The sequence below is a fragment of the Psychrobacter halotolerans genome (assembly GCF_039680845.1).
GTDB lineage: Bacteria > Pseudomonadota > Gammaproteobacteria > Pseudomonadales > Moraxellaceae > Psychrobacter.
The window spans coordinates 1-57,671 of sequence record NZ_JBDKWD010000001.1 but is presented as its reverse complement, the minus strand read 5'-3'; the positions used below and the strand labels follow the sequence as shown (position 1 = coordinate 57,671).

General features: G+C 43.1%; 46 protein-coding genes, 1 tRNA gene and 1 pseudogene (1 of these 48 running past the window's edge). 37 read left to right on the top strand and 11 right to left on the bottom strand.

Annotation, left to right across the window (positions count from 1 at the left end; genetic code table 11):
• The 15 genes and pseudogenes from mdcC to AAJP47_RS00170 form a co-directional block, all read left to right on the top strand.
• Window positions 1-21, top strand: the 3' portion of a protein-coding gene (mdcC, locus tag AAJP47_RS00240) for a malonate decarboxylase acyl carrier protein (protein WP_346715906.1). Its footprint begins 297 nt before the window's first position; only the last 21 of its 318 coding nucleotides appear in the window; the start codon falls outside the window, past its left edge; the stop codon is at window positions 19-21.
• Window positions 14-931: a biotin-independent malonate decarboxylase subunit beta gene (locus tag AAJP47_RS00235; RefSeq protein WP_346715905.1), complete on the top strand. Its 918-nt coding sequence runs from the start codon at window positions 14-16 to the stop codon at window positions 929-931. The genes mdcC and AAJP47_RS00235 overlap by 8 nt, the downstream gene beginning before the upstream one ends.
• A 4-nt stretch (window positions 932-935) precedes the next feature.
• On the top strand, window positions 936-1,652 hold the full coding sequence (gene mdcE, locus AAJP47_RS00230) for a biotin-independent malonate decarboxylase subunit gamma (protein ID WP_346715904.1): 717 nt from the start codon (window positions 936-938) through the stop codon (window positions 1,650-1,652).
• A 225-nt stretch (window positions 1,653-1,877) separates the two neighbouring features.
• Window positions 1,878-2,582, top strand: coding sequence for a malonate decarboxylase holo-[acyl-carrier-protein] synthase (gene mdcG, locus AAJP47_RS00225; protein ID WP_346715903.1), 705 nt, complete (start codon window positions 1,878-1,880; stop codon window positions 2,580-2,582).
• On the top strand, window positions 2,533-3,420 hold the full coding sequence (gene mdcB, locus AAJP47_RS00220; protein WP_346715902.1) for a triphosphoribosyl-dephospho-CoA synthase MdcB: 888 nt from the start codon (window positions 2,533-2,535) through the stop codon (window positions 3,418-3,420). The genes mdcG and mdcB overlap by 50 nt, the downstream gene beginning before the upstream one ends.
• Window positions 3,398-4,318: a malonate decarboxylase subunit epsilon gene (mdcH, locus tag AAJP47_RS00215; RefSeq protein WP_346715901.1), complete on the top strand. Its 921-nt coding sequence runs from the start codon at window positions 3,398-3,400 to the stop codon at window positions 4,316-4,318. Before mdcB ends, mdcH begins: the two co-directional genes overlap by 23 nt.
• Before the next feature lie 44 nt (window positions 4,319-4,362).
• The gene (locus AAJP47_RS00210) at window positions 4,363-5,166 is read left to right on the top strand and encodes a sulfite exporter TauE/SafE family protein (protein ID WP_346716544.1); all 804 of its coding nucleotides are present in this window, start codon (window positions 4,363-4,365) and stop codon (window positions 5,164-5,166) included.
• A gap of 664 nt (window positions 5,167-5,830) precedes the next feature.
• Window positions 5,831-6,892: a histone deacetylase family protein gene (locus AAJP47_RS00205; protein WP_346715900.1), complete on the top strand. Its 1,062-nt coding sequence runs from the start codon at window positions 5,831-5,833 to the stop codon at window positions 6,890-6,892.
• A 64-nt stretch (window positions 6,893-6,956) separates the two neighbouring features.
• On the top strand, window positions 6,957-8,204 hold the full coding sequence (locus AAJP47_RS00200) for a Zn-dependent hydrolase (RefSeq protein ID WP_346715899.1): 1,248 nt from the start codon (window positions 6,957-6,959) through the stop codon (window positions 8,202-8,204).
• A gap of 43 nt (window positions 8,205-8,247) precedes the next feature.
• Window positions 8,248-8,400, top strand: a pseudogene (locus AAJP47_RS00195) (histone deacetylase family protein); the annotation flags it as partial.
• A gap of 196 nt (window positions 8,401-8,596) precedes the next feature.
• Window positions 8,597-10,024 (top strand): sodium:solute symporter family protein, encoded by a 1,428-nt coding sequence (locus AAJP47_RS00190; protein ID WP_346715898.1) that lies wholly within the window; start codon window positions 8,597-8,599, stop codon window positions 10,022-10,024.
• A 258-nt stretch (window positions 10,025-10,282) separates the two neighbouring features.
• Complete coding sequence (locus AAJP47_RS00185) at window positions 10,283-11,950, top strand: thiamine pyrophosphate-binding protein (protein ID WP_346715897.1); 1,668 nt, start codon at window positions 10,283-10,285, stop codon at window positions 11,948-11,950.
• 412 nt (window positions 11,951-12,362) lie between these two features.
• A complete protein-coding gene (locus AAJP47_RS00180; protein ID WP_346715896.1) occupies window positions 12,363-13,286 on the top strand; it encodes a LysR family transcriptional regulator in 924 nt (307 codons plus the stop codon).
• Window positions 13,287-13,442: 156 nt separating this feature from the next.
• Window positions 13,443-14,111 (top strand): glutathione S-transferase, encoded by a 669-nt coding sequence (locus AAJP47_RS00175; protein WP_346715895.1) that lies wholly within the window; start codon window positions 13,443-13,445, stop codon window positions 14,109-14,111.
• 93 nt (window positions 14,112-14,204) lie between these two features.
• Window positions 14,205-14,936 carry a DarT1-associated NADAR antitoxin family protein gene (locus tag AAJP47_RS00170; protein ID WP_346715894.1) on the top strand — a complete coding sequence of 244 codons (732 nt, stop codon included), beginning with the start codon at window positions 14,205-14,207 and terminating at the stop codon, window positions 14,934-14,936.
• A gap of 15 nt (window positions 14,937-14,951) precedes the next feature.
• Here the strand turns inward: AAJP47_RS00170 and AAJP47_RS00165 are convergent, their stop codons facing one another.
• The 7 genes from AAJP47_RS00165 to otsB all read right to left on the bottom strand — a co-directional run bounded on the left by AAJP47_RS00165 (window position 14,952) and on the right by otsB (window position 22,437).
• A complete protein-coding gene (locus AAJP47_RS00165; protein ID WP_346715893.1) occupies window positions 14,952-15,491 on the bottom strand; it encodes a cysteine hydrolase family protein in 540 nt (179 codons plus the stop codon).
• Between the two features lie 728 nt (window positions 15,492-16,219).
• The gene (locus AAJP47_RS00160; protein WP_346715892.1) at window positions 16,220-16,891 is read right to left on the bottom strand and encodes a glycosyltransferase family 2 protein; all 672 of its coding nucleotides are present in this window, start codon (window positions 16,889-16,891) and stop codon (window positions 16,220-16,222) included.
• Window positions 16,892-16,924: 33 nt separating this feature from the next.
• On the bottom strand, window positions 16,925-17,755 hold the full coding sequence (locus AAJP47_RS00155) for a class I SAM-dependent DNA methyltransferase (RefSeq protein WP_346715891.1): 831 nt from the start codon (window positions 17,753-17,755) through the stop codon (window positions 16,925-16,927).
• Window positions 17,739-18,638 (bottom strand): PIG-L deacetylase family protein, encoded by a 900-nt coding sequence (locus AAJP47_RS00150; protein ID WP_346715890.1) that lies wholly within the window; start codon window positions 18,636-18,638, stop codon window positions 17,739-17,741. Before AAJP47_RS00150 ends, AAJP47_RS00155 begins: the two co-directional genes overlap by 17 nt.
• A complete protein-coding gene (locus AAJP47_RS00145) occupies window positions 18,626-19,735 on the bottom strand; it encodes an acyl-CoA dehydrogenase family protein (RefSeq protein WP_346715889.1) in 1,110 nt (369 codons plus the stop codon). The genes AAJP47_RS00150 and AAJP47_RS00145 overlap by 13 nt, the downstream gene beginning before the upstream one ends.
• 33 nt (window positions 19,736-19,768) lie before the next feature.
• A complete protein-coding gene (locus AAJP47_RS00140; protein ID WP_346715888.1) occupies window positions 19,769-21,514 on the bottom strand; it encodes an alpha,alpha-trehalose-phosphate synthase (UDP-forming) in 1,746 nt (581 codons plus the stop codon).
• On the bottom strand, window positions 21,511-22,437 hold the full coding sequence (otsB, locus tag AAJP47_RS00135; RefSeq protein ID WP_346715887.1) for a trehalose-phosphatase: 927 nt from the start codon (window positions 22,435-22,437) through the stop codon (window positions 21,511-21,513). The genes AAJP47_RS00140 and otsB overlap by 4 nt, the downstream gene beginning before the upstream one ends.
• 423 nt (window positions 22,438-22,860) lie before the next feature.
• Between otsB and AAJP47_RS00130 the strand changes: the two genes are divergently transcribed.
• Complete coding sequence (locus AAJP47_RS00130; protein WP_346715886.1) at window positions 22,861-23,601, top strand: hypothetical protein; 741 nt, start codon at window positions 22,861-22,863, stop codon at window positions 23,599-23,601.
• 203 nt (window positions 23,602-23,804) lie between these two features.
• On the opposite strand, the gene AAJP47_RS00125 is transcribed toward AAJP47_RS00130, so the two are convergent.
• Window positions 23,805-24,833 (bottom strand): alpha/beta hydrolase, encoded by a 1,029-nt coding sequence (locus AAJP47_RS00125; RefSeq protein WP_346715885.1) that lies wholly within the window; start codon window positions 24,831-24,833, stop codon window positions 23,805-23,807.
• 261 nt (window positions 24,834-25,094) lie between these two features.
• On the opposite strand from AAJP47_RS00125, the gene AAJP47_RS00120 reads away from it, so the two are divergent.
• The 11 genes from AAJP47_RS00120 (at window position 25,095) to AAJP47_RS00070 (ending at window position 40,483) form a co-directional block, all read left to right on the top strand.
• Entirely contained in the window at window positions 25,095-25,847 is a 753-nt protein-coding gene (locus AAJP47_RS00120) for a nucleoside/nucleotide kinase family protein (RefSeq protein ID WP_346715884.1), read from the top strand.
• Between the two features lie 172 nt (window positions 25,848-26,019).
• On the top strand, window positions 26,020-28,263 hold the full coding sequence (locus AAJP47_RS00115; protein ID WP_346715883.1) for a TonB-dependent siderophore receptor: 2,244 nt from the start codon (window positions 26,020-26,022) through the stop codon (window positions 28,261-28,263).
• 110 nt (window positions 28,264-28,373) lie between these two features.
• Window positions 28,374-29,543: a siderophore-interacting protein gene (locus AAJP47_RS00110; RefSeq protein ID WP_346715882.1), complete on the top strand. Its 1,170-nt coding sequence runs from the start codon at window positions 28,374-28,376 to the stop codon at window positions 29,541-29,543.
• A 222-nt stretch (window positions 29,544-29,765) separates the two neighbouring features.
• Window positions 29,766-30,536, top strand: coding sequence for a GNAT family N-acetyltransferase (locus AAJP47_RS00105; protein ID WP_346715881.1), 771 nt, complete (start codon window positions 29,766-29,768; stop codon window positions 30,534-30,536).
• Between the two features lie 363 nt (window positions 30,537-30,899).
• Window positions 30,900-31,328, top strand: a complete 429-nt coding sequence (locus AAJP47_RS00100) for a DUF2231 domain-containing protein (protein WP_346715880.1) — start codon at window positions 30,900-30,902, stop codon at window positions 31,326-31,328.
• Window positions 31,325-32,620: a PQQ-dependent sugar dehydrogenase gene (locus AAJP47_RS00095; RefSeq protein ID WP_346715879.1), complete on the top strand. Its 1,296-nt coding sequence runs from the start codon at window positions 31,325-31,327 to the stop codon at window positions 32,618-32,620. Before AAJP47_RS00100 ends, AAJP47_RS00095 begins: the two co-directional genes overlap by 4 nt.
• A 348-nt stretch (window positions 32,621-32,968) precedes the next feature.
• Entirely contained in the window at window positions 32,969-33,838 is an 870-nt protein-coding gene (locus tag AAJP47_RS00090; RefSeq protein ID WP_346715878.1) for an exonuclease domain-containing protein, read from the top strand.
• Between the two features lie 52 nt (window positions 33,839-33,890).
• Window positions 33,891-36,395 carry a tellurite resistance TerB family protein gene (locus AAJP47_RS00085; RefSeq protein WP_346715877.1) on the top strand — a complete coding sequence of 835 codons (2,505 nt, stop codon included), beginning with the start codon at window positions 33,891-33,893 and terminating at the stop codon, window positions 36,393-36,395.
• A gap of 25 nt (window positions 36,396-36,420) precedes the next feature.
• Complete coding sequence (locus AAJP47_RS00080; RefSeq protein ID WP_346715876.1) at window positions 36,421-37,734, top strand: ATP-binding protein; 1,314 nt, start codon at window positions 36,421-36,423, stop codon at window positions 37,732-37,734.
• A gap of 39 nt (window positions 37,735-37,773) precedes the next feature.
• On the top strand, window positions 37,774-40,107 hold the full coding sequence (locus AAJP47_RS00075; protein ID WP_346715875.1) for a DEAD/DEAH box helicase: 2,334 nt from the start codon (window positions 37,774-37,776) through the stop codon (window positions 40,105-40,107).
• Between the two features lie 4 nt (window positions 40,108-40,111).
• The gene (locus AAJP47_RS00070; RefSeq protein ID WP_346715874.1) at window positions 40,112-40,483 is read left to right on the top strand and encodes an endonuclease V; all 372 of its coding nucleotides are present in this window, start codon (window positions 40,112-40,114) and stop codon (window positions 40,481-40,483) included.
• A 185-nt stretch (window positions 40,484-40,668) separates the two neighbouring features.
• Here AAJP47_RS00070 and AAJP47_RS00065 read toward each other — a convergent pair.
• Window positions 40,669-40,743: transfer RNA gene (locus tag AAJP47_RS00065), tRNA-Gly, on the bottom strand.
• A gap of 260 nt (window positions 40,744-41,003) precedes the next feature.
• Between AAJP47_RS00065 and AAJP47_RS00060 the strand changes: the two genes are divergently transcribed.
• From AAJP47_RS00060 to AAJP47_RS00050, 3 genes are all read left to right on the top strand, one after another.
• Window positions 41,004-42,674 carry an alpha-keto acid decarboxylase family protein gene (locus tag AAJP47_RS00060; protein WP_346715873.1) on the top strand — a complete coding sequence of 557 codons (1,671 nt, stop codon included), beginning with the start codon at window positions 41,004-41,006 and terminating at the stop codon, window positions 42,672-42,674.
• 194 nt (window positions 42,675-42,868) lie between these two features.
• Window positions 42,869-43,204 carry a GlpM family protein gene (locus AAJP47_RS00055; protein WP_346715872.1) on the top strand — a complete coding sequence of 112 codons (336 nt, stop codon included), beginning with the start codon at window positions 42,869-42,871 and terminating at the stop codon, window positions 43,202-43,204.
• 84 nt (window positions 43,205-43,288) lie between these two features.
• A complete protein-coding gene (locus AAJP47_RS00050) occupies window positions 43,289-45,112 on the top strand; it encodes a potassium/proton antiporter (protein WP_346715871.1) in 1,824 nt (607 codons plus the stop codon).
• A gap of 18 nt (window positions 45,113-45,130) precedes the next feature.
• On the opposite strand, the gene AAJP47_RS00045 is transcribed toward AAJP47_RS00050, so the two are convergent.
• The gene (locus tag AAJP47_RS00045) at window positions 45,131-46,033 is read right to left on the bottom strand and encodes a LysR family transcriptional regulator (RefSeq protein ID WP_346715870.1); all 903 of its coding nucleotides are present in this window, start codon (window positions 46,031-46,033) and stop codon (window positions 45,131-45,133) included.
• Between the two features lie 184 nt (window positions 46,034-46,217).
• Here AAJP47_RS00045 and speB point away from each other — a divergent pair, with 184 nt between their 5' ends.
• The 4 genes from speB (at window position 46,218) to AAJP47_RS00025 (ending at window position 52,627) form a co-directional block, all read left to right on the top strand.
• Entirely contained in the window at window positions 46,218-47,186 is a 969-nt protein-coding gene (gene speB, locus AAJP47_RS00040; protein ID WP_346716543.1) for an agmatinase, read from the top strand.
• Between the two features lie 264 nt (window positions 47,187-47,450).
• Window positions 47,451-49,169 (top strand): 5-guanidino-2-oxopentanoate decarboxylase, encoded by a 1,719-nt coding sequence (locus AAJP47_RS00035; RefSeq protein ID WP_346715869.1) that lies wholly within the window; start codon window positions 47,451-47,453, stop codon window positions 49,167-49,169.
• A 485-nt stretch (window positions 49,170-49,654) separates the two neighbouring features.
• Window positions 49,655-51,061 carry a YjiH family protein gene (locus tag AAJP47_RS00030; protein ID WP_346715868.1) on the top strand — a complete coding sequence of 469 codons (1,407 nt, stop codon included), beginning with the start codon at window positions 49,655-49,657 and terminating at the stop codon, window positions 51,059-51,061.
• A 60-nt stretch (window positions 51,062-51,121) separates the two neighbouring features.
• Window positions 51,122-52,627, top strand: a complete 1,506-nt coding sequence (locus AAJP47_RS00025) for an aldehyde dehydrogenase family protein (protein ID WP_346715867.1) — start codon at window positions 51,122-51,124, stop codon at window positions 52,625-52,627.
• Between the two features lie 102 nt (window positions 52,628-52,729).
• Here AAJP47_RS00025 and AAJP47_RS00020 read toward each other — a convergent pair whose 3' ends face one another.
• A complete protein-coding gene (locus AAJP47_RS00020; RefSeq protein ID WP_346715866.1) occupies window positions 52,730-53,263 on the bottom strand; it encodes a DUF2058 domain-containing protein in 534 nt (177 codons plus the stop codon).
• 436 nt (window positions 53,264-53,699) lie between these two features.
• On the opposite strand from AAJP47_RS00020, the gene AAJP47_RS00015 reads away from it, so the two are divergent.
• From AAJP47_RS00015 to AAJP47_RS00005, 3 genes are all read left to right on the top strand, one after another.
• The gene (locus tag AAJP47_RS00015; protein ID WP_346715865.1) at window positions 53,700-54,563 is read left to right on the top strand and encodes a universal stress protein; all 864 of its coding nucleotides are present in this window, start codon (window positions 53,700-53,702) and stop codon (window positions 54,561-54,563) included.
• A 1,119-nt stretch (window positions 54,564-55,682) separates the two neighbouring features.
• Window positions 55,683-56,294 (top strand): hypothetical protein, encoded by a 612-nt coding sequence (locus AAJP47_RS00010; protein WP_346715864.1) that lies wholly within the window; start codon window positions 55,683-55,685, stop codon window positions 56,292-56,294.
• Window positions 56,295-56,334: 40 nt separating this feature from the next.
• On the top strand, window positions 56,335-57,671 hold a 1,337-nt coding region (locus AAJP47_RS00005; RefSeq protein ID WP_346715863.1), incomplete at its 3' end, for a hypothetical protein.

Here is a 57,671-nt window from a genome sequence, read left to right as displayed (position 1 = left end):
GAAGGGGAAGCACATGACTAGTTCAAGTTCACAGCATTCAAACGAGACGCACTCGAATATTCAAAAGAGCTTTTATGAAAAGACGGCTCGCAACCGAATCAATAGTGTGGTGGATAAAAACAGCTTTGTCGAAATCCTCAAGCCCGGCAGCATGCCGACCAGTCCCAATCTGGCCTCATTAGACATTACCGGCAGCTTTGATGATGGTGTCATCATTGGTAAAGCCAAAATAAAAGACGATGCGGTTTATATCATCGCACAAGAAGGCCGCTTTATGGGCGGTGCAGTGGGCGAGATGCATGGCGCAAAAATCGTCGGTATGCTACTCAAAGCACTCGAAGAGAAGCCAAAAGCCGTGGTGTTCTTTGTGGATTCGGGTGGCGTGCGTTTGCACGAAGCCAATGCTGGTCTCATCACCATCTCCGAAATCATGCGCGCGATGCTCAAGGTGCGTAATGCAGGCATTCCTATTGTCACCGTCATTGGTGGTACCAATGGCGCATTTGGCGGTATGGGTATTTGCTCGTGCTTGAGCACCCACATTATTATGACCGAAGAAGGCCGATTGGCGCTGTCAGGGCCAGAAGTGATTGAGACACTCAAAGGCGTGGAAGAGTTTGACTCTAAAGACAGAGCGTTGGTATGGCGAGTGACGGGCGGTAAAACTCGTTATCTGCTGGGTCACGTACAAGTATTGGTAGAAGACGATATCGATGAGATCACGCAAGCCATCGTGGATGGTATTCAGTTGCCCGTTGCCAATTTTGATTTGGCCTATTTGCAGCAGCAGCAAGACGGTTTGCAGCAACAATACGATCAATGGTTTGGGGAAAAAGACAGCATCGCCATCTGGGAAGAAATGGGCATCAAAGATCCTGAATCTATTTCTATGCTGAGCGCCGAGCAAGTCAGAGCCATCAAACAAGGATAATATCATGCAAACTGAAACTATTTTAGCCGAATTATTTCCCAATCAACTTGACTATAATATCGATAATTGGGTCATACGCGGCAGCGCACAAACCAAAGCAGGCAAGGTCGAAATCATCGGTACGGTGGATTCAGCAGCCATCAATCAAGCCATCGCTATCACACTTGCCAATGCTGTGCTTGATGTCATCGCTCAAGGTAAAAAAACGCCCGTTGTCTTTATTGTCGATACGCAGGGACAGGATTCGTCACGAGCCGATGAGCTGCTGTGTTTAAACAGAACGTTTGCGCATCTGGCCGCTTGTGTCGATTTGCTCAGACGCAGCGAGCATCCCAATCTGGCAATTATCTTGGGTGAGGCGGTGAGTGGCGGCTTCTTGTCTTACGGTCTAATGGCAAACCAAATCTTTGCGCTACAGTCTAGCCAAGTCAAAGTCATGGATCTAAATGCCATGTCAAGAGTGACCAAGATACCGCTGGACAAGCTCCAGTCGTTATCACAGACGTCAGCAATCTTTGCGCCGGGTGTCGAAAACTTCTACAAAATGGGCGCGGTTGATGATATCTGGGTCGATCTGGATGAGCATTTGGTAGCAAACGTGATCGAGTCACAGCAGACTCACCTCGATGACTTTTTGACCGACAGTCGCCGCGAGCTTGCCAAAGAAAGAGACGGTCGCTTGCTATGCAACGAAGTAGTAGACGCGGTTTTAAGTGCTTAAATTGATTCGTCCATAATGAAGTTTATATGGATATAGTCGAGCCAATTTAAAAAGAGTCCGGTTCTAATGGGGTAAATTTTGCGCAGCCTCTGTCACGTTGTGAACAGCCAGCAAGGAAAATTTATACCAGTAGAACGTGATGGCGGTCTATACCATTTTTTTGTTGGATTAACTATGTATCATCAAATAAGTAGATAAATAAACGAAAACAGATAGGTGGTTTGCATGCATCGTCATGACTTGGTCTACTTACAACCAACAGACGCGTTTACGTTGTTAAATGCTTCTCTGCCTTTATCGGTGGTTCAAGCGGTAGATGACATGATCGATGCCAAGCAGCCCTTTACTGTCTGTCGCCAAACTACCCAGCAACTATCAAAAGTAGCAACAAGCCACATAGAAAACCACTGCAAATATAGACTGGCGCTCAAGCTGTCTGCGCCGCCCCAAGTCATTACTTCACCATTGGCGCTTGAAAAACTGATACCTAGTCTACCTAGCACTATTCAAAAACAGACGCAAGCTTTGATTAATCAGTGTCGTGATTTGAGCGCTGATCTCTACGCTTATGGCTCCTTTGCCAATCAGTATTTTACCAATCTACCTTTTGTCACGTCCATGTCGGACTTAGATATTTTAATCGTTGTCCATGATATGGATAGAGTGGCTGAGGTTTTAGTCGCAATCGAAGCGTTTAAACACTTTGCTCAGTCTCAAGTCGGTTTAAGGCTCGATGGCGAAGTCAGAGTGAACGGATATCAAGACGTGTCATTTAATGAGCTGATTCATGCCTTGGTATCTGATATACCGACGGTGGTTGTCAAAACGCTGTATGACGTTGAGCTACAAACCATAGATGTATTACTAGGATGGAAACCCAATGAGTGTGAACGTTTTATTAACGCCCGCAAGCGAAGCCTTATCCTCTAAACAAGCCATCTGGCAGCAAATCGATGATTTTGCTCTTGATGCGTTATACGAAGAGATAAACCTTGAAAACAAACCGGGATTGGTTTGTCCGTCAGGCAATGGTAGTCATACGGATATGAGTTATGATACGTTTATAGCCAGTATCAAATCATTACGAGGGTATTTTGCGACACTCAGTGCCTTTGGCTACGATAACAGAGACTTCGATGATATAAAAAACACAGGCATTCGCCAAGAAACAAAAATGCGCCACGCCACCAATAATATCAATACGCATAAAGGCGCTATTTTTAATTTGGGTTTTGCCAGTGCCGCCATTGGTAAATGCTTGCAGGGGAATGAGCCACTCACGACGAAAAATATTTGTGCGCAAATTGTCAAAAACTGGCAGTATGACCTAACGCAGCGCCTTGAGCGTAAAGCCGACAGTCATGGGCAGCAAATGTATCAAAAGTATGGCGTGACAGGCGCGATAGAAATGGTGTCGACGGGTTTTCAAATCATTCAAAACATTGCCTTGCCTTGTTTTTATGAGACGCTTTATCGCACGCAAGACTTTGAAAAAGCGGCCATGCAAACCTTAATGACACTGATTGCGTCTTTATCGGACACCAATCTGGTATGGCGCGGCGGTTTGAGTGACTTAAGAAACGCGCAAACGATGGCAAAACAGTTCTTACAGGCAGGCGGTGTCCATCAACCTAAGTGGCGTCAAGCCGTCAGGATGATCAATCGCTATTTCATTCACCGTAATCTGAGTCCGGGTGGCAGTGCTGACTTGCTCGCGGTTACGATTTTCTTTTATAAGGTCGAAAATGAATTTAATCCTTCTATTTAGTGGACAAGGTTTACAAAGTCAGCGGCACATAGAAGAGGTGCTGAATGGCATTAGCGTTGATGAGCAATCTTTATTAAAAGGTATGATACCAGAGCTGTTTGCGAGCGAGATCGACCCTACATTTGCTGGCGAGACATTGTTCAATAATGACGTTGCGCAGCCCTTTATTTATACGTTGCAGTATCAGCGCTGGCAACAGCTTCGCCATTTGATTGATAAACCCATTGCCTTTGCTGGCTATTCTTTGGGTGAAATCAACGCGTTCTGTTGTAGCGCGCAAATGGATTTTGCGGCAGGATTGAGCTTGGTACACACGCGAGCCACGCTTATGGAAGAGAATGTCTCGGATTCTAGTGGTTTGCTGGCAGTACAAGGATTGCATCATAGTGAGCTTGACAATCTTCTCTCACAAACGGACACGCATTTATCCATCAAAATTGGCGAAGACCAATTTATCATTGGCGGGTATCAAGATAGCCTAAGCAAAGCTAAAGAGCTGGCAAAGACACTTGGCGCACGACATACTCAATTACTGAAGGTTTCTGTTCCCTCACATACCCAGATGATGCAAAGCGCTGCTGAAAAATTCCGTGCCTATACCGACTCGATGACTTCGTCGGTGATGCAAATTCCTATTATTAGTGCGACAGACGGTATAAAATACTACCGTTCCAGTCAAGGCTTACACATTCTTTCGAGTCAAATTGACCATCCGTTAGACTGGTATGCTTGTATGGAAACCATGCAAGAGTATCAGCCAAGCATGATTATCGAGATGGGTCCTGGCAATGCTCTCTCTAAAATGATCAATAATTTGATGCCTCATGTACCTTGTCGAAGTTGGGATGACTTTCGTCATGTTGATGGCTTACTCGAGTGGATTTCGAAAAACAAATAGAAGTAGGCACAACCAAAGACAAGCAAAAAAAGGCAAGTTGAATGATGTTATACGTGTGGTTTGTAATTGCAGGTGCCTTTGCGGGTGTTTGCGCAGGTTTGTTCGGTGTGGGCGGGGGCATGGTTATTGTGCCTGTTTTGGTATGGATTTTTACCGCTTATCACTTCTCACCAGAAGTCGTCACGCACTTGGCTGTCGGTACGTCTCTTGCTACCATCGTTGTAACCTCAATCAGCTCTTTGACCGCTCACAATAAACGCGGCGGTGTACGCTGGGATATCTGGCGTAACATGGCATTGGGATTGGTCATTGGTAGTCTGGTAGGAGCAGGGGTTGCCGATAAAATCGATGGCGATTCTCTACAAGCCATTATCGGTGTGGGCGCCTTACTGATTGCGCTAAAAATGCTGTTCTTCTCGAATAAAGAGCAACCAAACAAGCCATTAACCCCGCCGAGTGTCCAGTTTGGTGCAGGTACAGGTATTGGATTGGCGTCATCCATTTTCGGTATTGGTGGCGGCAGCTTGACTGTGCCGTTTTTGAACTGGGCCGGTCTTCCTATGAAGCAGTCTGTAGGAACGGCGGCGGCTTGTGGCTTGCCTATTGCGTTAGCAGGTGCCGCAGGTTTTGCTTGGTTCGGTAAAGACATGACCAATCTGCCAGACGGTACGATTGGTTTTGTTCATATCACTGGGTTTTTATGTATTTCTGTTGCCAGCTTTATCACCGCAAAAATCGGTGCTAAGCTTGCTCATCAATTGCCTGCTTTGATGCTAAAACGCGCCTTTGGCGTACTGCTCTTATTTGCAGGCAGTCAGCTGTTATTGAGCGGGATAGGCGTACTTTAATTGCCTTTTTATTGTACAGTCAGTGCAAAATCAAATTTATTTTTAATCCAATCCTATTACGTACAGAGCCCTTGCATTTAAATGAGTGCAAGGGCTGTGCTGTATTTGTAAGGTATATCTTAAATATTTATTAACGCTGTATCGAACCATCATATCTTAATGGAATTCATTCCCATATTGGCTGTCGTTATTTAAATTAATGATAGATTTTTGGTTAGCTTGTGTTTTTAAGCGCCATATCTCGTAAGCAAACCCATCCGCTATATAACTCCTTCATTTTCTTTAGTTCTTTTACTTCCCTGCTTATGCAGTTCTCATTGCTGCTCTCTCAAATTCCGATTCATTATTGGGCCTGGCAATCTATGGAACTAGCCAGTCAATTGAAATGATAAACGTTGAACTTTGTGATTCTATAATATTTTAGATATTAGCTATACTTATAGGTGTTATTATTTTATATCGTTTGACTGTAACTATTGTGCCTAATATATTAAATAAAGACTGAAAATACGGTGTATAGAGTGAAAGTAGTTTTTTAATCTGTATTTTAATTAATATTTTTAATATGGGTTGTCATTATTACAAGTCATAATTTGCGTTAGATAATAAATATTGATCTTGGCAAGTAAAAACCAAATGAGTCACGAACAAAGGAATGTACAGCATGAAAATATATAGTCACGAAAATCAAATGCTTCATCATCCACAAAGCTACTTCTCTCGAGGGAAGATGCGCGAGCCTCAGGAAAAACCTGAGCGTTTGACTGAGCTTCTAAAAGCACCACAAGCTTTAGATTTAACAGTTATCACTGCCAAAGATATAGGGATTGAGCCAATTCTAGCGGTGCATGATTTGGGATATGTGGATTTTTTAAAAAACGCCTATAGTGAGTGGATGGCTGTCGATGAGGAAATGGGCGTGGAAGTTCAGACGACCATTTATATGCCGCACAATAATTCTGGTCTAGGCATTTTGGCAAAAGCTGCTAAGTATCAAGCGGATGGTAGTGCACCTATTGGTGAACACTCATGGACGTCTATTTACTGGTCGGCTCAAACGGCACTAAATGCAGCCGAGGCCTTATTGAATGATGAGAACACTCAAAACCTCAATCAAAAAAATGTGCAAATATGCCTAACCAGACCTGCTGGTCATCACGCGCGTAAAAACGCTGCTGGCGGTTTTTGCTATTTAAATAATGCTGCAATCATCGCTGAGCATCTCCGTCAAAAATTCAAAAAAATCGCCATCATAGATACGGATATGCATCATGGTCAAGGTATTCAAGAAATATTCTACGACCGTAATGATGTGTTATACACGTCTGTACATGGTAGTCCTATCAATTTTTATCCAGTAGTCGCAGGTCATGAGCACGAAAGAGGTGAAGGGGCGGGCTATGGATATAACATTAATTTTCCGATGCCGCACGGTACAGATGAATCTGGCTTTTTTCATTGCGTCGATCGATCAATCGAAGCTGTAAAACTCTTTAACCCAGACGTTGTTGTTCATGTTTTAGGGTTTGACGTTTACAAAGATGATCCACAAGCCAAATGCCATGTTAGCACCGAAGGCTTCAAAATTCTGGCAGAGAAAATTCAAGCAATAAACAAACCTATTATTGTGCTGGTCGAAGGAGGGTATTGCATAGAAAAGCTTAATGAAAATTTACAAGCTTTCCTCTCTGGGTTTGCTGCAGAAAAAATCATCGATAATGAATAGCTGTAGTCAATGATTGTTTATTAAGCTACCTAACGAGATTAGAACCTATAAAGGTTGGACTAACATGATTAAAAATACTGATATCACTGCCAACGAGAGTCGCTTATGGGATTCTTTGATGGATATGGCGAAGATTGGTCCAGGTATTGCTGGTGGCAGCAATAGACAGGCACTAACAGATGAGGATAGTGAGGGTCGTACCCTTTTCAAGAATTGGTGTGAAGCTGAAAATATGGTGGTAAAAATTGATGAACTTGGCTCTATGTTTGCCTTTAGAGCGAGTACTGATCCAAATGCACTACCCATCATGATAGGTTCTCATCTCGATACGCAGCCTACGGGCGGTAAATATGATGGTATTTTGGGCGTTTTAGCTGGATTAGAAGTAGTGCGTTCACTTAATGAGCATAACATTAAAACTAAACATCCAATCGTCATCGCAAACTGGACAAATGAAGAAGGTTCACGCTTTGCACCGTCCATGATTGCATCAGGCGTCTATGCTGGAAAATATGATCTCGAATACGCATACCGTTGCAAAGATCCAGACGGCATTAGCATAAAAGATGAGTTAATACGCACAGGCTGGCTCGGCGATATGCCCGTAGGGGAGCCTAAAATACATGCTTATTATGAATATCATATTGAACAAGGCCCCATCTTAGAGGCAGAAGATAAGTTAATAGGGGTGGTAACGCATGGTCAAGGTCTGGCTGCTCTTGAAGTGACATTGACAGGTAAGGCTGCACATACTGGCTCGACACCCATGACAATGAGGTCAAACGCTTCTTTAGCAATGGCTAAAATAATTCATGTCACCCATGATTTGATCATGGACAATCAACCCAATACCGCAGTGTCAGTTGGTAAGATTGATGTTTCTCCAAACTCTCGTAATGTGCTTCCGAGCAAGGTGGTATTTACCATAGATATCAGGGCAGCTGCGCAAGATAAATTTGATGAGTTATATGATCAGATAAAAGCTAAGGTTTACCAAATATCATCGGAGCTTGATGTGGGCTGCTCAATTGAGGTAGTAGGGCACAAAAATCCTGTAGCCTTTGATGCTAAATTAGTAAACATCATCCGTGATGCAACCAGTAAGTTGGGTTACTCGAATATTGATATTTGCTCTGGTGCTGGACATGATGCCTTTTGGATAGCAGATGTAGCGCCTTCTGCAATGATTATGTGTCCTTGCGTGGACGGTATATCGCATAACGAAGATGAAGAGATTTCTTCTGAGTGGGCGGTCACAGGCACTAATGTGTTGTTACATGCGGTGTTAGAGACAGCGATCATAGAAAACTGATATGCACCATGGGCAGGGTATTCAATAGGTATTTCATGATCGTAAAGAGGTGCTTTATAAATCAGTTCATGTCAGACCTATTAATTCTTATCCAGTAGTTGAAGGTCATGAGCATGAAAGAGGGCAAGGCGCGGGCTATAGATATAACCTCAACTTTCCTATGCCATACGGCACTCATGAAGCAGGTTTTTTTTGATAATGACTAATCGTCGATGAATGCTTGAGTGTTACTTATATAAAAAATTTATTAGGATAATTGCTCGACTTAATAATATAACAAGGATGTTCAATATAAGAGCCTCCTTCCATTCTGAAAGTGGTCAGTTGTTTCGGTATACATATTGGAGTGATTGTTACTACAGGATATACAACAATCTATAGGGAATTTGATTATGTATAGTTCAAATGAAAGTTTGATTTTAGGTTCTTTGGTAGTGATATATTTCTTATTTTTATTTGGTGTATCGTTTTATATTAATAAGAAAAGTATTAAGACATATGACGATTATAACGTTGCAGGAAGATCTGTCTCGATCTTTCCTCTTATTTTAACGTTTGTAGGCACTGCGGTCGGTGGTGCGACGTTATTAGGTTTTATGCAGAATGGCTTTTTATATGGAATGGGACAACAATGGCTAAATTTTGCGATTTTCATATCAGGCGTACTGATGCTGGCATTCTTTTTAAAGAAGATTCGGGCAATTGGCGAAAAATACCAAATGGTGACGATTGCAGATTACACTGTATTAAGGTTTGGTGAAGGGGCTAGAATTCCTACAGTTGTCAGTGTTTTGGTTGCCAATAGCTCATTGACAGGAATGCAGTTTGCCGCCATTGCCACCATACTTAATTTGACAATGGGACTAAATATAACAACTGGTATTTTAATCAGTTGGGTCCTACTTACGTTAAAAACCTATTATGGTGGAATGAAGTCCGTGATTTGGCAAGATGCTTTTCATGGAACGATACAGACAGTTGGTGTGTTTATCCTGTTTGTAACCGTAATCTTGGCTTCTGGTGGCTTGCAAGAAGTGTCTAAACAAGCCGAACTTGCTAATCAGAGTGAGTTTTTAAGTATTCTCGGTATTTCGCCTTCTGAAGTGTTTGTTTACCTATTAACTATTGGGGCTTATCAATTCCTTAGACAGGACTTATGGCAAAGATTTTGGGCTGCCGGTAGCGCTAAAATAGCTAGAAACGGATATTGGATAGCTGTTGTCTTAGGTGCTGTGACCGCTTTTATGGTTATTGCTATCGGTGTTATGGCTCGCTTTGGGTTGAACCTAGGAGACATTGATTCTAGTCTCACTTATTACATAGTTATTGGAGACGTATTTAGTTTTCCAATGATTGTAGTAATGATTATTGCCCTGCTTGCAACTGTTATATCAACAGCCGACTCTTTCTGTATGGCTGGTGCCTCTTCAATTATAAACGATATCATTAAACCAAGGCTAAAGGAGAGCCCAGACCTTGATAGTCGCTTGTTAAAGTATAGTCGCCTTTCAGTTCTACTAGTTTCAATCTTTTCTTTACTACTAGCGCTATCTATCCCGAAATTGGTTGGTTTATGGGTGACAGGTGCCGCTATGTTAGTGTCAAGTTTGTTAGCTCCAGTGATTGCTGGTCTATTCTGGAAAAAAGCGACTCGATTGGGTGGCATAGTGGCCATGTGGGTTGGTTTAATCGTTGCAGTAACTTGGCAAATACTTGGACATCCATTTGGTTTGCATCCAATATTTATCGGTTTTCCAACCTCAATTTTATTGGTTATCGTTGTGTCATTAATGACCAGTGATAATAGTAGCAATATTTAGTAGCTGACAAACTATTTGCTCAAGTAACGTTCTTTACTCAAAAATGATGATTAGTAAATCTCTTGCATAAATTATTGTTAACCGTTGATACACCATGTTAGCTGAGGTCAATAAAACACTGCTTTTGCAAGAGGTTTAGTATTTAAAGTGGCTGTCCTATGATTATCCTAATAAAGGAGCTTGTGGGGTAATCAGATAGCTCATCATTTAGATAATAGCGTCATAGTCAACATTTTTAAAATAATTTGGAGCTAAAAGATGATTGATTTAAAACATGGTGGTCAAGCCATTGTAGATAGCCTTAAGCAACACGGAGTAAATCGAGCTTTTATAGTACCGGGTGAAAGTTATTTAGCAGTGCTTGATGGATTTTATAACTCTGATATTCAAACAATCGTATGTCGACATGAGGCGGCCTGTACCTATATGGCAGACGCTCATGGTAAATTTACGGGTCAACCGGGCATTGCTATGGTGACCCGCGGGCCGGGCGCGGCGCAAGCCTATACTGGCATTCATACTGCATGGCAAGATGGTGTGCCGCTTATATTGTTTGTTGGACTTATCCCTGTTTCTGATAGAAACCGAGAGTCGTTCCAAGAGTTTGATCCTGTACAGTGGTTCGGTAGTCAATGCAAACGAGTCTTCATTCTTGACGAAGTCTCTAGGGCATCAGAAATTGTTGCCAAAGCATTTCATGCTGCTTTAGAAGGGCGACCAGGACCTGTCGTTGTCGGACTGCCTGAAGACATCATCAAACAAGAATTCCATGGGCAATTGCATCCAGTGATTCCCATCGCTGAAGGTGCGGTAAGTGATGACAAGCTTGATATAATAGTAGATGCATTATCGACTGCCAAAAAGCCGCTGATTTTTGCAGGAGGGCAAAATTGGACGACAGAGACTTCTGCTCAGCTAACGAAGTTTGCCGAAGACAATGCTATTCCTGTTATTCATGATTGGCGTGCTTCAGACAGAGTGGCTTTTGACTCTCCTGCCCATGCAGGTTACCTAGGTTATGGGCGCTCGGATGACTGTGCCGCATTGATTGAAGATTCCGATATAGTGCTGACGATAGGTACTGTATTAGGGGACGTTGCTAGTGATGGGTATAAATTGCGCCAGTCCTTTGACAAGCCTAATTATATTGTTAATCTAGATACAAGCTTGCGCGGTCATAGTGGTTCAGTGACTGAACATATCGTCGCTAGTCCTATTAGCTTTATCAAAGCAATTAGCCAAGCATCGCTGGCAAGCTCAGCGTCTCGAAAAGCTTGGTTTAACTATTGTCATGAGCAGCAAAGAAAAGATTGTGCTTTTCCAGAAATGCTCGTAGCAACTGATAATGCTGAGCAAACAAATACTGATCAGACATATGCCAGCATGACTCAAGTTATTAAAGCGTTGACTGAAAAGTTACCTGACGATGCTGTCTATAGTTTTGGCGCTGGCAATCATTGCCTATGGGCGCAGCGTTATTTGCCTACGCATACTTTCCCAAGCCAGCTTAGTACCAGAAATGGGGCGATGGGTTATAGCTTGCCGTCAGGTCTTGTTGCTGCATTAGAATCGCCTGAGCGTTTATCTATAGTGGTTACTGGTGATGGTGAATTTATGATGAATGAGGCTGAGTTATCAACATCCACTCGTTATGATGCGCCTGTTCTAATTGTCTTAATGGACAATCAGCAATTTGGTACTATTCGCCAACATCAAGAAGCGCATTATCCTGATCGAGTGTCAGGTACACAGCTTCAAAATCCTGATTTTGCAGCACTGGCCAATGCTTTTGGGGCACACGGCATACGAGTCGCTAATAACGATGACATTGTAATAAGTGTGACCGATGCATTGAGAATAGTCACAAAAGAGCGCAAGACCGTATTGCTGCATGTGATTACAGATCCTGATGAATTAGTACCATAAACTGACACTATCATCTGTGGTTCTTAGCATAGATATATGAAGATTGAGCTTAATGAGGACATGCTAAGGCGTATCCTCATTTTTATCACTTGATTTAAAATAAGGGTACGCTCTAAGATATCTTATAAATAAATGCTTATACAGACCTAATATTCTTTACCATATTGTATGATGGGACAAAGACAATAATGAGATGCGCGCGAAAAATATATAGTCAGTGAAAATTAATATTGATACATCACGTACTGCCGATATCAATTTTTCTTACTTACTGTGCCTGCGCAGACAGAGGCTGCAAAAAATTGATATCAGCAGTACAGTAGTGTTTTTAGAGTATTTTGACTATAGTCTGAGCAGATATATCATATTTCTTTATTATCAACATACTTAGAATATAAGTGCTGAAATTACCATGGTACAGCGGAAATTAGCAGATAGTTTGAATTGGACACTACTTCATGTGTTAATTGTTATATGTGAAGAGGGAAGTATTAGTGCGGCAGCAGATCGTCTTAATATTACTCAATCAGCCGTCAGCCAAAATCTTAAAAAGCTTGAGGAGCAACTCGAGAGCCAACTTATTATTCGTAATACCAAGCCATTAGAGCTTACGCCGATTGGTCGATATTGCCTGCAAGTCGCTCAGATAATATTTACAGAGATTACTTCTATTGAAGCGATGAAAGGCACTAACTTACATCTCTTGGAAGGTAATATTAAACTGTTGGTTGCTAGTCGGCTGCACAATCCTAAATATAATGATTTTTTAGTTTATTTCAAAAAGAAGTATCCGAATATTACGTTGGATTTGACAGTCAAATCAAGCATGGATATTCTAAATGATTTAAAGCAAAAGAATCCTGCTATTGGTATTTGCTTAGCAAAGCATATACCCGATACACTCAATCAAAAGCTGATATTCAATCAACGTTATTATCTCTATTGTGGATATCATCACCCTTTATTTTCAATGAAGGATCTAAGTTTTAATGATCTAATAGAAGAAGATTTTATTGTATTTAATAGTGAAACTATTGGTGATGTTCTGTCGCCAATTACCGTATTTAAAGAAACTCATAATTTTAGTGGTAATGTTAGCGCTTATACCAATAATTTAGATGAGTTGGTTCGACTAATTTACACTGGATATGGTATTGGGGCTTTACCAGATCAGTTTATCGCCGCTACTCATCTAGAATCTAAGCTGAGACGCCTTCCCCCGAAAGGCGGAATTGCTGACGTGCCCGTATATGTTTTGTGGCACAAGCATCGTGCTTTATCCGCTATTGAAGCCAAGTTTATTGAAGAAATTCTAGCATTCGATATTTCTCTTTAATTATAAAGTTTACTCCCAAACAGTCGATGACTCACTCTCGCAACTTATTACCGCTTTTAAAATGCATTGATTATAAGTCCAGTTGCCATTGCTATTTTTAATCGAACGCAATTAGTAGTAAGATAGCAGCCCTCATTTTACACTTAAGTGGTGATCATGACTGACTCCCTTCATCGCCTATACTCGTTTCGTCGTTGTCCTTATGCCATGCGCGCGCGTCTTGGCCTGTTGTTTGCAGGCGTGTCTGTAGAGCTACGCGAAATTGTCTTAAAAAACAAACCTACCCAAATGCTAGCAATTAGCCCAAAAGGTACGGTGCCTGTTTTACAAATGCCGGATGGGCAACTAATAGATGGTACTGTCATAGAAGAAAGCCGCGAGATAATGGAGTGGGCACTTGAACAAAACGATCCGCAAGGGCTGTTGAATGCACAAGTTTTACCTGAGGCCCATGCTTTGATCGCGCAAAACGACGACGAGTTTAAGCACTGGTTAGATCGTTACAAATACGCTGATCGGCATCCTGAAATGACTCAAACCGAGTATCGACAGCACGGCGAAGTCTTTTTGCAGGTTTTAGAGAATTTACTGACCGAAAACCGTTACCTACTGGGGGATCGCGTGACCATTGCTGATATTGGCATCATGCCGTTTGTGCGTCAATTTGCCCATGTGGATCGTGATGTATTTTATAATCTTCCTTATCCAAAGCTACAGCAGTGGCTAAAGCACTGGCTTGACCATCCCATGTTTTTGCAGGCCATGACCAAGTTTCAGCCTTGGCAAGAGGGAGATGATATGGTCATTTTTCCTTCTGACCAATAAGCAATTTTTGATAAACGTAATACCCGTATTTATTAAATCCTACCAACTATAAAAAAGTACTCAAGCAAGACCATTGATATAAGGCACATGACTATGGAACAAAGACAAAACCCAGCAGAACAAAGAAAAAGTGCGGTAGAACTCAGACCCGTATTTATGCCTAGAGTCAATAGTGACAATCTGGTAAAAACCGACATGGTAAGGGTTGAGCGGCATGTGGGGTTTGCGAGTAGACAAAAGAAAAAATCCATCAATGATCTGCATCAAGTCATTCGTAAGAAATATGGCTTCAATAATGTCTTGGAGATGTCCAGTAAATCAGGCAATAAGCTGAGTTTTTTGCTCAGTCCACTGAGCTTAAAGCTTACAAATGATGATGGTAGTCAGTATAGTGTCGAGAATGCCTTTCAAAGTAGTATGATTTTTGAGGATGGTGGCCCTTATACTGATTTGCTAAGTGCGCCGCCAAGACAAGCCAAAAAAGACGGGCGATTAAGAACTTCAGGTGAACTCATTGGCTACAATTATTTTGGTATGGAATGGAGCGTCGAGCCGTTAACCACATTTTATGATTGGTTATATGTAAATGCTCTAAAGCAAAACCCTGAGCTGCACGAGGAGGTCATGCAATATCAAGCCTTTACTGATCTTGAGTTCAATCCCAAAAAATCTATCCATTGTGCCGCTTACGCGCTGGCCATGTTTGTCGCGCTCAACAAACGAGCGTTGCTCGATGAAGTCGAAGATCCGATAGCGTTTTTTGATTTGTGTAGTGAGTTTAAAGTGAGTAATACCGAGAAGCTGTTAGAAGCGGGTTGGCTCTGATAGCCAGATTAGTGCTCAAGATGCTTTAGTCAGCGCATCCATTGTCACAGCGGTTATCTTTACACCAAAGCTTGATATATTGGGCAGAGTCGCGTTGTGATGAGCGCGAATCTGCTCAGCGCTGGCGTGAGGTTTATCGTGAGTGGTGTGCGCATCAGATACCAGCTCAATAGAATAACCCAACCCTGCTGCCCGTCTCACAGTGGTGTCTATACAAAACTCAGTCGCATAACCACAGACAATTAAATGCTCAATGTGGTTTTTCTTTAATAGTGCTTCTAAATCGGTATGTAAAAAAGAATCTGGCGTCGTTTTTCGTACCAACTGATCGCCATCTGCTACATTCAAATGAGTCTGTAATTGCCAACCGGTTGTCTCAAACGCAATTTCCGAATGTATTTGCTCATGCTGCACATAAATTACCAATGCTTTGTTAGCGCGCGCCCACGCTGTCACCTGATTTATTCGCTCAACCACAAGATCTGCTTCAAAAGGGCGCGGCATAGGATTAAACAAAATGTTTTGAACATCAATGACAAGAACAGCCGCTTTCATAAAAATCCTTTAAGTCTATTGGTTAAGTTCGATAAAGATAAATTTAGCATAGTATTCGAAAACTTTCTAATATTGAAAAAATCTAGCGACCTTTACCATGTCAGGGTAGTCTTCTAAGTCTAATACGTTGAATTAAAGTTTGAAAATGCTTGATGTGATAAAAAGTAATGTCTTTTATTTAGCCTTGAGGATAAAAGGCTAAGAACGAAGGATTATGAGTCCTCTGTTCTTCATAAGTCACCTATACGATGATCTAATATGAACATTTGAGTTTGAGCATGACTTCTGAAAATTCTATTTAAAGAATTTTCCTTGTACCGCTAAAATTGGCATGCAACTTTTTAACGCGGCTCATAAGTCACATATACGGTGATGAAGCGTTAATAGATGAATGTCCGATTCATCTGTCTTTTCTAAGTCACCTATACGGTGATGAAGCATTGTTTTTTACGGTTATATTCATTAGTAAATTTCTAAGTCACCTATACGGTGATGAAGCAAGCGTTTTTTGTTAGTGTTGTTCATTGTTTTTTCTAAGTCACCTATACGGTGATGAAGAGGAAAAATAAATTTATAAACCCAACTGCCACTAAGTGTAGAAGGCAACATAGCTTATTTTACCCTCTTTTTTCGGGTACCCGTAACTATCTGATAATGAAAGATATTTTTGTACGGTATAAAAAAGGGTTTTTTGTCCAATTTTTATGTTTTATACAATACCTAGTAGTTTACAAATTACGCTTCTCTAAATTCGCCAAAAAATCTGCAAACCCTTCATTCGCTCGCGCATCCAGACGACTACTGGTAATCACACGAACTTTATTGCTCCAAGTGATAGCATAACCATGATCTTCAAATTTTTTGACCAAATCCACATCCTCATGACAAGGCAAGGGGGCAAAGCCGCCAACAGCCGTATAAGCCTCACCACTAAAGCTTAGATTGGCTCCATGAATATGCCGATGTCCCATCATATCTTGGTAGTGTGCAATATAGTCTGCCTGCGTTTTTAGGGTTAAATGCGCCCAGTTATCAACGTCTACCACGCCGCAAATCATGTCGGTCGGCTGCTGCGTTATATGAGTGACTTGCTGCATCAACCAATCTGCCGTCATAACAGAGTCTGCATCGGTACAAGCAATCCAAGTCGCACCTTGGGCAATTGCATGACGAATGCCCATGTCGCGCACTTGTCCCACGCATTGATAGTCGCAGCATATATAATCAACATCTGCTGCTTCAACTATTGCCAACGTATCATCGGTACAGCCATCAAGCACCACAAGCGGATAGGCAGTAATGGAGTTGGGCAATTGCTCAATGGCTGTCTGCACTGACGCTAGACAACTGGCAATCGTCATCGCCTCATTGTGCGCAGGAATTACGATAGCAATTTTCATATCAACTCCAAGCCTTTTATTCTTTTTTTAAAGTCACACTAAGTTCTCTTGCTCGGCGATTGAATCCGACGTGTTTTGCCAAACATCCAATAAAAAATCGGTGTCTACCAGCTTGCTTTGATGGGTCAATGCTGCCTGCTGATGTGTTTCTTTATCTTCATTGGTGGCGTCATTAAATGCTTGTTGTAAGCGTCGATGCACGGTTTCGCCTGTCATCTCAAAACCATCAATAGGATAGCGCCAGTGACAACATATCAGCGTGCCGCCACTGGTAAGGTTTTGTTTAATCCAAGCAATCACCACATCAATATCAGTTGGCGATAAATAATATAAAATCTCACTGATGACGATCAAATCAAAGGGCGTTTTATTGATGAGCGAGATATCTGACTGTGAATCATTTAATAATGAGCCATCTGCTTGCGGACGCTCTGATAAAGGGCAAGTACTTAAAGAATAATCACTTAAAGGACAATCACTTAACAAGGTGTCTTGTAAAGCGAACAGGGTAGCGGGAATAACGCCTTGTATCACGCTCACATGCGAAGATTCTGCCAAGCGGCGTTTGGCAAGTTTCACGGCCTGACTATTGCCATCTATACTGACCAACGCCTGACAACGGCGAGCCAATAATTCACTAAAAACACCGTTGCCGCAGCCCAGTTCAATGGCATTGCCATATTGCGCTTGTGGCAGTACCGCGAGACACATATCGCGTTTGCGTTTTTCGTACCAGCGGGTTTGATACTCCCACGGATCAGTATTGTCACTGTATAGGGCATCGAAGTAGGATTCTGAATAAGTATCAGAGTGAGACTCAGTATTGGCATTATCCGCTGTTATGGATTTAGAAAGAGGATTCATATAAATAAACTTCCCAGAGCTGGCTAATTCTAGCGATGGTTTGAGCCGACAAAATAGGCGGATTGCCCGTACTTTCATCAACGGTAATTTGGCTTGCAAAACAAGCAATGGCCTGTGCTTTGCGCGCTAATTGCTCAGCGGTCAAATCTAACCTGACGGCGGAGTGCCAAGGAATACGGGTATCAGCTGGTTTGGCCCAATGCCACGCCCATATCAACACTTGGTAACAGGCTAAGTTATGCTGTTTGGCAAAGGCGGCGACCACTTGTCCTGTTGCTTCATGATCAGGATGCCCGTCGCGCGTAAAGGGCGTTACCAAGACATCGTCAGGCTTAATAATAGTGGCCAGTTTTTCATTGAACTGATCTTGCTCGGCGAACACATCGCCATCAGTCAATGCCAGAGACACAATCGTTACCTGATCCGTGATACCCAAGGCGTCTAATGCCGCAAGGCTTTCTTGCGGACGAATCACATCAAGCGTGTGCGGTGGATAAATCTTTGAATCTGGATGGCTTTGTGTGCCATTGGTCACGTGGACGAGTAGAATAGAATTGCCATTATCGGCAAGTTGTTGCAGCATACCGCCGCAGCCCAATATTTCATCGTCAGGGTGGGGCGCAAAGATACATACCCGCTGATGCGGTGCAAAACGCTTTGCGATATTTAATCGAGGTAACGCTTGTAGTCCTTGCCAGTTTTGCCACGCATACTTACTAGTCCCATTACCTTCAATCACTCGATCACCGACGATTGGATGATGGTGTTCTGGTTTGACAGTGTGATGCTTTAACGCTTTCGTATCGGTTGGGGCAACGTTGTCAGCGCGTGCAGGATTGTTTGCTAACTCGAGTACTGCTAAATTAGAGCTTACAGTTGCCATATGTTTTCCTGAAGAGTGATGGATTCGTTGGCTAATATGCTTGATAGCTCGCCAATCTTTTGTAAGTCAAACGCGCCATGGCTTTGACGTATGAATACGGGCAGATCTGCTGACAGTTTTGCAAAGTGGGCATTGCGGCAAAATGGAGCCGCGCCCAAAGCCTGCCCAACGGTTTCCAATACTTCGCGTGCCAGCTGCTCAACGTTTGCTCTTAATTGGCGAATAATAAGCTCATGACTGCTGTTTGCTTGGGTGTCTATCAAGTCGGAAACATGATAAAAGTACTGCTGCGTGACAGACAGGGCAGTACTGATTTGTCCCAAATACATGGCTTTATAGTCGTTTGGTTTTTGCTGATAACCTTTTATCAAATACGTGGCCAAGCTTGCCGTCGCTCCATACCAGCAGGCGGCCACACCTGCCGCACCATGCCAAAATCCTACGCGGTCTAGATACACATTTGCTGCGCCGACATTGCAGGCTATCACCTCATCAAACTCTACGGTTGCCGTGTCAGTGCCTTGCATTCCTACCGCTTGCCATTCGCTGTTATCAATCTCAATCCCATCTTGCGCCATATCTACCACAACCAGCTGCGATTGACCGCTCCCATCTCGATAAGTCATGAGCGCATGGTCAACGATATGAGCGCCCGAACACCACGCTTTTGTGCCGCTTATTTTGCCCTGCTGATATTGTATAGGCTGCGGATGACCTTCTGCTGCCCAAACTGCCCATAAACCTTGTGTGCTCTTATCATAACCGACTTCATGCAAAATACTTAGCGCGTCTAAGTGTGACTCAAACCATTTTGCAATGGTTAAATCGATACTGGATACATACGCCAAAACTTGCCATCGAATCAAGGTGTTTGCGTTTTTCTTATCTTCTTTTTCATGTCCATCATCACTATTGCCAGTACCGCTGGCAGGATGGGGGATTTGCTCACTATAAGTGACTAAGAGATTTAATATATCATGTCGCAATTTGTCTGTTATAACAAATGCGTTCGTGCTTTGCTGATCCGCGATGATAAGGTTCTCTATAGCCGTTTGAATATTTTTTAATAAAGCGCTTTTTGTATCTAGCCCTGACATAAGCGTTCCTAAGATTGTGGTGAGTTAGCATTATTATGGTGAATCAGATAGTGAGACAGTTGTTGAAGAATGATTATGAATATAATGACGTTTACTATCATACAAATCATCTAAAAAATCTTGCTGCCAAACGTGCAAATTGTCCTGTTGCAATCCATGTAACAAGGTTTGATAACGGCGCTTGCGCTCAGATAACGGCATCTCCAACGCCATTTTTAAACCCTGTATGACGCTATCAGGCTGAAGAGGGTCAATGATGACCGCTGCTTGCATTTGCTCAGCAGCCCCGGCATAGCATGACAACACCAACACACCTGGATCATCGGGATTTTGAGCGGCGATATATTCTTTGGCCACAAGGTTCATGCCATCTTTTAGGGAATTCACCCAGCCGATATCACTTTGCCAAAATGCGGTCATCAACGCTTGATGATTTAAGACTTCTTCGCTATAGGTAATGGCATCCCAGTGATTTATAGAGAGGTTAACGTTGCTGCTATTGTCTTGAATATCCTTGCCTTTAATATTATTACCTTGAATATCCTTGCCTTTAATATTATTACCTTGAATACCCTTGCCTTTAATATTATTACCTTGAATATCCTTCCCCTTAATAATACGGCCTCCAACCTCTGCTGTCTCAAACTTATGAGTAGAGAATTGCTGATTAAAGCCATTTACGGCTTGCGTGACATTATTATAAAGTCGTTGGTAAATAGGTAGATCTAAGCGGCTAGGGCACGCAATTTGTAAGAGTTGCAGTTGGTTTTGATAGATTGGATACTGCTGTAAAAAAGAGCGATACGCTGAAAACCGCTCTAATAACCCTTTAGAATAATCGATTCTATCGACGGCAATGATTTGTTGGGTGGCAGGTTTTATAACGTCTTTTTTCTGCCTGTTTTCTATAGATTTTGGCGATAAACCAATGACCTGATCCTGTATTCTTGCGACGTTCACACCGATTGGATAAGCATTAATTGTCAATTGATGCTCGGTACATAAGTCTAAGTTAAGCATTAATTTTGTGCGTACTGATTTGGACGTGTGAAAAAAACCACGCTCTGTACGCGACGCCTGTATTTGTGACGCTCTTGCATAAGTATCGAGAAGGCGGTCTTGTAAATAATGCTGGACGACAGCAAGGCAGTGAGTTTTGCCGCGCTGAGTTTGCGTGCCAATCACATCATAATGGGCAAAATGCTCAATCAGTATTGCGGCTTTATCAAGCGATTGCCAATAAGGCAGTGAGGCAAAAGGAATGTGCAAAAAGAAGCCGATACGGTTTTTGATTCCCAACTGTCTGCAATGATAAGCCACGCTTAAAAAGTGATAATCATGCACCCAAATAACATCATCAGGTTGAAGAACTTTTTCTAATTGTCGCGCAAACAGGCGATTAACCTCTTGATAGCCAGTGTAATCCTCTGGCGCTTGGCTCATCAAATCGGGCTGTTCATGCAATAGCGGCCACAGTACATTGTTGGCAAATCCGCAATAAAAATGCTGATACTGCTTGGCGGTGAGAGCCGTCGTTATATAGGTAATGGTGGTACTAGCCCCATGCTTACCAGCGCCCGCCAAGGGGAGCTGTTCGCTACTATCAAATGTATTGGCAGCGCAAGTGCGGCAGTCATCATCGATCACATTGCCATTCCAGCCCATCCAAATGACCGAACTTCCCATTAAGACATCTTCTAATGCGACCGCAAGCCCACCTGCCATCGGTCCGCTATCTGGCAGCTTAACTCGATTGGATAAAACCACTAAGCGACTCATACGATAAACCCCGCTACTTTTTTTGATGACAAAGGATCCGCTTTTGATAACAAACCATCGGTGTCTGCTGATTTGTCAAAACGTATATCGCGTTGTTGGCAAAAGCTTAAAAAGCTTTGCAGTAGAACCGTTACTTCATAAATATCGTTGACATAATACTGGGCGCAGGTAGGCTCAGTGCCCACTTTAATCCCCATGCCCGTCGCTGGCGAAAAGGCATTGTCTACTGCGTTATTATGTCCTTGTATGGCTATAAATCCTGCCTCATCAGTGACATCATCACCGATAAAAATGGCACAAGAGGCCTCACTGGTTTGCATTTTTTTTAATAAGGTTAAAATGGCCGCGCCTTTGTTTGTCCCCTTTGGCACAATCTCAAACACATACTTGCCGATCTTGATGGTCCAATCAGCGTAATGGTCCAAAATGGTTGATACAATGCGATTGGCCACATCTGCTAAATCAGGGTTTTGCCGATAGTGTAAGGCGACAGAATAGGGTTTGGCTTCTATAATAAAGTCACTATAAGGGGTGCAAGAGTAGATCAGGGCTTGCCGAATGGCAGACAGCTCCGTGGTATCAATAGCGATACTGTCCTTATCTGTCCCATTATCCAGAGCGATTTCTAGTCCATGAGTCGCTGCAATCGGCAGAGTTAGGGGAGACAGCATTTGCTTTGCTTCTGTCAGGCTGCGTCCTGTAATGGCAGCAATAGGAACGCCATGATTTTGTATTTTTTGTAAAAGAGTCAATGTTGCATCTGGAATAAAACTCTCTTTTGGATTAACGGTAAAATCTGCAAGCGTGCCATCTATATCTAAGAACAAATAATAATCTTGCCGATCTGATAAGTAATCGGCAAAATTATTTGGCTGTATATAGGTAGAGGATACAGTTAAGCGGGTCTTCCTTGTTGAGGTCACGTTGATTCCTTTTTAATAAAACAACCTTATGGTTATTATTATTATTACGGTTATTTAATCTAAATTTAAAATTATGAATATAATAAATATACTGAAAGATAATCCATTATTAAGTATTTATTTAAAGACATATAAATAATTAATTCTTATAGTAAGTTTGACACAGACGCAATCAATCTTTGATAAGAAGAATGTTTTATTTGGCGTAATTTCTGTAACTTAACAAACATCTATTTATTAGAGACGTCTATATCAAATACCGTTTTATTCATAGGATTAAAAAATTCGTTTGTCATCTGTTGAGCCAAACCACTCATGTATTTATCTGGTATGTCTATAACAATGTATCCAAAAGCGTCTGAATAAGCGACAATACGCCCATAGATATTTATCAAGCTAACCCAAATAAAAAGGCCGTTGCAAATGAGCGATAATAACCCGTATAACTTTTTACCTTTAGAGCCTACTGGCAGAAACGAGACTGACACGGCCAATACTTATGCGCCTGAGGACATGGTTAAAATTTATGAGCAGCAGTTTCTCATTCAAGTGCCAGAGGAAAAGCTGACAGCGTTTTTACCAGCGCTAAAAGCGTTTTATGACATTGATAACCACACTTTAGATGTCAGTGCTGTAATCTTTGATGCGATAGCGGACGCTAGCATCATTTACAATCATAAAATCAAAGTAGGCGATTATGAGATATTGGGTGAATTGATAGAAGAGTCGATTGAATATGACGAAGACAATAACAATGAAGTAGGCTATAAAAATGGAGAAGATAATAAAAACGAAGAAAGCGTGGAAGCGGCAGATTTGCAAGCCTATACACTCGAATGTCAGCGTACTTTTTTTATTAATGAGGTAGCGATCCCTTATCATTTTAATTTATTCATTTATGGTGATGGTTATTCTACGTTGACCAAAAAAGACACCGTCCTAGAAAAAATGTATTGGTTCGTGAGAGCAAGGTTTGAAGAAAATCTATTAGAAGATTCTGATGCGCATGACAGTTTAGATTCGATTAATGCGCAGCTGGCACGTCTAGGTATTCGAGAAATGGATTTGACGACCATAGATGAAATCATAACCTATGTAGAAAACAACATCATAGATGATGCAATGGTAGAAGCGCTCAATCAATTACTAGATGATACCGAGTAGGGTAAATGCTGAAACGGCAGTGAGTCATACTCATAATCTAGTTAGGTCAATCTAGCTAGGTCAACTTCTACTGGTATAAATTTTCCTCACGGGCTGTTTGGGGGCGTGACAGATGCTGCGAAAAATTCATCCCAGTAGAGCCGTACTCTTAAAATGGATCGACTATCGATTAACATCGTTATTGCGAACCACCCAAAATGACTTTAAAAGCGTTGTAAGCTTTCTAACAACGAAGTCTTAAACACCTCTCCGTGAGATTGCTCAAAAAACTGATAGCGGCAGCTTTCTTTAAAATGAGCGCAAACTTCCTCAGCAAACGCCTGTTTGCTCAAAGGCATTTTTGCCGTGTTCGCCTGTGTGTCTAGAGTGTTCGCCGCTTGTTTGGATGACTGACTAAAAGTAAGGCGTAATTGCTTGGTTTTTGCGAGGTCAGTCAGTCTGGATTTTGGCAGGGCTTGATACGCTTGCCAATACTTCGTCATCTCTCCCTCTTGCCACCACAAAGACGGGTCAGCGCTAAAGTACTGCTGATAAGTATCTGGATGCGCAAACAAATTATACAGAACAAACAGACCGCCATATGAGTGCCCCCAAAGCGCTTCTTGTGTCGGTTTTGTGCCTAACTGTTGATACACCCACGGTTTTATCTCCTGTTCAATCATGGCATAAAACTGCTCGGCACCGCCATTTAACCTTTCTCGACCATCCTCTTTAAACGCCGCTTTGTCACCTGTTTTCGCCGATAGTAACGGAGGCGTGTAATCGTACGCTCTAGCGTCAACGTCAAAGCGATAGGGCGTTTGATAGCCGATAAACACTAAGATGGGTGCATCTTTTGACGCAGACTCTGAAAGCGCGCGTAGCAAATCTGTATTCAAATCATCAATGGCGGCATTGCCATCGAGCATATAGAGCACTTTGCTCGACGTTTTAGACGTCTGAAAAGGGTAAGTACCCGCTGGCTGTTTGGGAATAGCCAACCATACTTGATAGTGCCGTGGTTTGGCATAAGTTTGTAGCGTATTCGTCTGTCCGTCATTTTTATTTGAGGAATAGGTTTTCGGTGCAGAGGCGCTAAAGGACTGGTGTATAAAGTGGTAACCGCTGTCTGCGGCATGCAATACGCTCATGTCGACAGGCGTTGTTAGATTGGGCTTGGCTTGGCTGGTTGACATCATTACTCCGGTTATGACGAGAGCGAATAGCGGACGGTTTTTTTGGTGGTTTAACATTGTTAGCCTTTTTTTATTTGAGCGTTTCCAAGCGTTTTAAAGCACTTTAATAAAGCGTTTTAACAATAGAGAAGTGACTTGTACCACAAGGTAAAAGTAGAGAATCAGTCAATTCATTCGTCTTATTTCCTCGTTAATAGGGATTGACAACGAGTTACAATATGGTAATAATAATGTACATGATAATCATTATCAATAGCATTGCTTTTTAATTCTCTACTTTTTTACTTTTTCTAAACCATCCCTTTATGAGATTATACTATGTCATGTACCACTTCAGCATTCTTGCGCAAAGGCCCGTTCTCTAATACGCTTCTTTCTTCTATTGTTATTCTCTCTCTTGGCGTTGTGGGTTGCCAAAGCACACCTGTCTCTTCGGCTCCTTCGGTGAGCACGGGAATTATGCAGACGCAAAGCAGCTATGCCGATAGCCGCTACTTGACGATTGATGGTCAAGATTATCCAGTCTCTGAAAGCTCTGCTCGCGTCATTGTGAATAACGCGCAAGATTCGCAAGAATTGGTGGCGGATATTTTTGATGGCAAAGGCAAAGTCGCCGTGCCGGGTTATAAAGTGATGCTAATGAATCGAACCAACTCTGTGGCGGCAGAAGGTAGAAAGCTGGACAATGGCAAAGTGATAGACAATCGTATGATTCACCGTGGTAGCAAGTCACTTATCGGTATTCCTGTAGTCAATGGGCAAGCAAAGCTTGATCAGGCACAGTTATTAGACTTCGATATCATTTATGATGATTTGTCTAAAGGTTTGGCAGAAGGGGACATGGTCAAGCCACGCGGCACCAAGCTCACCAAATCAGATACCGCTGTGACTGATAAAAAAGTGGTTTTACGCTCATTGACGTTACCTAACATCGTAAGTGGCGAGAGTGCAGGTGGCGGAGTTGATTTTGAAGCCAGTGCGCTGGTAGATGGCAAAATCGTCAAGACGGGCGCTAACAGTGCTTTTAGTATTTTTTATACTGCCACTGCTGACAAAGCCAGAGGGTTCTAGTAGCTAGGCTAATAAGTTTTGACAGACTTTGGCTTCTATTAACTTTGGCTTCTACTAAGAAGTCAGAGTCTGTTTTAAACGCTAGGTTTTTCTACGTGCTCTGTTTTTTTCTGCTTTTTCTTCTACGTTATTATTTATACGTCACTACTATGATTTGAGAGATATTTGATACATGTCTATTTTTAACACCACTATGAGTCCTCGTGCACCTGCTACCGACACCAACTTATTACGTAAAAAAACGAAGCAAGGCGCTAACTTTCAGCTGACACCGCTATGCTGCTCGGTATTGTCACTACTTTTTATGTCAGTATCAGCGACGGCGGCAGAAACAGACGACAACACAGAAGCGTTACCCAATACCACATTGGACACCATTGTGGTGACCGCGAACCCCTTATATACCATTGATCCTAGCGAAGACAATGATTTATACAATGCCAATGTCGCAACCGTTGGTACCAAAATACCCGACTATATAGAAAATATTCCACAGTCTATTAGCGTGATCACACAATCGAAAATCGATGACTTAAACGTGGAGACCCTTGACCAAGTCGCAAAGCGGACGACAGGATTGCGAGTATTGCAAAACGATGATGGTCGCTCTTCCATTTATTCTCGTGGCTATGAGTATGACCAATACAGTATTGACGGATTGGCATCACCGATGGCAAGTATCAATGGGTCTTTGCCCAATTTGGCGGCATTTGATCGAGTAGAGGTCATGCGCGGGCCTTCGGGTTTATTCAATTCGGCCTCCGAGATGGGCGGCGTTGTAAATCTGGTGAGAAAGCGTGGCAAAGTTGATGGCGCACAGACCTTAGAAGCCAATGTCAGTCATCCCGACGGTTATGGCGTCAGCGCTGATCTGCAAGGTGGTTTGAATGCTGATGACAGTTTGGTGGGTCGAACGGTTGTAGAATACAATCAGAGTGCCAATCCGGTGGTGGATGATATTGGCGGCAAGGACAATGAGAACAGTACCATCTATCTTAGTGTCGATAAACAGCTTAACGATACCACCAAGTTTGGTTTGGGTTACTTGATGCAAGATCGGCAGATCACCCCAAATAATGGCTTACCAACCTTTGCGGATAATTCCTTAATCTCATTGCCTTACGATAAATTCTTTGGCGCCAAATGGAATGATTTTGACAGTCAAAGTCATGATGTGTTTGCAGACTTTCAGCACCAACTTGAAAGCCAAGGCGTGATCAGTGGCGGCGTGCGCTATACTGATAGAGACGCTGATTATAATTATGCCTTTGCTGGTAGTGCGCTTGAAAACAATAGAACCAGTGTGGCGGCAATTGCAGCAGACATCGATGAGTCGTCTCTTAGTGCCGACATCAATTTAAGCCAACCTTTTAAGTTTGGGGATCAGCAAAGTGAGTATGTGATTGGCGCGGATTATAAACGCTTCAAGACCAATAATGAGAGTGCGCGTACGCGAGCACTGGCGACAGGATTGACCGCCGAACAAATCAATGATTTGGCCGAAGTGGATATTTTGGAGCAAGCTCGACTTGGTCAACAAGGGTTTGCGCTCACACATACTGAAAATACACTCAAAGAAACTGGTTTATACGGCAAGGTCAATTACAAACCTATTGATAAATTGAGCCTAATCGCTGGTGGTCGTCTGAGCCATTATGATGTAGAAAGCGATGATAAGATTGCCAACGCGCAGACTAGCACTGACAGTAGTAGCAAAGCGACGGGGTATGGGGCAGTCGTTTACGAAGTCACGCCCAATATCAATGCTTATGGTAGCTATACGCAAGTATTCACACCGCAGTATGTTGCCAATCAAGCGGGTCAGTTGCTAAAACCGCGTGAAGGCGACCAAATAGAAATCGGCCTAAAAGGGCATTGGCAAGATACCTTATCAGCACGATTGAGTGGCTATCGTCTAACGGACGAAAATGCCGCGGCAACGACTGAAGATCGCGATCAAGTTGCGCTTGGCGAGCGTCAAATGCAAGGGGTAGAGTTGGAGGTGAATGGGGAGATTGCACCGAATCTACAAGTATCTGGCGGTTATAGCTATCTTGACAGTGATATTAAACAGGCGTCAACCGACAGAGATGATGGCATTTTCTTGCTGATGCCAAAACACTCTGCTAATCTTTGGGTGAGTTATGAAGCGGACAGCTTGCTCCCCCGTCCATTGACCGTAGGACTGGGCGTCAATATCGTGGGTGAATTCTCATCCTCTCAAGGCGTGAAGGCCGATGCTTACAATACGTGGGATGCGATGATCAGCTATCCGTTTAGCGAGCAACTCACCGGACAATTGAACGTTTATAACTTGTTAAACAAAGATCACTACGTGCGTGTCGGTTCACCCAATACGTTTAACATACCGGGCGATGAGCGTGAAGTAAAAGCATCGCTGTCTTATAAGTTCTAAAGATCGCCGTTGCAGGCTCGTTAATATTATAAGTCCGACAAATAAGGCGCATGGATCCATCAAGCGCCTTATCTTTTTTATAACACCAAATTTTTAATGAGGGGTGCATTATGTCCCAAGTCTTTGATAGTGTCAGTGCTGATCGCGTCGATATTGATACCTTCATGACAAACAAAGTTCCATTACCAGTGGCGACCAAAATCAAATTCATGAATCATGTGAATGAAGAACATCAAGATGAGCTGGCGATGTTTGTAGAGGCATTTGCCAATACCAAGGTTGGCGATGAGCTGATGGTTCAGATCGCAGAGGTTTATCGCGATGGGTTGTTATTACAAACCTGTGCTCAGCCTTTAGCGAGTCTATCGATAGACGACCTGACCAATCATCACGCTAAACATGAGGCGGTCAATCGCTATTTTATTGAATTTGACAATCTCATTGATGAGACAGTTACCATCAAGTCGCAATATATTCACCTATTGCAAGTGGCCTCAAAAAAGCTTGGTAAGCTTGCGATAAAACAGCAAGAGCGTTATTTCACGGTGGTCGATGGTTATTATGCCAGCCCAAATATGTTCCGACTAATTGTCACCGCCCCTGCTGACACCCCGCTCAATCAGGCAGGATATGCGTACTTGTTTGAAGTAAATGCCGATACGTCAAATACTCATCAACCAGTCAGGCCGCAAGAGAAATTACAGCGTTATTATACATTGAGAAAAGCATGGCAGGATGCAGATAGCCAAACGGTGTACGGTTGGATTGATACGTACATTCATGGAGATACGCCTGGTGGCAATTGGGCGCGGGCATCGCAAACGGGCGCGCAAATTAAGAGCGTACGCGATTACCCGGAAAAAGTCGCTCACCTAACCGACGGTCAATGTTTGCTTATCTGTGACGAGACCTCGATACCGACCGTGGCCAATTTTCTAGAAGAGTGGCACAATCCGATAGCGCCAATCGTCATTGCTGTCACAAATGATGCCGCAGATCTCGATTATCTAAACAACCTTGAGCTGAGTGAGCAATTAACAAATACGAGCAATTTTAAACAAGAGAATATAACGCATATTGTAAACACCACAGATCTTGATCTGACCGACACCATTCTATCAACCATAGATACGTGCTTGAATGACAATGCTATCAGCATAGACAAGGTTTGGGGCGCACTTGAGGCGTCTGATGCTAAAACACTGAGACGTCAGCTAAAGTCTAAGTTCAGCTTGCCTCGGCAAGACATGGTGATGAAGGTTTATTGGCGCTCATTTTAAAGAGTAGGTATAAACTTAACGTTTCTAGGGTTAATTTTTAAAGGTTGTGTGTAACTCGTCAATAAAAAAAGGGCATAACGTCATTGTTGTGTCCTTTTTTGTGCTTATAACGAGGTTAGTTCATTTAAGTATTTATCGCGTAATCGATAATCATAAAATTGAACGTTTTGGCATCTTAATAAAGGAGTATAGTTACTATAAAACTTAAAAAGAGACTATCAAATGCGCGCCGACCCTATCATGTGTTTATACGAAAAATACGAGCGAAAAGCCCAATTTGAAGAATTGAATGTACAGCGAGTTGCGGATGAGAATATCATTAAATACATTTATAAAGGCTCACGTCCCGCATTTATCAGTTACTTCGAACCTGTTAGCTTATCAATAAATAAGCTTATAGAAAGTGAAGTCGCCTACTTTACCAATATCAATCAACCTTTTGAATGGAAGGTTTATGGCACAGACCTGCCAACAGATATTGGCAAAAGACTGCTAGCGACAGGCTTTGTAGAAGAAGAAACCCCAAGCTTATTGGTTTGTGATATTGGCAATTATCAGATTGATCTAACAACACCTGATGAAGTGGAGTGCAAAAAAGCAATCTCGAAACAAATGTTCCGAGAATATCTTGAAATCCAAAGCACTGAATTTCCGTTAGATATTGATGAGGAAGTCAATCAGCATTGGACAAAATATGAGAACGACAAAAATTGCACGATATACGTGGTTTACCGACAGGGTAAACCCGTCGCATCCGCTCGTATCAACTTTACGCCGGATAGCATATTTGCTGGAATATGGGCAGGGACAACACTCAAAGAGTATACGGGTAAAGGATACTATCAAATTCTACTAAACTATCGTATTGATGAAGCCAAGCAAAGAGGTCGGCAATACATAGCTATTGATGCTTTGCCTACCAGCCGTCCAATTGTTGAAAAGCATGGGTTCAAATTTATCACCAGCATCACAACTTATATTTATAGACCTTGATTTCATGAATGAAAAAAGCCTCACTCCTTAAATAAGAAGTGAGGCTTTTTGTTGTGATCTATATTTGGAGCTGGAAAAGCACCTAGCTTACCAAGTTTAACTTTACAGCTTGTTCGGGGTAGCTCACTATGTCTAGTGCCTATCTAGAAACTAATAAACGACCTAAAAACTAATAAACAACCTAAAAACTAATAACTGACTGATTTTACTGGTTTGTAAAAAGGTTAAAGAGTCCTCTTTACTTAGGTAGGTTTTAAGGTACGTTTTTATTTCATAGAATTTAAATTCCATCAAGCGTTGTTCGAACGAGTAAAATCAGTACGTTCGATCGAATCCTCGTTTATCAGCAATAAGGAAACCGCCATGATTCGTGCTGCTGCCCGACACTCCGGCACCACACTGCACCCGTTGCATGCGTTTTTTTTGGCCGGAATGGTACCTCTGTTTATCGGCGTCTTACTCAACGATTATGCCTATTGGTCCAGCTACGAGCCACAATGGAAGAACTTCGCTTCTTGGATGCTTATAGGTGCGCTGGTGTTCAATGGTCTGGCTTGGCTGGGCTCAATTTTATCTCTGGTTCGCGCTGATAGGCGCATGGGTAAACCAATTGTCTATTTTCTGTTGCTACTGGCGACCTTTGTTCTAGGTATCTTTAACTCGTTCATCCATGCAAAGGACGTTTGGGCCAGCATGCCGACTGGACTTATTTTATCCGTTATCACGGTCATTCTAGCCTGCATCGCAACTTGGATGGGCCTTGCCAGCTGGCGTATTGGAGGTGAAAGATGAAACCACTCAATATCTTATCGATAACTTTGGTCGCTGTTCTTTTAAGCGCTTGTGGCGAAAACAATATAGACGATGCAGAACAGTTAGGTGCCAACCCAACCTTGCCTGAAGCGCAACGCGGCTTGATACCGACTTTGAAAATCGCTGAGCCGGCAGGTTGGGGTGATAATCGGCCCGTAGTACCCTCAGGCTATAAAATCGAAGCCATTGCCACTGATCTTCTGATCCCGCGGCAGACGTTGGTCTTGCCCAATGGCGATATTCTGGTGGCTGAAGGCAAGGGTGGTAATGCACCCAAGCTACGCCCTAAGGACATCATAGCCGGTTATTTCAAAGGTAAAGGTACGACTTCTGTCAAGAGCGGTAACCGTCTGACTTTGCTGCGTGATAAGGATGGTGACGGTACTTACGAGACACGCACGGTATTCGCTGAGAATCTGAATGCACCTTACGGTCTTGCGCTAATCGGTAACCAATTATACGTCGCCAATCAGGATGCGGTGGTGCAGTTCGATTATCAGCCCGGCCAGACGACTGCTAGTGGCGCGCCACGCAAGCTTACCGACCTGCCTAGCATGGTCAATCATCACTGGACTAAATCGATGACGGCCAGTCCGGATGGAAACTTCCTGTACGTGGGTATCGGGTCCAACAGTAACATTACTGAAAACGGATTGGATGTAGAGGCAGACCGTGCTATGGTCTGGGAGATCGATGCCAAGACCGGTGCTCACAGGCCATACGCAACCGGCCTACGTAATCCAACAGCGTTGGCTATTCTGCCCGGCACTGACCAGTTATGGGCAGTCATCAACGAACGTGATGAGCTTGGTCCACGGCTGGTACCCGATTACTTGACCTCGGTTCAAGAAGGTAAGTTTTATGGTTGGCCCTACAGCTACTGGGGACAAAATGTCGATCCGCGGGTTAAGCCGCAGCGACCCGATATGGTAGCCGCTGCGATTGCTCCAGACTACAGCCTTGGTTCGCACAAAGCCCCCTTAGGCGTAGCGTTCTCAACAGCAACCATGGGCAGCAATTTCACAGAAGGGGCATTCATTGGTGAGCATGGAAGTTGGAACCGCTCAGACCCAGCGGGTTACGACGTCGTGTTCGTTCCATTCAGCAACGGTAAGCCAGCTGGAGATCCGGTTGATTTTGTCACTGGATTTCAGGGCGAAAATGGCAAGACTTTTGGTCGACCAGTGGGTGTAACGGTTGATCCAAAAGGGGCATTGATCGTCGCTGATGACCTTTCCAATACCATCTGGCGAGTCACCCCAACTCAATAAGCGGCGTGTAGAAAATCTCCTGCGCGGGTTGCTTTATCCGCGTAGGAAAACCAAATAAAGCCCAAAAATCAGACAAAAAAAAGCCTCATTTCTTATATAAGAAATGAGGCTTTTAGTGCTTTTGCAAGCCATATTTGGAGCGGGAAAAGAGATTTGAACTCTCGGTCATACAACTAAACTTGTTAAACTAAGTATATTCTCATAAGTGAGAAAATCAGAATTGATGACTGCTTTATACCTTTATCAAAATTACATTAGCATTTATCAATCAGATAGATAAAAATATCAATTTTAGTTTATTATTATTCATAACGGATATATTACACGCCATTTGTACAAGGACAGATGATGAATTTTGTGGCTATCGATGTAGAAACTGCCAACTCAGACGTTGGTTCTATTTGTCAAATAGGTATGGCGAAGTACATAAAAGGTAAGCTGATAGATACCTACTGTAGTTTTATAAGACCACAGTCTAGCTTTAGTCGAATAAATATAGATATTCATGGTATTGATAATAACCGAGTAAAAGATGCACCTTCCATATTTGATATCTATGGCAATATTATTCAATTTATCGGCAATAATGTTGTGGTCAGTTATACCGATTTTGATCAAAGAGCAATAACGAAGTGCTTATTAGATCATGATTTGCCACTACCGTCTTGGCAATGGGTAGATGCATCTGTCATGGTGCGCGATACCTGCCAGCGGTTTAGTACATCAGGATATAATCTTGCCAATGTATGTAAAGAATGGCGGTACGCGTTTGATCATCATGATGCACTAGAAGACGCCAAAGCGTGTGGGTTTGTGACGACAACCATTCTTAGAGAAAATAATGCTTCAATCACAAAATGGTTAAATGCTCAGCCACCTTATCCAAGAGCTAGCAATAGTCGGACGCCGCGCTTCACTCAAAACCGATCTATAGAAGGTAATGGGCAAGGTCGGTTTTTCGGATTAAACATTTGCTTTACAGGCGAGCTATCTATAAAACGCGCAGAAGTTGCTGATATCGCAGCAAGGCAAGGTTTTCATGTTAAAGCCGGTGTATCTAAAAACCTCAATTATTTAGTTGTAGGTACACCAGATTTAACATTATTAAATGGACATGATAAAAGTAGTAAACAACGTAAATCAGAGACGTTGATTGCAGAAGGTGTCGACATCAATATTCTTACAGAACATGATTTCCTTAAAATGCTTAAGCTTTAATCTTGCTGTACAGCTCTTTTATCTAATTCTCTTGGAATGGGTTTTATAGGTAATGAAAAACTTTATCGACAATGTATTAGCGCTATTCAGAGAGAAATATGACGCTAAAAAAGATGAGACGAAAACTCATTTTATAGATTTGCCGCCTGACATAAAGCCGTCTAAAAATATTGTAGAGACCGAAGTTAATTTAGACGTTGCAAACCATAATAACATTGCTAATCCCAGCACCCAAAATCGTTATGCGAAACAAAGCAAGACGAGAAGGTATCGTGATGAGCATTTAGATGATGTGGGGGAGCTGGCAACCTTTGTTATCTCGTCAAACAAGCAAAAGTATGATATTGCTTCATCGAACCGCAAACTAGGACGCTGGGTATCAAGGTATGAATCTCTAAACATACAGGGACGTATCATTGATAACGGCTTTTTTTATTTTGGTGGTAAGCTTGAAACTTTGATTGGGTACGGCACTGAGCCATCGTTAGTAAATGATAGCTTATCGGTCGGTTCGCCAAAAGCTATTTATAACACCTCGCATATCTATAGTGATGAGTCGCTTGGCTATTGGCCAAGTTATGCAGCTCTATCACCCTTATGCCGCGGGGTTTATTTAGATTGGTTGGCCTCAGATCGGGCGAATCCCAATACACCAATTGGATATGTTTTCATTTACTTTGGTGGGTTTGAACGTAGAGTGATTGAAGGTATTAGTGACGATAGCGTGTCTGATGATGAGTTCGTCAATATTTATAATGAGGTGCTACGGCTACATAATATCTATGGCAAACAGTCCTCATTCAGTAACTACTCAGCGAATTTTTTAGAGTTCATGACGCTAGTACGCTCGCCACTATTTGAAGAAAAAATGCAAACAGCGCAGCTTTTACCACCGCCTGCCAGTAGTCAAAACCTAACCTTTAAAATGCAGTTAGCAAAAAGGGTAACCTTAAAGTTACCTATTACTGCTACCTTAGCATGGGAATGGCTCATTTTTTCTAATGAATATAACTTCAAAACACCTGCAAGGCGCTGTGAATCAGAGTTTAAAGATCTGTTTGAGATTTTATATCAAAAAGCCTATCCAAATGGATTTATCGTCCCTCCTAATAAAACCAAATTAAAAATTAGCTACCATGCTGCGAGCCAATCAATTGTGAGTGTTGACCTTACCCTTGATGATTTGCAAGACCCAAGCACCTTAAGATCACCTATCAAAAAACTGATCGCTATTGCCGAACAATGTAACGAGGCTTTGGATGCTTACAGTCGCTATCTGGGGAGAGAGGGTAACTCTGCAACAGACATAGACACTATTATGTTACTGCCAAAAGTGCTTATTCAGCAGCAAGCATATCGAGAAAAATATCCAGTCATACAAAATTTTAAAGCATGGGCAGAATCTGTTACTCAAAACGATGAAGGATTAACGACAGTCAAAGAGCTATGGAGATATTTAGTTGAGCCGTCATCTCAGTCGTCACATGCTATGCCCAATACTATGCCTAAGTCATTTGCTAAAAAACATGGTGAGATGATAACCAATTTAGCTGAGTTGGCTGGCTTCGGTGTTGTACCAGATCAGCGTTATCATCAGACCAGTCTTAAACCGGATGGATATGTGGTTTTATTTGATGGTGGTCATGGTCAAGACTTTGAGCCGAGTGCATCATTTTACCAAATCAGTTTGGCGCTTAGATTGGGTGCCATGGTTGCAACCATTAATGGCTATGTCGATAAAAGAGAGGTGGATACGCTACTGGCGATCATTGAGCAAGACACACAGCTTACTGCTATTGAAAAGGCGTCGCTAAAGGCTTATTTGTTATGGCGCTTAAATAGTCCTGCTAATATGGCGGGTCTAAAGGCAAAGCTTGCAGTACTTGATGAAAAGCACATTAGCTTTATCAGTCGTTTTATCATCTCAGTTGCCTTAGCTAACGGTAATGTAGAGCCCAGTCAAATCAAACAAATTGAAAAGTTATATCAGGCTTTAGGTCTTGATAAAAATTCAGTGGTTAGTGATATTCATCATTTAACCAGTACTAAAAAGAGCATGACAACGTTTAGTGATGCGACACAGCAAAAAACGACCAATGACAATAGGGTTGGGGCTAATGCTAATATCCCAAATCGTAAGAGTAAGCCATACATTTTTAATGCAGAATTACTAGCTGCTTATGAAAGCGAGACAGGCGACGCTAAAGCAATGCTGGCAAGTATATTTGCAGCAGATGACGACGATATGGAAGCGGATAATGAATCACTATCGAATGAGCAAGTAAATAATGATCCTGAGGTTGATACGCCCAAAGAATCTGTTGCTAAAGGTCTAGATACGATTCATAGTAAGCTGTATCAGCAACTTATTAGTAAAGAGGTATGGCAAAGAGAGGAAGCTGAAGTGCTATGTGAATCCTTGAATTTAATGATAAATGGAGCTATCGAGACTATCAATGATTGGTCGTATGATAATGTCGATGCACCAGTATTGGAAGCTGAAGATGACATAGTGATTGACTATGAGATTGTCGAAGAGTTAAAAGTATTGGACTAAATATAAGAATCAGTAAGGATGAATGATGAGTGGTAAAAAAATTAGAGCAAAAGAGCGCGATGCTATTATTCAGTCATTGAAGGCGGGAGTCACGCCCAAGGTAGGTATTCAGCATATTCAAGTGGGGCGTATGAATGAGCTCAAAGCGCTCATAAGTGATATCGAGCGCGTCGCTGATGGTGGTTCGGCTTTTCGTCTTATTATTGGTGAGTATGGTTCAGGCAAGACTTTCTTTTTAAGTGTGGTAAGGGCGATTGCGCTCGAGCGCAAGCTGGTCACTGTTAATGCTGATTTATCGCCTGACAGGCGTATCCAAGCATCGTCAGGACAAGCAAGAAACTTATATTCTGAGCTTATGCGTAATTTGTCTACTCGTAATAAACCAGATGGTAATGGTTTGGCCAGTGTAGTAGAGCGCTTCATTACAGAAGCACGCAAACAAGCAGATAGTACTGATGAGACTATTAGTGAAGTTATCCAGCACAAACTGGCTGAATTAACAGAATTGGTTGGCGGCTATGATTTTGCCAAGGTCATTGAAGCTTACTGGCAAGGTCACGAAGAAGGTAATGATGAGCTAAAGATTAATGCAATTCGATGGTTACGTGCAGAGTACTCAACAAAGACCGATGCTAGACGTGATTTAGGCGTGCGTACTATCATATCTGATGCCTCTTTTTATGATGCGCTTAAAATAATGAGTTTATTCGTACGGCAGGCAGGCTATCAAGGATTGTTAGTCAATCTTGATGAGATGGTCAACTTGTATAAGCTTAATAGTACACAAGCACGCCAAGCCAATTATGAGCAGATTCTCCGTATTCTAAATGACTGCTTACAAGGTACCGCTGAGCATCTAGGGTTTTTATTGGGCGGTACACCAGAGTTTTTACTCGATCCGCGCAAAGGGTTGTATAGCTATGACGCCTTGCAAACGCGATTAGCAGATAATAGCTTTGCCAAGCGGGCAGGTGTCATTGACTATTCCTCACCTGCATTGCATTTGGCGAGCCTCACACCAGAAGAGTTATATATCTTACTTAAAAACCTGCGTCATGTTTATGCAGGTGGTGATGAAGCTGAATATCTGGTACCTGATGAATCTTTACAAGCTTTTTTACAGCATTGTAGTCAAACGATAGGTGATGCTTACTTTAGAACGCCTCGTAATACTATTAAAGCGTTTTTGGATATGTTAGCTGTCATTGACCAAAACCCAGACATTTCATGGGATCAACTGACTGAATCAGTAACTATTGACCCTGAAATGCCATCCGATGTGGACATTGACATGAATGGTATGGACGAAGAAGACGAGCTTACTGATTTTAGGTTATAGGTCACTAATAATATTAACAAAAAATATGAGAAATTATCTTTGAGAGACGTTCATCTTCAGCTCGACTTCCGTATACAGCGTTGGATATTTAACCAAGGTTGGAGTGGATTGCGCGAAGTGCAGGCTAAGGCTATCGCGCCAATTTTGTCTGGGAAAACCGATGTGCTTATTAGTGCGGCAACTGCTGCTGGTAAAACAGAAGCGTTCTTTTTGCCAGCGTGTAGCGCCCTTGTTAAGTCATACGATGGCCAAAATGTAGATAGATATGAGAAAGAGGGGCAGGGTAACGGAGTAGGCATTCTATATATAAGCCCACTAAAAGCGCTCATTAATGATCAATATCGAAGGCTTGAGAGTTTAGCAGACCTGCTCGATATGCAAGTGACGCCATGGCATGGCGATAGTCCACAGAGTAAAAAGAATAAACAAAAGAAGTCGCCATCCGGAATTATTTTGATTACCCCTGAGTCGCTTGAATCTTTATTGGTTCGGGATGCAGGGTGGGTCAAACAAGCTTTTAGTAATCTAAAGTATATTGTGATTGATGAGTTTCATGCGTTCTTGGGTAGTGAGCGTGGTCAGCATTTACTATCACTTTTGACTCGGCTTGAGCATGTCACTGAACGTTTAAATTCACCTATCCCAAGAGTGGCGTTGAGTGCAACGTTGGGAGAACTTAAAAGCGTACCGCAGTCACTAAGACCTAATCAGTCACTACCTTGTGTCATTATTGAAGAGGACGAAGCGACAGCTAGCATTAAGGTGCAAATAAAAGGTTATATAGAGCCCAGTCAGTTAGCGCTTAGATCAAATAATGAACACGTTAATTTTGAAAGTTTTGGCTCTAAATATTCTCTCTCTAAAAATACTGACTCTGAAAACATGGGTATTCAGCATCCTTATACTGCCGAAGTACAAGTCTGTGCTGACTTATACCGTTTATGTCGTGGCGGTAGCCATCTGGTATTTGCTAATAGCCGTAATCGTACAGAAATGATTGCTACAGAGCTGAGTGAGCTATGTGAGCGTAACATTGTACCTAATGAGTTTTTCCCTCATCATGGCTCACTCTCAAAAGAGCTTATAGAAACCTTAGAAACACGACTACAGAAAGAAGCGCTGCCAACCACTGCCATATGTACCATGACCTTAGAGCTAGGGATTGATATTGGTAAGGTGGATACGGTGGTACAAGTGACAGCGCCGCATTCTGTAGCCAGTCTTCGGCAACGTCTTGGGCGCTCGGGTAGGCGTGGTGGTTCAGCCGTACTTAGAATGCTCATTACCGAAAAAGAAATCAGTAAAGAGTCCAGTCTCATTGATGATCTACGTCTTGAGTTAATACAGTCACTCGCGATGATAAGACTGTTGATTGTCGATAGGTGGTTCGAACCGGCGGACACTTCGTTATATTACTTTTCAACGCTATTGCATCAAGTACTAGCGACTATCGGTCAATGGGGCGGTATTCGTGCTGACCAGCTTTATATCCTGTTATGCAAACAAGGACCTTTTCAAAAAATACAACCAATTCACTTTAAGTCGCTGCTTAGCCAGATGGGAGAGGTACACCTGCTTACCCAACTCGGTAATAATCAGTTGGTGCTAGGTATTATCGGTGAGCGTATTGTTGGTCATTACACTTTTTATGCAGTGTTCAAGACCCCAGAAGAATATCGTATTGTGACGGGTAATAGGACGCTTGGAACGCTACCAATTGAGACTATGTTACTACCTGAGCAGTACATCATTTTTGGCGGTAGACGCTGGCAAGTTAAAGATGTTGATATAGATAAAAAAGTAGTGGATGTTATCTCTGTCAAAGGTGGTGGTAAGCCTCCAGCTTTTGGTGACAGTAGCATGTCTATACATAACCGAGTACGCCAAGAGATGTATGAGATATTGAACAACGGTGATTATCGTATTGCAGTTGGCGAGCAATATCTAGATTTCGCTGATAAGACGGCCAGACACTTATTTTTAGAAAGTATGGATACTTTTAATAGGTACGATTTAAGCAATCGACCGGTTATAGATAAAGATGGTCATAGCTACATATTTATGTGGTGTGGCGATAAGATAGTGAACACTTTAAAAATGCTGCTTATACGAGATGACTTTGTCGTTGAAGATTATGCAGGTGTCATCCGTATTCATAAAGTAGATTCGACTCAGGTTTCTCGATTTTTAAAAAGGCTTTCCAATCAGACTTTGCCCACCGCCACTGAGCTTGCAGAAACTGTACCTAATAAGATGATCGAGAAATTCGATGAATACTTACCTGATGATTTGCTCAATATTGGTTACGGTGCCCAAATGTTTGATATTGTTGGATTGAAAGAGTGGTTGGAGTATTTTAAAAATAAACAGTGAACATATGATAGACGTGAATAACGTTGTACCTTATGAATCAGGACAGCTCTATAAACGAGAAATGCCTTGCTTACTGGCGTTGATGAATCAAATTAACGAACCGTTTGATGCCATTATCATAGACGGTTATGTATTTTTGCATGGTGTCGAGAAAGCAGAATTGGGTAAGTATCTGTATGACCACCTAGTTAATAAAAAACCAATCATCGGTATCGCTAAAAATCATTTTTATGACATTACAGAAGACTATGCTGTTTGGCGAGGGGTAAGTAAGCACCCTTTGTATGTCACCAGTGTTGGTATGGACCTCACAAAGGCTAGAGAAATTGTCAGTGAAATGGAAGGCGACCATCGAATGCCTAAAATGGTCACTTAGGTAGATAAACTCGGGCGTCATCAAAAAACGAGCTAAACGATGTCAAAAATAGAGTAAGGCATATAAGTCGAACAGCTGAAATAAATAGTCGACGCTAAACTTTCATGACTCTCAAAAACCAGACAAAAAAAAGCCTCACTTCCTATTTAAGGAGCGAGGCTTTTAGTACTCTTACGAGCCATATTTGGAGCGGGAAAAGAGATTCGAACTCTCGACCCCAACCTTGGCAAGGTTATGCTCTACCACTGAGCTATTCCCGCTAAATCATTTGATTAACTATCATCAGATGATGAAGGCGTATTATACGCATTTTTTTTTATGTGTCAACACCTTTGAAGAAAAAAATAAACTTAGCAAAACAGGCATGTCATCGCGCCCCCAATTTATGTTATAACAGGTAATTATATTATGTATTCCAAAAGCTTGTGATTATACAAAAAAGCTGGAATGCGTCTTATAATTTAGCTCAATTATATAGACAGTTACCAATATTTATAATGATAAGTCATAAGGATGAAACATGAGTCAACAATATACTATCGCTGATTATTTATTTGATCGTATCGCTGAAGCGGGTGCGACTGAGATATTCGGTGTCCCGGGGGATTTTAATTTAACGTTTTTAGACAATATTCTCGCGTCAGACAAACTGCGCTGGGTCGGCAATACCAACGAGTTGAACGCCGGTTACGCCGCTGATGGCTACGCACGCGAGCGTGGGTTTGCAGCGATGGTGACCACTTTTGGGGTAGGCGAGCTGTCTGCAATCAACGCGACCGCAGGTTCTTTTGCGGAGTATGCGCCTGTACTTCATGTCGTGGGCGCACCAAATACAGCGTTGCAAGACTCAAAAAGCCGTATTCACCATACGCTGGGTGACGGCATATTCAACCACTTTATAAAAATGGTAGAGCCAGTGACCGTTGCGCGTGCGCACATCACGCCTGAAAATGCCGCCTCAGAGATTGACCGTGTGATTCGCTTGGTGTTAAAAAAACACCGTCCAGGCTATTTGTTGTTGTCACCGGATGTAGCGCGTCAACCGATTTACCCGCCAACGACCAAGCTCGATGACAGCCAAGAAGACATCACCAGCCAAGCGGCATTGGCAGACTTTAAGCAAGCGCTCACCGAGTTCTTACCTAACAAAACCACGACGCTCATGGCGGATTTGATGGTACACCGTTTGGGTCTACAAGATCAGCTAAAGGCGCTGATTGCAGATACCAATATTCCTTATACCACGCTGTCGTGGGGCAAAACACTGCTTGATGAGAACAGCGAACGTTGGGCAGGTACTTATGCAGGCGTGGCATCACGTCCCGTGGTCAAAGACGCGGTAGAAAACTGCGAGTGCTTGATAAAAATTGGTGTGCAATATACCGATACCACCACCGCCGGATTCAGTCAAGACATCAACGAGGATGTGGTTGTAGATTTGCACTATGAGCGTGCTTCGATCAGTGGTAAGAACTTTGCACCCATTGCCCTAAAAGACGCCTTACAAGCCTTGCATGAAGTGATGACCTCAGGTATTGAGATTGTGCCTAAGACTTTCTGCAAAGAAATGAAGCCGCATGAGCAAAATGGCAAAGACGACGAACCCATTCGTCAGGACGATCTGTGGCACATTATTGCTGATCGCTTAGATCACAATAACTTGGTATTTTCTGATCAAGGCACAGCTTATTTTGGTATCAGTGATGTGCGTCTGCCAGAAGGGGTGACTTCTTATGGTCAGCCGATGTGGGGTTCGATTGGTTACACGTTGCCTGCCAGCTTGGGCGCTGCCATCGCATCGCCGCACAAGCGTAGTGTGTTGTTGATTGGCGACGGTTCTGCCTTACTGACTGTGCAAGAAATTGCAGTCATGATTCAAGAAGGCATCAATCCAGTCATCGTGCTTGTGAACAATGATGGCTACACCGTTGAGCGTGCGATTCATGGTGAAAACCAGTATTATAATGACATTCCCAAATGCAACTGGCAGATCATGCCGCAAGCTTTTGGCGCGACAGAAGACAACAGTTTGATGCTAAAAGCCCAATCCGCTGGCGAGTTGAAATCAGCGCTTGATAAAGCGGCAGAAACCACAGACAAGCTTGTGATGATAGAAGTCATTGCAGACAAACATGATATTCCGCCACTCCTAGCTGATATCAGTGCCGCACTAAAACCAAAAAGCGATTAATAAGCGTTAGTACTTTGTAGCGTGTTTTAATCATCAAAAACCCCCGTGCAGTGAACCAACTGAGCGGGGGTTTTTGTATTTTTATAGGTAAAGTCAACTAAATTGAGATTTTCCTTATACCAGTTTGCATACTTTAGTATCATGGCAAGTTGGGCTACCTTCAGCCTTGAGGATTTAATAGGAGACAGTCCACTATGATTTGGCTAAAAATGCTTATTGGGGCTTTGATGGTATTGGTGATTCAATTATTTGCACAAACTCGATTTTTTTATTTGGCCGCGCTTGCCCCGCTTTTTCCCACTTTTGCGCTAATCAGTCACTTTATTGTCGGTACGGAGCGTAGTGCGGCTGATTTAAAAGTCGCCCTGATATTTAGTATATTGGGCGTTATACCGCACCTTGTTTATACGCTGGTGGTCTTTGTTAGTATTAACTACATCAGTCTTTATAAGGCATTAATGCTAGGCGTGGTCGCTTGGGTCATAGCCGCCGCTATTTTGGTATTAACGTGGCAATACCTTCAGGGCTAAAGGTACTCAGGGCTAAAAGATCGCGAAAGTATCATTGCTCAATAACTCAATTATTATCATTTATAAAAATAGGGCTTAAAAAAGATGGATACCTTAAATATCCTATATCTCGTTGGGGCGTTGTTGATTTTTGCCAGTATTATGGCAAGCACGTTATCCGCGCGTTTGGGCGTACCGCTTCTGCTGTTGTTTTTAATGGTAGGCATGTTGGCAGGCGAGCAGGGCATTTTGGGTATTGAGTTTTCTCAATATGGACTGGCCAATTTTGTGGGACAAGCTGCTTTAGCCTGTATTTTGTTAGACGGTGGTCTGCGCACCTCTTTTAAGTCGTTTCGAGTGGGTCTAAAGCCTGCGATTACCTTAGCGACTTGGGGCGTGCTGGTCACGGTGATGGTGCTGGGTATTTTTGTGACTTGGTTGCTCGATGTTGATTGGCGCTTTGGTCTATTGATGGCCGCCATTGTGGGGTCGACCGATGCGGCGGCTGTGTTTTCTTTATTGCGCAATGGCGGCGTCAAACTGAACGACCGGGTTCAAGCCACGCTTGAGTTAGAGTCGGGTGCCAACGATCCTTTGGCCATTTTATTAGTCACAGGTTTAATCGCGTTAAATGTCGATCCAGCCGGTCAGACAACCCTCGGCTTCTTGATTTTGTTGTTACAGCAGTTGGGTGTGGGCTTGGGAATGGGTCTACTGTTTGGTTATCTGCTGGCAAGGTTGTTACCCAAACTGCACTTGGCAGAGGGCATGTATGCGATTTTGATCTTGTCTGCCGGCCTAGCCGTGTTTGCAGCGACCAATCTACTTGGCGGTAGTGGCTTTTTGGCCGTCTATCTCACAGGTGTGCTGATTGGCAATCATAAAGTACGCTCAACCGAGCATGTCATGCGCGTGATGGACAGTTTTGCTTGGTTGTCACAAGCCGTGCTGTTTGTGGTGCTAGGGCTATTGGTGACGCCATCGAACGTCATCAATGTGTGGCATTATTCAGTGGCGATTGCCGCCTTTATGATTTTGGTAGCGCGTCCGATTGCCGTCTATACGAGCGTCAAACCTTTTAAATTTAAAGACAGAGAAATTGGTTTTATCTCTTGGGTCGGTCTACGCGGTGCGGTGCCGATTACCCTTGCTATTTTGCCAGTCATGGCAGGGATAGATAATGCCTTTATGCTGTTTGATATTGCGTTTGGAGTCGTGGTGGTGTCATTGATTTTGCAAGGTATGACCATTCCCTTTATGGCCGATTTGTTTAAGGTACGTATTCCGACCAATAAAGACCCAAAGGAAGAACTTGAAGTTTGGGTATCAGACAAGGCGAGTATCACCTTATATGAGTTTGAGGTTCAATCGGGCGCGTTCGCAATTGGTCGTCACCCGATGGAAATTTCTCGGCGTATCAGTTCGGATGAAATCAGCGTTTTTGCACTGGTACGTAAACAGGAAATTGTGGTGATGGAAGCCAATACTAAGCTGAAATTTGGCGATAGCGTTTGGTATGCCATGCGCGGCAATCACGCCAGCAAAATCGCCAATATTTTCAATGATACGACGCTTAATCGCAAAGCCATCGATGATTTCTATGGTGATTGGTTGTTGTCGCCTAGTGTCAAGCTTGGGGACTTGCCATTTTTTACCAGTATCATGGAGTCCGAAACCTTGATAGACAATTTGAAGGCTGAAGTCAACAGTGTGATACCTGATGACAAAACCCGCGCAAAAAGCATGTGGGAGCAAACGGTCGCGGAGTATGTGCAAGCACGTTTGGGCACAGCGCCAGTCTCGGGCGATACCGTGGTGGTCAGTGATGAATGGTCATTGGTCATCAAAGACGTGGACGACAAAGGCAAGCTGAGAACCATTGGGTTAAAGCACCAACAACCGTCCGTGGATATAATGCCAATGATATAACGCCAACATAGGCACACCCTATAGCAGGTTCATCATCTTATTCAAAAAATCAGCCGCATGTTTGGGCTGGTTTTCTCGATATGCCCAGTGGTGCTCAACGTCGTAACTGGCCTCATCGAGCAGCAGTATTTTCATCAACCCCATGCCTTCGTAACGTCTCGCCAGATCACGCGGCAAGTAGCCAACATGATGGCCTGCAAGGATAAGCTGCGCTGTCGCCTCCATATGATAGGTGGTGGCACTCAAGGTTTTGGGTCGAATATGATTGATATGATGCTCGATCACATAGCCTCGTTTGATCCATGGGTAGTTTTGTTCTAAATCCTCAAGTGTTAACCCTTCTGAATCATAAAAAAGCCTGTGCTCACGTCCGCAGCAAACCACTTGCTTTTCAACAAATGCGGGCTGGAAAGTCAGTAGTGGGGGAAAGCTGCCAAAGTAACCCACACCTATGTCACTTTCATTACTCAAAAGCTTCTCTAGCATACTCTCAGGACTTTGCACATCAATAGAGAAGTGTATCAGCGGGTTATAGCGGTAACTATTGGCAAGACGTTGTCTGAGCGTATCATAAAAAAACTTGGGCATCTGATCAATCAGGCACAGCCTAATGTGGCCGCCATGAACCGAGTCTAATTGCTTAATATAATGCAATTGATGTTGAAAGTTGGCGACCGATTCGGTAAAACCCAAGCAAGCCTCATAAACCGCCGCCCCATCTTCTGTCAGCTTAAAGCCTGCTCGCCCGCGGTGACAAAGCGTCATGCCCAAACGGTCTTCTAAATGCGTTAAATGTCCACTGATCACCGAGGTGGTGACATTCAAGCGTGATTGAGCGGCAGTAACGCCTTGACACTCCACAATAGCCATAAAGCTACGTAGGGTTTTGATATCTATTTTTATCAACTCATCCAATATCAAGACCGACTCCTTAATAAATATTGTCTTTTATACACTTCTAGTAATAACACATAAAGCCATTTTACTACGAAAAACCAGAAGTTTACTTCTAAAATTTCCCATGGTTCCTGTTCTTATATTTATGTATTGTCAATGGTATGTAGCAAATTGTGTAAATAAACTAAATAAAATAAGGAAATAAATGATGGCTTTTAATCAACCATTAAGTGGCAACGATATGCCTAGATTTGGCGGATTTGCGTCTATGATGCGCCTGCCCACTCAAGCGGATGCCGAAGGACTAGATGTGGCCTTTGTTGGTGTTCCTTTAGATATTGGTGCCTCAAATCGTAGCGGTGCCAGACTGGGTCCCAGACAGATTCGCGATGAATCACGCATGATTCGTCCTTATAACGTAGCCACTCGCGCCGCACCTTTTGAATCCTTGCAAGTCGCTGACATTGGCGATGTGCCCATCAATACGTTCAACTTGCTAAAAAGCGTCGATATCATCGAAAAATTCTATTCTGAAAAAATCGTCAAGCATGGCGCTGTTCCACTGACACTAGGCGGCGATCATACCATCGCACTTCCTATCTTACGGGCGCTTGCCAAAAAACATGGCCCGGTCGGAATGGTACATATCGATGCCCATGCTGATATTAATGATGACATGTTTGGTGAAAAAATCGCTCATGGTACCCCGTTCCGCCGCGCTGTTGAGGAAAACCTAATCGATGGTAACCGCGTGGTACAGATTGGCTTGCGTGGTACGGGTTATAGCGCTGAAGAGTTTGACTGGTCAACCCAACAAGGCTTTCGCGTGGTGCCTGCTGAGGAGTGCTGGTACAAGTCGCTTGCGCCATTGATGGCAGAAGTACGCGAAAAGCTAGGGGACGGTCCTGTTTATTTAAGCTTTGACATCGATGGTATTGACCCCGCGTTTGCCCCGGGTACGGGAACTGCCGAGATTGGTGGCCTGACGTCTACTCAAGGCATTGAGATTATTCGTGGTATGCGCGGTCTTGAGGTAGTGGGTGGTGATTTGGTCGAAGTATCACCACCGTACGACCCGTTTGGCAACACCTCGGTACTCGCTGCAAATCTACTGTTTGAGATGTTATGTATCTTACCGGGCGTGCGCTATGACGAAAAAGTCAAAGCCGTTTATTAATCATAATTCATGGTAGAGGTGTTCACTTTAAAAGCGAGTTAGAGCGACTGGAATACATTTTTCGCAGCCTGTGTCTGAGCAGCAAGCAAGGAACATTTATAGCGGTCGCCTGTAACTATGAATGTATTGATATGAATGTATTGATTTTATTTTGAACGGCCTATAGAGGTAATAAATGCCCTCTTATAAATGGATAAAGGGTCGTTTGGTGATATCGCTAAACGAGTGATCTAAACGTATTAGACTTTTTAGGATGACTGACTCATGATGCAATCTACAAAAACGCTTTCTATATCACCCGAAACCCAGTCTCTGACCTGCGGTGAGCTACTGGTGCAATGGTTAGAATATTACGGTGTGGAGACGGTGTTTGGTATTCCGGGTGTGCATACGGTCGAGCTGTATCGTGGTCTACCCAATACCGATATTCGCCACATAACGCCGCGTCATGAGCAAGGGGCTGGGTTTATGGCCGATGGCTATTACCGCGCCTCTGGCAAAGTCGGTGTTTGCTTTATTATTACAGGGCCCGGCATGACCAATATCATGACGGCAATGGCGCAAGCATTGGCGGATTCGATACCGATGCTGGTCATCTCTAGTATCAACAAAGTAAAAGACACAGGTAGTGGTGAAGGGCATCTGCATGAGCTGCACGATCAACAAGGTATGGTCAGCAAGGTGGCGCTTACCAGCAAAACCATCTGGCAGCCTGAATCATTACCCAAAGTCATCGCCGAAGCTTTTGCATTGTTCAATGGCGCGCGTCCCGGCCCTGTACATATCCAGCTGCCTATCGATGTCATCACCGCTGATGCCAGCCATGTCGAAAGACCGCCACGCTTAAACACGCCAGCAGACCATTTATCCTTACCGTCAGTCATGAGACCGCTGCCAAATCCTGCGCAGTTAGATCTCATTATTCAATCATTAAAGACCGCAAAAAAACCTGTTCTACTCTATGGTGGCGGCTGTGTCGATGTCGATCACCATGCACAAAAACTGGCAGAGATTATCGATGCACCCACGTTTTTGACCATCAATGCCAAAGGCTTATTGCCGCCAGCTCATCCCCTAAGTTTGGGGAGTAATCAATCATTAGCGGCAGGTCGAGCAGTGATTGCTGAGGCTGATTGGGTACTCGCCATTGGAACTGAGCTTGGCGAGACTGACTACGATGTGTTCTTCAACGGTGAGTTCCAAATCAATGGCACGCTGGTTCGTATTGATTGTGATGCCGCGCAGTTGCAGCGTCCGTTTAGAGCGGATATCGCGGTATTGTCCGATGCCCAAATGGCGATCAGTGGTCTGTGTAGTCGTTTAGAAGGTCAGATATTAAACGGGCAGACATTCGACCATCAAGCGTTGTCACGAGTGAACGAGGCAAAACAAGCCCTTTTAGAAGATGTGACAACAGATTTTGCTGGCCAAAATGCGCTACTACAACTGATTCGAGATGAGGTAAAAGACGTCATTTTCGTCGGTGATTCAACCCAACCTGTTTATAGTGGCAACCTTGGTTTTGAAGCATTGGCGACTCGCAGATGGTTCAATTCATCGACAGGGTTTGGCACGTTAGGCTATGGTTTGCCTGCTGCCATTGGGGCCATGGTCGGATCGAACGCACCCGTCGTTAGTCTCATCGGCGATGGTGGTATTCAGTTTACCATTGCAGAGCTCATCTGCGCCGCCGAGCTTGAGCTACCCTTGATTGTCTTGTTGTGGAATAACCAAGGCTACGGCGAAATACGTCGGTATATGGAAGAGGGCGGGTTGCCATTAATCGGCGTCAATATTAAGACGCCTAAGTTTGAGTCGTTAGCGGCAGGCTTCGGTGCAGGATATCGCAGAATCAGCGCAAAGCAGCAATTACTAGACGCACTAAAACAAGACATCAGCGGCAATCAGCCTGTTATTTATGAGGTTGATGAAGCCGATGCGTTTTTGGTAGAGATGGCTAAAGACTTCACTTGTTTTACCTAATTGCCTATTTTAACTGATTACTTGTTTCGATTAACTACTCGTTTTACCTAATTTCCTGTTTTGATTAACTGTTTTTTAGTTAGTGATATTGAATAAAAATTGAGTCATATAGTAGATTTATCTTAAAACCGAAACGGTGCTATGGGAATACATTTTCATAGGATCTGTATGAAGGCATGTTCTCAATTCAACTGATAGTCATCTCAATGAACCAAAAATGGCTGAATTTTACCAAAGCAACACTAGGAAGATTTATATCAGCCGCACGTAAACACCTACCGTGTTGAGCTTATTTTGAGCTGACTATTTTTATAACAAGACGACTCTTTTTATAACAAGACGACTCTTCCATCAATAGCCATATAAGGAAGAACCTAAATAACCGTTAAAAAACCGTGATAAGAACCAGAACCCATCCATTTGTTAAATTTAGGTAGTGGTCAGACAGAAACATTGGTGATCGTTGCCCATCAAGGAGGAATTGAATGACAAACCATGTAGATAAGTCGCAACAGCCGATTTTAGACAATGATATCGTCGATTCAGAAACACCCAACACAGAACAGTGGCGTGCCTCAATGTGGAAATTTTTATTATTTTCAGCGTTTGGCATTGCGCTATTTATCATACCGTTTCAGTGGGACGGAAAAGTCACGATTTTATTAGGTGTGCTGACAGATACCTTGCAAGCATTGCTCGGCAGTTATGTCGCCTATGTGGTTATGGCCATTGTAACCACCTCTTTTGTGGGGTCGCTGGCAGTGAAGGTATTAAAGCCCACGCTGCGTGAAGACACATTGGTAAAAAACCTCTTTGATGTTAACTGGTTTTGGCTCATCGCCCGTTTTTTGGGAATGATGTTTGTTTGGATGATCGCGTTACAAATAGGCCCTGAGTTTATTATCAGTCGTAATACGGGCGGTGTTATTTTTGAAGACTTGATTCCGATTTTGATTCCTTTGTTCTTCTTTGCCATCTTATTATTGCCGTTTTTGACTGATTTTGGTTTGATGGAGTTTTTGGGGACGCTTGCCAGCAAGCTCTTTATTAAACTGTTTAAATTACCCGGGCGCTCGGCAGTTGATGCGATGTCGTCTTGGTTTGGTGCGGCGTCCATCGGTCTGCTGGTCACGATGCAGCAGTATGATAAGAGCTATTATAGCCAGCGCGAAGCGGCCATTATTGCCACGACATTTTCAGTCACATCGATTGCCTTTACTTATGTGGTGGCAAAAACCATCGGGGTCGACAATAACTTCGTCTATTTTTACCTCACCATCGCACTGACGGGTTTTATCGCCGCCATTATCATGCCGCGCATACCGCCGCTATCGCTAAAGCCTGATACCTATCATTCGGGCGAAAGTATGCTCGATGAAGAGATACCCGCTCAATACACGACCTATCAATGGGCGCTCAATCGGGCGGTGACTCGCGCGCAGTCTATGCCGGGACTGGGTCAGGTGTTCAAACGCAGTGCCAAAAATTTATTCGATATTTACTTTGGACTCATTCCAGTGGTTTTCGCTATTGGTACGATTGGCCTTGGGCTCGCTGAGTACACGCCTGTCTTTAATTGGCTCGCAACGCCGCTTGTACCAGTACTTGAATGGTTACAAATTCCAGAGGCGGCAGAAGCGGCACCTGCGATGATTATGGGTTTTGCTGATATGTATTTACCAGCACTGGTGGGTAAAGGGATTGAGAGTGAGATGACCAGATTTATCGTCGGGGCGGCTTCTATTACCCAGATTATCTATATGTCTGAAGTGGGTACGCTGATTTTGAAGTCAAATATCAAGCTCAATATATTAGAGCTGTTTGTGATTTTTATACTTCGTACGCTCATTAGTTTGGTAGTGATTACCTCGGTTGCGCATCTACTGTATTAGCAAAGGGTTGGTTAAATAAAAAATACCGTTACATAAAATAAGGCAGAGGATCTTATGGACATGACCGATACTAACGAGTTAACAAGAGAACGCGCCATACAAACCGCTCAAAACGAAATCGTCTTAAATGCCGCTTATATAGACGGCAATTGGCTGACGATAGAAGCGCCGTCTACTGGTTCTGATAACGACAAAGACCATGCGCTGTATGATCCCAGCTCGGCAGAAGTGATTGCAACGACACGCTTGTGTACCAACGAGCATGTGGCGATGGCAGTGAACGCAGCGTCTACCGCCTATGCCAGTTGGTCACAAACGAGCACACATGAGCGGGCGCATTATCTAAATGCCATTGCCGACACGATGGCGCAGCGGTTTGATACGTTGGTTGGGTTGTCCGTATTAAACAATGGTAAGCCAATTGAAGAGGCAAAAATAGACGTCAGTGACGCCATTGCGTGTTATCGCTATTATGCTGACATTATTACCAACCAAGACACTTGGTCTGAGGTGACCACCAGTGAGACGGGCATACGTTTGTTAAAGACATATGCCGCTGTGGGTGTTTGCGCCTTGATCGTGCCTTGGAATTTCCCCATGGTCACCACCTCTTGGAAACTAGCACCCGCGCTGGCCGCTGGTTGTACGGTGATCCTAAAACCATCTGAGGTGACGCTATTGCCAGAGCTGATGCTGGGCAATATCTTGTCTGCTATTGAATTGCCAAAAGGCGTGGTCAACATTTTGCCGGGTGCAGCAGAAGTGGGCGCGGCTATGACCAGTCATCCTTTGGTGGATAAGATTTCTTTTACCGGTAGCAACGTGATTGGCGAAAAGGTGATGAGCCAAGCGGCAACAGGTGTCAAAGACATCAGTCTAGAGCTGGGCGGTAAGTCGGCCATTGTCGTACGCGCTGATGCGGATATCGATAATGCCTGTGATTTAATCATCGGCGGGATATTCACCAATGCCGGTCAAATATGCTCAGCGACGTCCAGATTGCTCGTCCATCAAGACATTGCTGAGTCGTTGTTTGAAACGTTAAAGACAAAAGCAGAAAGCTTGTGCATCGGTGATGGTTTTGATACAGCCACACAAATGGGGCCATTGGTCAGTGAGCAGCAGTTTCAGCAAGTCAAAAGATACTTCGGTATCGCTACTAGCGAAAACCTTGATTGCATAACCGGCGGCAAAATATTAGATAGAGCAGGGTATTTTGTCACGCCCACTATTTATAAGAATGTGCCGGTGAGCAGTCAATTATGGACAGAAGAGGTCTTTGGCCCTGTATTGGTGAGTCAAATATTCAAAGATGACTCGGAGGCAATTCATTTAGCCAACGACAGCAAGTTTGCTTTGGCCGCGACTATTGTCAGTGCGGATGAAACGACAGCGCTTACCATGGCGCTACAGTTGCAAGCGGGTCATATTTGGATCAATGAGCAACAAATCGTATTGCCTGAAGCAGGGTGGGGCGGGTTTAAGCAAAGTGGTATTGGTCGCGAGCTGGGCGCTGATGGTTTGTCTGCTTATCAAAAAAGCAAACATGTATTATTAACTCATTAAAATATAGTCAATCCAATATAAAAAAGGCACAGTGAGAATGGATATAAAAAACCCTTTATTGAATCGTCAATAAAGGGTTTTTGTTGCTCTGACAATAAAAATTTACCACATCAAATCATCTGGAATCACATAAGCGGCATAAGGATCATCTTCTTCTAAAGTGTCTTCTGAGGTATCGTTAGACACGACGATAAAGCCTTCCATCTTTGTATCGATACGATCTGCCAGCGGACGAGGAAGCAGGGCATAGCCTTCTTCTAATCGCGCAATCACGACATGACCGACCACGATTTGATCGTACAACTTTTGCGTGATTGAGATTTTTTTGACTTTGGCATTATCGACAAACTGATAGCTAACCTCACCATCGGTATCTGCAATCTGATGCTGCTTAATCATTTGCACGATATTGGCTCTGAGCATTTTTTCTTCTAAAACACGCTGCTTTTCTTGATTGAGCTTTTGGTCTTTTTCAAGTTTTTTTGCTTGCGCTTCTACCAGTGCTTTTTTTGTCTCTAAGCTTTCTGAGTCGCCAGTACGCTTGGCATGGTCAGCTTGCTTACTGATTTTCTTGGCTTTTTTATTATCGACCAATCCTGCCTTTAATAACTGAGCCTGTAGGGCATTTTTTGCCATAATGTCATTCCCTAAATAACGATGCTTTACTCTTAACGATCGAATGATAAATGTGAAAACGCCCATTGTAGCAAACTTTACGGTGACATGGGGTTGGCAGAAGATAAGACCGCATTGATAAATCAAACTGACGCTAGGGTCGCTCTATATTAAACAGGGTACGGTTCTAATGAAGTGAATATGACCAAACCTCTGTCACGCCGCCGAACAGCAAGTCTAAGAAGCTCACATAATCACAAATACATGACTGGATGAAGCCGCTTAAATTGGGTATTATCAAGTCAATAAGTACATTTGTTCGCTAGCGTGGTTATAAGATGTTTTGAGTTGATTGAAAAGTGCTTTGGATTAGTTAGCAAGCGCTTCGAGATAAACATATCGCTTGGTCAAGCATCAATACGACATGGGGTTAATCAGACAAATTTAAGGATAAATTATGACAACATCACAGCACATTTTGGCCTGTATTGACGGCTCAGCAGTGACGGAATCAGTTTGTGACTATGCTGCTTGGTATGCCAGTAAGCTGAACTTACCCGTTGGATTGATGCATGTGAGTGACGTGCCTGTCTCTAGCAGACGGGATTTGTCAGGCGCGATAGGCATCAACAGTCGCCAGTTTTTGTTAGAAGAATTGACCGAGCTTGACGAGCGACGAGCCAAGATAGAAAACAGTTATAGCAACGCCTTGGTACAAGACGCCAAAAGCCATATCGAAGAGAGATTTGCTCATGTCGATGTTCGTCTGTATCAACGTCATGGTAAGTTGTTGCCCGCCATTGAGCATTTTAAAACAGAAAACCGAGCCATTGTCATGGGACGGCGCGGTGAGGATCATAAAAACAGTCGCATCAATATTGGCAGTCAAATAGAAACAGTGGCCCGCGCCTCAGACGTTCCTATCTTAATTTGTTCAGAAGCATTCAGAGAGCCACGTTCCTATATGATCGCCTTCGATGGGAGCAAAACCGCTATCAAGGCGGTCAGTAGGGTGGCAAGAAGCCCTTTATTAAATGGTATGAAAGGTCATATCGTTATGATAGGCAATCATAATGAGGCGGCGAAACAGAGCTTGAGTGCAGCAGCAGCGCAATTAGAAGCGGCTGGCTTCATCGTAGATGCGCATCATTTAACAGCGTCTGATGCGGTGAATGGATTGCTACAATTCCAGATGGATAACGACATTGATATGATGGTATTGGGCGCTTATGGTCACTCTAAGTTGCAGCAGTTGTTTTTGGGGAGTACCACAACAGAGATTATCGCCAGCACGTTGTCACCAGTGATTTTGGTACGTTAAAACCTTTTGTAAATGCCACAATACTATCGTGGTCGTGATGTCGCTGCTTAAAAAAGCAAATGACTGTTTTAAAATGACTGTTTTAAAATGACTGTTTTAAAATGACTGTTTTAAAATGACTGCGTCTAAAATGACTGCGTCTAAAAATATCATTCCTAAAACGACTGTCTCTAAAATGATCCTATCATTGTCTTTTTTCGAATAGACAGTGTAGGGTCATTTTTAACGTCTAGAAAAAGACAAAATCTTATCACTGCTTTGAGCATTCTTAAGTGTATGCAACTTTGTATCAATTCCTACGAAAATCTTCTCCAATCTCATTAATACTTAAGTCTTTTGGTGCTGTCATTACTCAGCCAACGCGACTGTCATTTCTCTCACCATCTATCTCCATTGCCGACTAACTATTGAGTGACACAGTGCTTTTAATCTGTGTAGGTGTGTCTTCGTATTTATAATCTTAAGCCTCAAAAATCTAGCGAAAATAACACTATTGCTTTTATCAAAATCATATGACAAACCTAATAGCATTCTTACATAGAGTAATTCGACATAAAAATAAGGTTTTACGGGCTTATGACTATAGAAAATGGAATTGAACACCTCTTGAAAGTTAAGCCCCAACCTCTATCTTAAGATGCAATTACCTGATTTTTACGATGTTCATAACCAAGTATTTAACTAACATTCCTACTTTTGAATGTAACGACAAAGTCTGTATTTTAAGATTTTCTAAATAAAAGTAAATATTAATAAACATTGTTTAATTCTTTCTGAATACTCCGTTAGTAAATTGTAATAAATTTGTATATCGAATATTTATAAAATAAAGCCTTTTTTCTTGTTAAAGGTTATAGAACCTTACATTGATTATATTCATATATAAGAATTATTATAAAAACGATTGAAATCAGGTAATTGCATAATAGCTAACTCCAGATATATAATTTTAGAGAAAGCTACATTTAAACTGTGAAGGGTGCTGGTTATAAATTTAAGTATATTGGGAGGGAGCTTTACTGAAAAACTGATATGTAGTCATAAAAATAATAATATTCAATCAAAAGAATATAGGTCTATAAATAGATGGAACTAGAATCTTTATTGGGATGAGAAGCTATGGAAAGCAAAAGTGTATTTTTGGCGGTAGTGATATGTAGTGCAGCGGGTTTCGTAGGTTGTCAGTCTATGACAACCAAGCCTACGTTATCGCAATCTGATGCCAACCATCAGGTTGAGCAGGTGAGGTGGAAAAAAAGTGGTGAGCCGTTTCGCCAACATGCTGCTGATAATAATTTAAAAAATAATGAGAGTAGGATTGTTTTTTTTCATGATACCGATAACAGCGCTCAGTCAAAGAATATCAATATAAGTATGGGATTAGATAATACTTTTCATTCTAGTCTAAAAAATGAGCAACACTCAGAACAGATTGTTTGTTATGGCTCGCACATTGTGAATGCCTCGATCATGAATGGAGAGGACGGTAGCGTTATTTCTTATAGGGAAAACTATCAATTGCTTCCGCAAACAACAACCTACCTAAAGGTCAGTTTATCCAACTCTGGACACCCCATGATACATCGATTAACCGATGACGAAGCCCTGCCATTGTTAGATCAAACCTTACATCAAGCCCATCATATTAGTCGCGTATTATCAGATTGTAATACCGTCAAACAAAAACTATCTGGGCAGGTACGGTTAAATCAGAACACTATTTTAAATTGATATTTATTAAATTTTGCATTTATTAATCAAGGATGATTTTATGGATACTATCACTGTCAAAGCCCATGCTGAAACGGGAACCGTTGCTCAACATCAAGTAGTGACGCAAAGCGGTAGCCCTATCAAAATCCAAGCCACCGACAAAGTTAATTATGAGTTCCTTGATCAATCAACTGGCTACGCTCCTGATAATGTTATTACAAAACGATTGGGTCAAGACCTTCATGTTTCTTTTGGAGAGAACGGTATAGATCCTGACCTTATTATTGAAGGATTCTATAATAATATCGATAGTGCCCTTGTTGGTCTTGCTGAAGATGGTAGCCACTATTACTACATTCCTAATACAGGTGAGGTTAGTGATTACGTCACTGAGCTACAGGCAGGTGACATACAGAGTCATGCATTGGGTGGAAGTGCACAAAATACACCGTGGTGGGTAGGGGCAACAGAAGCGGGCGCTTTTAATGCCTTACCATTACTAGGGGGTCTTGCAGGCGTAGGTGCGGCAGGTGCTGCGCTTTCTAACGACAGTGATGATAGCGACGCCGATGCTGACGCCGATGCTGACGCCGATGCTGACGCCGATGCTGATGCCGACGCTGATGCCGACGCTGACGCCGATGCCGATGCTGATGCAGACGCTGATGCTGATGCAGACGCCGATGCTGATGCCGACGCCGATGCTGATGCAGACGCTGATGCTGATGCTGATGCAGACGCTGACGCTGACGCCGATGCTGACGCCGATGCTGACGCCGATGCTGACGCCGATGCTGATGCCGACGCTGATGCCGATGCTGATGCCGATGCTGATGCCGATGCCGATGCCGACGCTGATGCCGACGCTGATGCTGACGCTGATGCCGATGCTGACGCCGATGCTGACGCCGATGCTGACGCCGATGCTGACGCCGATGCTGACGCCGATGCTGATGCCGATGCTGATGCCGATGCTGATGCCGATGCTGATGCCGATGCCGATGCCGATGCCGATGCTGATGCCGATGCTGATGCCGATGCTGATGCCGATGCTGATGCTGATGCTGATGCTGATGCTGATGCTGATGCTGATGCCGATGCTGATGCTGATGCTGATGCTGATGCCGATGCTGATGCCGATGCTGATGCTGATGCTGATGCTGATGCTGATGCCGACGCTGATGCTGACGCTGATGCTGATGCTGACGCTGATGCTGATGCTGATGCTGATGCTGATGCTGATGCCGACGCTGACGCCGATGCCGATGCTGATGCCGACGCTGATGCCGACGCTGATGCCGACGCTGACGCCGATGCTGATGCAGACGCCGATGCTGATGCCGATGCAGACGCCGATGCTGATGCCGATGCAGACGCCGATGCTGATGCCGATGC

Coding starts and splice junctions, on each gene's coding strand:
- AAJP47_RS00235 (WP_346715905.1), top strand. CDS start 14: ATGACTAGTTCAAGTTCACAGCATTCAAACGAGACGCACTCGAATATT.
- mdcE (WP_346715904.1), top strand. CDS start 936: ATGCAAACTGAAACTATTTTAGCCGAATTATTTCCCAATCAACTTGAC.
- mdcG (WP_346715903.1), top strand. CDS start 1,878: ATGCATCGTCATGACTTGGTCTACTTACAACCAACAGACGCGTTTACG.
- mdcB (WP_346715902.1), top strand. CDS start 2,533: ATGAGTGTGAACGTTTTATTAACGCCCGCAAGCGAAGCCTTATCCTCT.
- mdcH (WP_346715901.1), top strand. CDS start 3,398: ATGAATTTAATCCTTCTATTTAGTGGACAAGGTTTACAAAGTCAGCGG.
- AAJP47_RS00210 (WP_346716544.1), top strand. CDS start 4,363: ATGTTATACGTGTGGTTTGTAATTGCAGGTGCCTTTGCGGGTGTTTGC.
- AAJP47_RS00205 (WP_346715900.1), top strand. CDS start 5,831: ATGAAAATATATAGTCACGAAAATCAAATGCTTCATCATCCACAAAGC.
- AAJP47_RS00200 (WP_346715899.1), top strand. CDS start 6,957: ATGATTAAAAATACTGATATCACTGCCAACGAGAGTCGCTTATGGGAT.
- AAJP47_RS00190 (WP_346715898.1), top strand. CDS start 8,597: ATGTATAGTTCAAATGAAAGTTTGATTTTAGGTTCTTTGGTAGTGATA.
- AAJP47_RS00185 (WP_346715897.1), top strand. CDS start 10,283: ATGATTGATTTAAAACATGGTGGTCAAGCCATTGTAGATAGCCTTAAG.
- AAJP47_RS00180 (WP_346715896.1), top strand. CDS start 12,363: ATGGTACAGCGGAAATTAGCAGATAGTTTGAATTGGACACTACTTCAT.
- AAJP47_RS00175 (WP_346715895.1), top strand. CDS start 13,443: ATGACTGACTCCCTTCATCGCCTATACTCGTTTCGTCGTTGTCCTTAT.
- AAJP47_RS00170 (WP_346715894.1), top strand. CDS start 14,205: ATGGAACAAAGACAAAACCCAGCAGAACAAAGAAAAAGTGCGGTAGAA.
- AAJP47_RS00165 (WP_346715893.1), bottom strand. CDS start 15,491: ATGAAAGCGGCTGTTCTTGTCATTGATGTTCAAAACATTTTGTTTAAT.
- AAJP47_RS00160 (WP_346715892.1), bottom strand. CDS start 16,891: ATGAAAATTGCTATCGTAATTCCTGCGCACAATGAGGCGATGACGATT.
- AAJP47_RS00155 (WP_346715891.1), bottom strand. CDS start 17,755: ATGAATCCTCTTTCTAAATCCATAACAGCGGATAATGCCAATACTGAG.
- AAJP47_RS00150 (WP_346715890.1), bottom strand. CDS start 18,638: ATGGCAACTGTAAGCTCTAATTTAGCAGTACTCGAGTTAGCAAACAAT.
- AAJP47_RS00145 (WP_346715889.1), bottom strand. CDS start 19,735: ATGTCAGGGCTAGATACAAAAAGCGCTTTATTAAAAAATATTCAAACG.
- AAJP47_RS00140 (WP_346715888.1), bottom strand. CDS start 21,514: ATGAGTCGCTTAGTGGTTTTATCCAATCGAGTTAAGCTGCCAGATAGC.
- AAJP47_RS00130 (WP_346715886.1), top strand. CDS start 22,861: ATGAGCGATAATAACCCGTATAACTTTTTACCTTTAGAGCCTACTGGC.
- AAJP47_RS00125 (WP_346715885.1), bottom strand. CDS start 24,833: ATGTTAAACCACCAAAAAAACCGTCCGCTATTCGCTCTCGTCATAACC.
- AAJP47_RS00120 (WP_346715884.1), top strand. CDS start 25,095: ATGTCATGTACCACTTCAGCATTCTTGCGCAAAGGCCCGTTCTCTAAT.
- AAJP47_RS00115 (WP_346715883.1), top strand. CDS start 26,020: ATGTCTATTTTTAACACCACTATGAGTCCTCGTGCACCTGCTACCGAC.
- AAJP47_RS00110 (WP_346715882.1), top strand. CDS start 28,374: ATGTCCCAAGTCTTTGATAGTGTCAGTGCTGATCGCGTCGATATTGAT.
- AAJP47_RS00105 (WP_346715881.1), top strand. CDS start 29,766: ATGCGCGCCGACCCTATCATGTGTTTATACGAAAAATACGAGCGAAAA.
- AAJP47_RS00100 (WP_346715880.1), top strand. CDS start 30,900: ATGATTCGTGCTGCTGCCCGACACTCCGGCACCACACTGCACCCGTTG.
- AAJP47_RS00095 (WP_346715879.1), top strand. CDS start 31,325: ATGAAACCACTCAATATCTTATCGATAACTTTGGTCGCTGTTCTTTTA.
- AAJP47_RS00090 (WP_346715878.1), top strand. CDS start 32,969: ATGAATTTTGTGGCTATCGATGTAGAAACTGCCAACTCAGACGTTGGT.
- AAJP47_RS00085 (WP_346715877.1), top strand. CDS start 33,891: ATGAAAAACTTTATCGACAATGTATTAGCGCTATTCAGAGAGAAATAT.
- AAJP47_RS00080 (WP_346715876.1), top strand. CDS start 36,421: ATGAGTGGTAAAAAAATTAGAGCAAAAGAGCGCGATGCTATTATTCAG.
- AAJP47_RS00070 (WP_346715874.1), top strand. CDS start 40,112: ATGATAGACGTGAATAACGTTGTACCTTATGAATCAGGACAGCTCTAT.
- AAJP47_RS00060 (WP_346715873.1), top strand. CDS start 41,004: ATGAGTCAACAATATACTATCGCTGATTATTTATTTGATCGTATCGCT.
- AAJP47_RS00055 (WP_346715872.1), top strand. CDS start 42,869: ATGATTTGGCTAAAAATGCTTATTGGGGCTTTGATGGTATTGGTGATT.
- AAJP47_RS00050 (WP_346715871.1), top strand. CDS start 43,289: ATGGATACCTTAAATATCCTATATCTCGTTGGGGCGTTGTTGATTTTT.
- speB (WP_346716543.1), top strand. CDS start 46,218: ATGGCTTTTAATCAACCATTAAGTGGCAACGATATGCCTAGATTTGGC.
- AAJP47_RS00035 (WP_346715869.1), top strand. CDS start 47,451: ATGATGCAATCTACAAAAACGCTTTCTATATCACCCGAAACCCAGTCT.
- AAJP47_RS00030 (WP_346715868.1), top strand. CDS start 49,655: ATGACAAACCATGTAGATAAGTCGCAACAGCCGATTTTAGACAATGAT.
- AAJP47_RS00025 (WP_346715867.1), top strand. CDS start 51,122: ATGACCGATACTAACGAGTTAACAAGAGAACGCGCCATACAAACCGCT.
- AAJP47_RS00020 (WP_346715866.1), bottom strand. CDS start 53,263: ATGGCAAAAAATGCCCTACAGGCTCAGTTATTAAAGGCAGGATTGGTC.
- AAJP47_RS00015 (WP_346715865.1), top strand. CDS start 53,700: ATGACAACATCACAGCACATTTTGGCCTGTATTGACGGCTCAGCAGTG.
- AAJP47_RS00010 (WP_346715864.1), top strand. CDS start 55,683: ATGGAAAGCAAAAGTGTATTTTTGGCGGTAGTGATATGTAGTGCAGCG.